We start from the raw sequence: 53,821 nt of genomic DNA, 5'->3' as shown, positions 1-53,821 counted from the left end.
CGTCTCCGTCGTCCACAACCCCGAGCATATGACGCTCTACCGCCAGATCGGCGTGAACACGATGGAGAACCCACAGCGGCTGATCGCGGAGTACCTCTACCGCGCCGTCAAGCGGCCCTCCATCGTCGACTACATGCGGATCGGCGAGCAGGCCGAGGTCTTCGAGATCGAGGTCGACGCCGACGCGCCCATAGCCGGGCTGTCGATCCGCGAGGCGGCCGACCAGGGGCACCTCCGGAGCGATATGCTCATCGTGGCCGTCGAGCGCGACGGTGAGGGCGATCCGATCACGCCGAACGGCGGCACGGTCCTCCAGGCCGGCGACCTCCTGACGGTCTACTCCGCCCAGGGGGCGACGCCGGAGGTGACCGACGTGTTCGGTCACTACGAGGACCACTGATGCCCCGCCGGCGCGACAGGGACGTCGCGGGCTGGCCGCGCGATCTGGCGACGATCGCCCGCGACGTCGGCTCGCTGCTGACGATGGAGGCCGTCCTGATGACCGTCTCCGTCCTGGTTGCGGCCGTCTTCCGGGAGTGGTACGTCGCCCTCGCGTTCGCGCTCGCGGGCGGCGTGACGGCCGCGATCGGACTCGGCGCCCGCCGCGCGTTCGCCGACGCGCCCGACCCGCGGATGAAACACGGGATGATCATCGCCGCGTCGGGCTGGCTGCTCGTCGCCCTCTTCGGGGCACTGCCGTTCTTGCTCGCGGCCCACTTCGTCCCCCCGGCGGTCGCGGTCGGCTACGTGCCCGACGGCGTCGCCTACGGTCAGTCGAGCCTCGTGTACTTCGCGGATCCGCTCCACGCCCTCTTCGAGAGTATGAGCGGCTGGACCGGCAGCGGGCTCACGATGGCCGTCCACGAGCCGTCGCTGCCGCGGTCGATCCAGTGGTGGCGCTCGCTCATCCAGTGGGTCGGCGGCGTCGGCGTGATCGTCCTCACCGTCTCGATCCTGGCGCGACCGGGCAGCGGGAGCTACGCGCTCTACCGCTCTGAGACCCGCGAGGAGAAGATCCACCCGAGCGTGGTCTCGACGGTCCGGACCGTCTGGAAGATCTTCGTCGGCTACACCCTCGCGTCGGTGCTCGTCCTCTTCGCCGCCATCCTCGCCTCTGACTACGGCTCGCAGCTCCCGCTGTGGGAGGCGGCCTGGCAGGCGCTCAACCACGCGATGACGGGGCTGTCGACGGGCGGCTTCTCCGTCACCGACAACTCCGTCGCGACCTACGACTCGCCGCTCATCGAGTCGGTGCTCCTGCCCGTGATGGCGCTCGGCGCGATCGCCTTTCCCGTCCACTACGCGGTGCTGGCCGACCGCGACGTCCGGGCGGTCGCGTCGGACCTCCAGACGCGGTGGCTCTTCGTGCTGTTCCTCGTCGGCGTCGTCGCGCTCGCGGTCCAGAACGTCGTCTCCATCCCGGCGGCCGAGGGCGCGTTCACCCCGGCGACGTGGCTCGGCGTCGACGCGCTCTTGGGGCCGCTCGCCGCCGACGCCGCCCGCGACTCCGCGTTCCAGTGGATCAGCGCGCTCACCTGTACGGGCTTTCAGTCCGCGCCGATCGGCCGCTGGGCCGCGGGGGGGAAGCTCCTCCTGTCGGGCGCGATGGTGCTCGGCGGCGCGGCCGGCTCGACCGTCGGCGGCATCAAGATCATCCGCGGGTACGTGATCGGCCGCGGCATCGCCTGGCAGTTCCGCCGGGTGTTCCTCCCGGCCAGCGCGGTCGTCGGCACGCGGCTGAACGGCCGCCGGCTGAACCGCGAGGAGATGGAGCGGGAGTTCTCCGAGGCCGCCATCGTCACGCTGCTTTGGCTCTTCGTCCTCGCGGGGTCGAGCCTCGTGCTTGTCAACCTCGTCGGACCGGAGTTCACCTACGCCGACGCGCTCTTCGAGGTCGCCTCCGCCCAGGGGAACGTCGGGCTCTCGACGGGCATCACCGGGCCGACGATGCCTCCCGTCGCCGAGGCGATGTTCCTCCTGAATATGTGGGTCGGCCGCCTGGAGATCATCCCCATCCTCGTCTTCGCGCGGTCGGTGCTGTACGGCCTGGACCCGTAGCCGGGTCCTCGGTCGCTCACCGCGTCCAGTACTCCGGCGTCAAAAGCACCAGGACGGGGATGACTTCGAGCCGGCCGATCCACATCAGCGCGAACATAAAGAGCTTGCTCGCGTTCGAGAACGCGAGGTAGCTCCCCATCGGCCCGACCACGCCGAACCCCGGACCGACGTTCCCCAGCGTCGCGGCCGTCGCCGACATCACTTCCAGGACCGTGACGGCGAGGCCGACCCGGAGCGCGTCGAGGAACAGGACGCCGGAGCCGACGAAGAAGATGATCAGATACAGGAGCGTGAACGCGTAGATCCCGCGGACCGCGCGCTCGTCGAGGGCGCGACCGCCGAGTCGGACCGGGCGGACTGCGTCGGGGTGGGCGGTCGTGAACAGCTCACGACGGATCGACTTCAGGATCACGTACCACCGCACGATCTTGATCGCGCCGCCGGTCGACCCCGCGGAGCCGCCGACGAACATCCCGAAGAGCAGGACGTACTGCGCGGCCGGGCCCCACGCGTTGAAGTCCATATTCGCGTACCCCGTGGTCGTCACGATCGACGCCACCTGGAAGGCGGCATAGCGGAGCGCGGGCTCCAGCTGCCCCACGATCTCCGCGCGGAACGTCCGCAGGTACGACGCGTCGAATGTCGCCGCCGCCGGGACCGACCTGACGAGCCCGTCGCCGGTGAACAACACCGCCGTAAGGATCCCCGTCAGGACGGCGATCGTCCCGACGTAGAACCGGAACTCCGAGTCGCGGACGAGCCGCTTCGGCTCGCCGGTGAGCACGTGCCAGAACAGCGCGAAGTTCGTCCCCGCGGCGAGCATAAACGGGATGATGATCCACTGGGCGGCCGCGCTGAACGCTTCGATGCTCCGCGCCTCGGGGGAGAATCCGCCGGTCGGCATCGTCGTCAGCGCGTGCGAGACGGCGTTGTAGAACGTCATCGCCTGATCGATGCCCGCGAGGTGCAGCGAGTACAGCAGGACGATCTGGAGGACGGTCAGCCCGAGGTAGGCGCCCCACAGCGCCCGCGCGGTCTCGGCGATCCGGGGCGTGAGCTTCTCGATGCCCGGCCCGGGCGCCTCGGCGTCCATCAGCTGTGCGCCGCCGACCGAGAGCTCCGGGAGGATCGCGACCGCGAGGACGACGATCCCCATCCCGCCGAGCCACTGGGTGAGCTGGCGCCACAGCATGATCGCGCGGGTGTGCGACTCGAAGGAGATGTCGCCGAGCACGGTCGCGCCGGTCGTCGTGAAGCCGCTCATCGTCTCGAAGAGCGCGTTCGCGGGGTTCCGGAGCGTCGACTCCGGGTGGACGGGCTCGACGACCATCGGGATCCCGTGGGCCTCGATCAGGTAGGGGAGCGCGCCGACGACGGCGACCGCGAGCCACGTCGCCGCCACCATCAGAAAGCCCTCGCGCGCCCGGAGGTCGGGGTCGGGATCGAGCCGTTCGAGGCCGACGCCGACCGCGACGGTGACGAGGATCGTCCCGACGAAGGGGACGACGGTCTCGCCGTAGTACAGCGCCACGACGAGCGGGAGACACAGCGGCACCGCGAGGTACTTCAGGACGGACCCGACGAGGCTGAGGCTGGCGCGGGCGTCGACGCGGAGGTTCGGCGTCATAGTAGCGGCGCGACGTCCTCGACGACGTCGATTCCGGCGAAGACGACGACGTGATCGCCCACCTCGACGACGGTGTCGCCGCGCGGGGTGACGAACTCACGATCGCGGGTGATCGCGCCGATCACGACGCTCTCGGGGAGCTCCCGGACCGACTCGCGGATCGGCCGGCCGGCCAGCAGGCTCTCGCCGTCGACTTCCACTTCCAGCACTTCGGCCTTGTCCGATTCGATGAGCGCGACGTTCTCGGCCTCGCCCTCGCGGGTGAACCGCGTGATCTCCTCGGCGACGACGCTCCGCGGGCTCACCCCGACGTCGACGCCGACGGTCTCGAAGAGGTCCACGTACTCGTCGGCGTCGATGATCGCGACCGTGCGCTCGACGCCCATCCGGCGGGCCAGAAGCGACACGAGCAGATTCTTTTCGTCGGAGTCCAGCGCCGAGACGACGATGTCGGCCTCGCCGACGTGTTCGCGCTCCAAGAACTCGATATCGGTCGCGTCCGACTCCATCACGACCGTCTTGGGGAGGCGCTCGGCGAGCTCGCGCGCCCGCTCCGTGTCCTGTTCGATGAGCCGCGGGCTGAAGCCCCGCGATTCGAGCAGGCGCGCGACGTGGTAGCCGATCTCCGAGCCGCCGACGATGACGACCTCCTCGGCGTCTCCGGGCGACTCCTCGGGGTCGACAGAGCGCGCGAACTCCTGGACGCTCTCGGGCGAGCCGATGACGATGGCGCGGTCGCCCGGCTCGATCACGGTCTCGCCGCGGGCGATCTCGACGCAGCCGTTCCGGAGGATGGCGACGAACGTCAGCGAGTCGAAGCGGTCGGCCTCGGCGACCGTCTGGTCGGCGATGGGGCTGTCGTCGTCGACCTCGAACTCGGCCATCTGGACCTTCCCGCCGGCGAAGGGGTCGACGTCGCGGGCGGCCGGCAGGCCGATCATCCGGACGATCGATTCCGCGGCGAGCAGGTTCGTACAGACCATGAAGTCGACGCCGAAGGCGCGCTCGGAGCGCTGCCACGTCCGGAGGTACTCGGTGTTCTTCACCCGGGCGATGGTGAACGCGTCCGAGATCGCCTTCACCGTCGAGCAGACGACGATGTTGGTCTCGTCGTCGTCGGTCGAGGCGATCACCATGTCGGTCTCCTCGATGCCCGCCTCTTCGAGCGTCGCCATCGACGTCCCGTCGCCGGTCACGCCGAGGACGTCCAGCGAGTAGTTCAGTTCCTCGACGCGGTTGGCGTCGCAGTCGACGACGACCACCTCGTGCGTGTCCGCGAGGTCGGCCGCGATACTGGACCCGACCTGGCCCGCGCCGACGATGACTACGCGCACTGACGACCACCCCGATGCATTCGTATCGACTGTGCCGGGCGAGGCGGTATCCCTCTTTCGGCATCGTTCCGACGCCGGTGAGGCGGCCGAGACGCGCTCTGACGCCGGAAATCGCGCGGTTCGGCCTACGACCGCCGCTCGACCGTGAGGTCGACCGCCCGCCGGCGCCCTTCGAGGTCCTCGACGACGCGCTCGACGACGCGCTCTGCCTCGTTCGTGATCGCGGGCTTGAGCCGGTCGATCACCCACCCGAACGAGACGAACCGCGGGAGGTCGATCCCGCCCTCGTTGGCCGAGTCGGGGTCGTACGCGACCTCGAAGGAGACGCGGGTCGCCGCGTCGGTGCCCGCGGGGGCGCCCTCGGGCGCCTCGTCGAGCGCCTCGATCCACCAGCGCCCGCCGGCGTCGAGGTTCCGGACCGTCCGCCACTCGATCCGCTCCGGTCGCTCGACCTCTGTCACCTCCGACTCGACCGTATAGGTGAGCTTCCACCACGCGAAGCGCATCGCATAGCGGGTCCCGGCGCCGCCGTCGCCGCGGCGCCGCGTGACGTCCCGCAGGTGCTCGGAGTAGCGGGCGTATCTGGGAAAGTCGAGCAGGAACTCGTAGACCTCCTCGGCCGGGAGGTAGACGACGGTGCTGACGACGAGTTCGTCCACGCCCGAACCTCGGACCGCGACACGGAAAGCGTTGCGGGCGGCGCGACCGCACCGCGCACCGACCGGAACGTACTTGTCTTTCAGCATTCATATTCGAGTCGATGGTCGGGTCGACGCTCCGGGACATCCGCCGACACGTGGACGCGCTCGCCGCGCCCGAGGGGCCCTACGCCGTCGTTTGCGGCCGGACCGGCTGTGAGCTCTCGCCGGTCGCCGGCCTGCGGTTCGACGACCGCGACACGGCGGCCGAGGCGGCCGACGTGACCGCCGAGTACCGCGCGACGCTCCGGCAGTACGACCCGCAGGTGCCTTTCTACGACCCGCTCGTCCACGACGTCGAGGAGTCCCCGCCGGGCGTCGCGACGGCCGGCCGCGCCGACGAGCGCCTGCGGTACCTCTCGTTCTGCCACGACGTCGCGGGCGCGGTGCTCGAAGCCTTCTCGGACGCGGGCCTCCGCGAGGTCGAGTCGGCGGCGATGGAGACCTACCTGACGCTCGCGGAGGTCGTCGAGGACCGCGACGACTTCTGTCTCACGATGCTGTGGAGCATGACGAGCGAACTGGCCCACCGGACCGGCCGCCGGGACCAGACCGCGGTCGTCGCCTCGGCGGCGTCGTCGCTCCGCGCACCCGACGCGGCCGCGACGCTGCGACCCGACGAGGGCGTCGAGGCGACGATGACCCACCTCGACCGGGTCGGCTTCGTCGACGGCTACCGCGTCGCCCGCGCCGACGGGACGGGCTGGCGGGTCACGATCGACGACTACGCGCTCGCCGAGCGCACCGGCCGGCTCCCGACGCTCCCGATCGCGATCGCCCTCGCCCGGCGGCTCCCCGAGACGCCGTTCCGGCTGGCGGAGGCGACGCCGCTGGGCGACCGCTCCTGGCGGCTCCGCGTCGAGCCGGGTCGGGTGCCCGCGGGGCTCGCCTCCGTCGACGCCCGCGACGACGAGCAGCTCTACGACACCGACTCCGAGTACTGATTCTCTCTTTCCCTTCCGACGCCCGAGCGCCGCCGGACCGTGACACTCACGGCCTCCGGCGGCGTCTCGGCGCGTATGTCCTCTCGCGACACCGACTCCGACGCAGCGCCGACAGAGGCCCCCGACGCCGCGGACGTCCTCGTCGTCGGTGGGGGCGTCGCCGGGCTGACGGCGGCCACCTTCACCGCCCGCGCGGGCCTCGACACGCTCGTCGTCGACGCGCCCGAGAGCATCCTCGCGCGCAACGCACACCTGGAGAATATGCCGGGCTTCCCCGGCGGCGTCGACCCGCGACGCTTCCTCGATCTCCTGCGCGAGCAGGCCGACGAGAGCGGCGCCCGCCGGCGCTCCGGCCGCGTCGCCGACGTCGTCGCGAGCGGCGACGGCTTCGAGGTCCGCGTCGAGGCCGGCGACGCACCTGCCGACGACGGAGACGCAGACGCCGACGCGCCCGCGGAGTGGTCGACCCGCGCGGACGCCGTGATCGCCGCGTCGTGGTCGGACGTCTCCTACCTCGACGGCCTCGGCGTCGAGATCCGCGACGCGGGCTCGAAGCGCTACGTCGACGTCGACGAGCTGGGCCGGACGGCCGTCGAGGGCGTCTACGCCGCGGGGCGCCTCACCGAGAAGTACCACCAGGCCGTCGTCGCGGCCGGCCACGGCGCCGAGGTCGGACTGACCGTCGTCCACGACTCCGAGACGCCGTACTACAACGACTGGGTGACGCCGGAGGGCTACTTCACCGACCGGGGTCGGGAGGTCCCGCCGGGCTGTGAGGAGATCGACGCCGACGAGCGCGAGCGACGCCGGGCGGCCGCCCGCGACCGGATACGCCGGGCCTTCGAGGACCCGCACCCCGAGCCACAGCGGACGCACCCGAGCCTCGTCGAGGACGACCTGGGCCGACTGGACGAGTAGCGGGCTCGGCGGGGGGCTATCCGTCTATGCCGTCGAGTTCGATCCCGTCGCGGTACTCCTCGAAGGCGTCGTCCAGTTCGGCCTTGATCGCCTGGCGCTCCGCCTCGGTCAGTTCGCGCTTCTCCTGGGCCGCGAGGACCGCCCGCGCGAGCAGTTCGTTGTTCATCCGCATCGAGGGGTTCGCGAAGTTGCTCGACAGGTCCTGACGGTCCCGCGACATCTGGTTCCAGACGCCGCCCTCGGTGTAGAAGTACGTGAAGAGCAGCGTCCCGCCGAGGGTGACACCGATCAGCGGCCAGGCGTACTCGCCGTGGCCGTACTGTCGGAGGGTGATCGTCGCGGTCGAGAGCCCGGTCATCCCGAGCATCGCCAGGCGAACCATTCCGGAGACGCCGTCGACGCGGGCCAGCCACCGGGCGGCCAGTCTGACCCACCAGCGTTCTGCTGTCATCGCCGCGCCGTAGGCGGTCGACGGACAAAACGGGCGCGCCTCGCGGTCGGAGCGGTCGCCGGCGAAGCGGCCTCAGCCGGCCGACTGCCCCGCGGGCGTGTTCGTCTGCCGCACAGTGAGGATGAGCGTGTTCTCGTCGGCGTTCACGGCGTCGACCGTGCCCGACAGCCGCAGGCCGGTCGACGGGGTCGGTCCCACGGTCACGTGGTCGCTCTCCGAGAACCTCCGGACCGATCCCCGGAACCGCACCTCCGCGCGGCACAGGTCCGGATGGTGGACCGTGGCGAGGTCGACCTCCTCGACGTTGACGCCCTCGACGGCCCCGCCGTTCTGCTCGACCGGCACCTGAGCGGGCTCGTCCATCCGCTCGACGTCGAGCGCCTCGTAGGCGTCCGCGGTCGGTTTGTATCCGCCCTTCGGGCCGGGGATGCCCTCGACCAACTGGAGCGCGCGGAGGCTCTGCATCTGGTTCCGGATCGTCCCGGGGTTGCGGTCGATCTCGTCGGCGATCCCCTCGCCCCGGACCACCTGGTCGGAGCCGCCGTCCCGGCCGGCAACGCCGTCGCCCGGCTCCGGATGGCGCTGGCGTACCTCGCGGCCAACGCGACGGACCGGCTGGTCTGCGGGACGACGAACCGGAGCGAGCGGCTCCTCGGCTACTTCACGAAGCACGGCGACGGCGCGGCCGACCTCCTCCCGATCGGCCACCTCTACAAGACCGACGTGCGGGCGCTGGCCGAGGTCCTCGACGTGCCCGAGTTCGTCGTCGACAAAGCGCCCAGCGCGGGCTTTCTCGCCGGCCAGGTCGACGCCGACGACCTCGGGGCGCCGTACGGCGTCGTCGATTCAGTCCTGCGGCTCGGCGTCGACGAGAGGTGCGACGCCGACACCGTCGCGCGACGGCTCGACGTCGACGAGGCGACCGTGACCGACCTGCTCGACCGACACGCCGCCACCGCACACAAGCGAGGCACGTCCCCGACGCCGACCGACCCGCGCGGCGCCTGAGGCGGACCGACACGCCGGTCCGGCGACGGCCGCCGAAGAGCGGGGAGTTTTATTCGCCGCCCCCGAATCGAGGAGCGATGCTGGAGGGTGTCAACGTCGCGCTCGGCGTCTCGGGGAGCATCGCCGCCGTGAAGGTGGTCGAACTCGCCCACGAACTGCGGCGGCAGGGGGCGTCGGTCCGCGGCGTGATGACCGAGAGCGCGCGGGGCATCGTCCACCCCTGGGCGGTCGAGTTCGCGACCGACAACGACGTCGTGACCGAGATCACGGGCCTGGTCGAACACGTCGAGCTCTGCGGCCGCGACGGCTGGGCCGACGTGTTGCTGATCGCGCCCGCGACGGCCAACACCGTCGGCAAGATCGCCGGCGCCGTCGACGACACGCCGGTGACGACCTGTGCGACCACCGCGCTGGGCGCGGACGTGCCCGTCGTGATCGCGCCCGCGATGCACGAGCCGATGTACGACCACCCCGGCGTGCTCGATGCCATCGACCGCGTGTCGTCCTGGGGCGTCGACTTCGTCGACCCGCGGATCGAAGAGGGGAAGGCGAAGATCGCGACCGAGGCGGCGATGGTCACCGCGACCGCCCGCGCGACCGCCGAGCAGTCCCTCGCCGGCCGCCACGTCGTCGTGACCTCGGGCGCGACCGCCGAGGCGATCGATCCCGTGCGGATTCTCACGAACCGCGCGTCGGGCAAGACCGGCCGCGCGGTCGCGCGCGCCTGTCACGTCCGCGGCGCCGACGTCACGCTCGTCCACCCCGGCGGCGACGTCCACTACGCCGACGCCGTGACGGTCGAGTCCGCCGCTGAGATGCGCGACGCCGTCCTCGAATCAGTCGACGCCGATACCGACGCCGTCGTCTCCGCGGCCGCGATCTCGGATTACACCGTCGACCGGGCCGACGAGAAGCTCCGCTCGGGCGAGGAGCGGACGCTCGAACTCCGCCCGACGCCGAAGCTTCTGGACGACGTCCGCGAGGCCCACCCGGACCTGCCGATCGTCGGGTTCAAGGCCGAGACGTCGGGCGACGACGCGGAGATGACCGAGGCGGCGCGGGGGATCCGCGACCGCGTCGGCCTCGCCTTTGTCGTCGCCAACGACGCCTCCGTGATGGGCGACGACGAGACGCGGACGCTGTTCGTCGACGGCGACGACGCGGTCGAGTTCTCGGGGACGAAGACCGAACTCGGCGGCGCGATCGCTGACCGGATCGCCGAGGTGCTCCCGGAGTAAAAAGCCCCCGTCCAGGCCTACAGCAGGCCGACGAGCGTCGCGGTCAGCACCGCGGCCACGAGCAGCACGCTCGTCGCGATCGTCGCCCGGAGGCTCCCCTCGCGGAGCGACTCGCTGTCGCGGCCCATCACGGCGACGGCCGGCCCGCGGATCGTCCCGTAGGGGTCGGACGCGGCGGCGAGCGCGGCGTTCGTGGCCGCGACGACCGCGCGGTCGACGGCGGCGAACAGGCCCGTGGTCCCCCGGACGAGGCCGCGCATCCCGTAGAAGGTCGCGGGCTCGATCACGACGTCGACGTCGACGCCGTTGCCGATCTTCGAGAGCGGCTTCTTCAGGAGCGCGAAGCCGACGACGCCCAGGGCGGCGAGCAGGAAGCCCTCGCCGAGGTGGCTCAGCGTGAACGGGTGGGCGTCGGCGGTGCTGCCGGGCAGCAGCAGGAACAGCGCGTCGGGGTAGAGCCCCAGGATCACACAGAGCGCGGCGACGCCGAGCATCGCGACGCGCTGGCCCGTCGCCGACTGCCGGAGCGTCCAGTTGCCCGTCCCCGACCGGAGGAAGGCGTAGTAGCCGAACTTGATGAAGGACATGAACGTCCCGACGCCCGCCGCGAGCAGGATGTAGAAGATCCCGTCGAGGTGCTCCTCGTGGGCGGCGGCGGTGATCATCCCCTTGCTGACGAAGCCGTTGAAGCCGGGGAAGCCGCTGATCGAAAGCGCCGCGACGGTGAAGGCCAGCGCCGTCACAGGCAGCGCCCGGCCCAGGCCGCCGAGGTACTTCAGGCTCTGCTCGTCGGTCCGCGCGATGACGACGCCCGCGGTCATGAAGAGCAGCGCCTTGTAGAGGATGTGATTGAACACGTGGGCGAACGCGCCCGCGGTCGCCAGGGCCGTCCCGACGCCGACGCCGGCGACCATATAGCCGACCTGCGACTGGATGTGGTACGACAGCAGGCGACGCATGTCGTTCTGGAGCAGGGCGTACAGCACGCCCACGAGCGCCATCGCCGCGCCCATGTACGCGATCGCGAGGTTGCCGTCGGGGAACGCCCGCGCGAGGCCGTAGACGCCCGTCTTGGTCGTGTACACCGACAGGAAGACGCTGGCGGCGACGTGCGGGCGCGGGTAGGTGTCCGGCAGCCAGGTGTGCAGGCCGACGAAGCCGACGTTGACGCCGATGCCGACCGCCGCCAGGACGGCCGGGATCCCGGCGCTCATTCCCGCGCTGGCGCTGAACAGGAACGAGCCGACCTCGACGTAGTGCCAGACGATCGCCGCCATCAGGAGGCTGCCGCCGAGGCCGTGGTAGACCGCGTACCGGAAGCCCGCGCGGACGGCCTCGCCGCCGTAGTCCCACACGAGCAGGGTGCTCGTGACAGCCATCAGCTCCCAGAAGAAGATCATCGTGAGCCAGTCGCCGGCGAAGACCGCGCCGACGCTGGTGCCGACGTAGCCCAGCGCGAACGCCGTCTGGCGGTTCGTCGCCTCCGACGAGTAGGAGTACAGCACCGCCGCGGCGCCGATCAGCCCGAAGATGACGCCCATCAGTCGCGAGAGCGTGTCGACGTTGAGCAGCACCGCGTCGAAGCCGAGGAACGAGACCGGGAGGTAGACGCCCGCCGGCACGAGCAGCGACCACAGCGAGACGCCGCCGGTCGCGACGACGCCGAGCGCGTGGCCGAGCCGCCGCGAGAGGAAGGGCATCACGATCGCGACCGCGAGGATCACGAGCGCCGGCGGCAGGACCGTCGGCAGGTCGACCGTCGGGAGCGAGCCCGCCGGCTCCGACGCCAGGAGCGTCGTCGCCGTCGCGGGCGTGGTGGCGAGTCCGCTCATCAGAACGCCACCCCCGTTGCGTTCGCGACGACGCGCTGGATCAGCGCGAGGAACACCATCGCCTTCGGCGCGATGCCGAGCGCGATGGCGCCCGCCGCGACGACGGTGATCGGCCCGAGCATGAACCACGTGCTCTCCTCGCCGAAGCCGCGGCGCTCCCAGCCGGAGGCCGGCGGGCCGCCGTGGTCCACGTGGTGGTCGTCGGCGCCGGCCTCCGTGATCGACATCTCCCCGCCCGCGGAGTCGTCGGCGCCGTCTATGGCGCCGTCGCTCCCGTCGTCGCGGAGGTGATCGCTCGGGTACCGGTCGACGGCGTACTCGCCGTCTTCGACCCGCGCGCCGACCTCGACTTGACCCTCGCTCTCGGAGGGCTCGACGTCGGGGTCGACCTCGGGCTCGATCCGCTCGGCGGTGTTGATCGGCACCTCGTCGTGCTCTGCTTCCGGACCGGCGGGGTCGGGTCCGTCCGCGGCCTCAACGTCGCCGCCGTCGTCGTGTTCGTCCTCCTCGGGTCGTTCGCCGCCGTCCGTGCGGACGCGGCGCCCGCCCATCGGGAACTCCACGAGCGGCTTCGCGTCGCTGTCCTCCGGCGTCTGGAAGAACGCCTGGTAGACGATCGGCCAGAAGTAGCCGATGTTGAGCAGCCCCGAGACGAGCAGGACGCCCGCGAAGACCGCCGTCCCGTTGTCGAGGCTCCCGATCAGGAGGTACCACTTGCTCACGAAGCCCGCGACGAGCGGCAGGCCCGCCATCCCGACGCTCGCGACCGCGAAGGCCGCCATCGTCACGGGCATCCGCTTTCCGATCCCGGCCATCTCGCTGATGTCGTCGGTGTGGGTCTCGACGTGGATCGCGCCCGCACAGAAGAACAGGGTGAGCTTCATAAAGGCGTGCGCGGGGATGTGGAGCAGCCCGCCGACGAGCGCCGCGGGCGACAGCAGGCCCAGCCCCAGGACGATATACGACAGCTGGCTGATCGTCGAGTACGCCAGCCGGCGCTTGAGGTTGTCCTGCCGGAGCGCGATCACGCTCGCGACGACGATCGTGATCGCCGCGACCGTCGCCAGCGGCAGGCCGACGCCGAGGTCCGCGACGGTCTGCGGGCCGAAGACGTCCAGCACCACCCGCGCGATGCCGAACACGCCGCTCTTGACGACCGCGACGGCGTGTAAGAGCCCGGAGACGGGCGTCGGCGCCACCATCGCGTCGGGGAGCCACGAGTGGACGGGGATGAGCGCCGCCTTCACGCCGAAGCCGCCGGCGAGCAGCGCAAACGCCGCCCGCGCGAGGACGGGATCGGCGCTCGCGATCTCGGCGATGCCGCCGGGCGTGAACGCGACCGTGCCGGTCGTCCAGAAGACCAACACGGTCCCCGCCAGCACCGCGACGCCGCCGCCGAAGGTGTAGGTGAGGTACTTCCGGCCCGCCTTCCGCGCGGTGTCGCTCTCGTCGTGGGCGACGAGCGGGTAGGTCGCGACCGTCAGGAGCTCGTAGAAGACGTACAGCGCGACGAGGTTCGACGCGAACGCGACGCCGAGCGCCGAGCCGACGCTGCCCGCGAACGCCGCGAAGTACCGCGTCTGGGAGTGCTCGTCGAGGCCGCGCATATAGCCGATGCTGTAGAAGCTCGTGACGAGCCACAGCCCGCTCGCCAGGAGCGCGAAGACCATCCCGAGCGGGTCCGCGCTGAGCGCGAGGTCGATCCCGGGCACGAACGTCCCCAGCCGGGTGACGTGGGTCGTCCCCGCGAGCGTCGGCGGGACGAGGCTGGCGACGGTGCCGAACGTCGCGAGCGCGGTGAGGATGGTGAAGCCCTCGCGGACGTCGGGTCTGCGGTGCGATGCGACGATAGCCAACACGCCGACCGCGGGGAGCAGCACCGCCGCGAGCGGCCTGAGAGATTCGATCTCCATCAGAAGTACACCTCCAGCACGGGCTCGAAGACGTCGATCAGCTCGACCGCGAACAGGCCGAGGACCACGGCGGCGACCGCGGCGCCGACGACGATGGCGCGCGCCGTCGGCGGGACCGAGCCGGCCGCCGCCTCCGCATCCGCGTCGACCGTCTCATCGGCCGCCGACTCGCTCGCTGCCCCGCCGTCTGCGGCCAGCGTGTCGTCGCCGCCGTCCGCAACTTCGCCCGCGACCTCCTCGGCCGGCGCGGGCGCGTCGCGGAAGTACATCCGTTCGACGACCCGCGCGAAGTACGCGAGCGTCAGGAGCGTGCTCACCACAGCGACGAGCGCGACGCCCCAGCGGCCGCCCTCGACCGCGCCGAGGACGATGTGCCACTTCCCGGCGAAGCCGATCGCCGGCGGCACGCCGACCAGCGCGAACGCCAGGACCGCGAAGGCGGCGCTGGTCAGCGGCGCGCGGTCGGCGACGCCGGCGAGGTCGTCGACGGTGCGGCCGCCCGCGACGCTCGCGAGCGCGCCCACGCCGACGAACAGCCCGGCCTTCATCACCGCGTGGCCGACGAGGTGGACGAGCCCGCCGGTCACCGCGGTGGAATTGGCGACCGCGAAGCCGGCGATCACGAGGCCGAACTGCGCGACCGAGGAGTAGGCCAGCATCCGCTTGAGGTCGGACTGGAGGACCGCCAGCACGGAGCCGACGACGACGCTCACCGACGCCAGGACGACGAGCGCGTCGAGCGCGAACGGCACGGCGGCGTCGAAGGCGGGCGTGAACACGGCGTAGACGATCCGGAACAGCGCGTAGGCGGCCGCCGTCGACACGAGCGCCGAGATGTACGCGGTGACGCTGTGGGGCGACTCGGCGTAGGCGCCGGGCTGCCAGGTGTGGAGCGGGAAGAGCGCGGCCTTGACCGCGAGGCCGACGACGAGCAGGGCGAATCCCGTGAGGACCAGCGGCGAGCCGTAGCCGGCCTCCGGGAGCTGCGTCGACAGGTCGGCCATGTTCAGCGTCCCCGTCGCGATGTAGAGGTAGCCGACGCCCAGGAGGTACAGCGACGCGCCGATGGTTCCCACGAGCAGGTACTTCAGGCTCGCGAGCGCCGCGGCGGGGTCGTCGCCGGTCGCGACCAGCGCGTACGTCGCCAGCCCCGTGATCTCGATGAACACGTAGAGGTTGAACACGTCGCCGGTGACGAAGACGCCCGAGATCCCCGCGGTCAGGAGGAGCAGTTCGCTGTAGAAGCTGTTCGAGTGCGGCCCGGCCGTCCGCGCGTAGGCGACGACCGCGACGGTCACGACGGAGGTCAGGACCACGAGCGTCGCGCTGACGCCGTCGGCGACGAGTTCGATCCCGAACGGGGGCGCGTAGTCCCCGACCGCGTAGGTGAACGACCCGGTGGCGAACACTTTCGCGGCGACAGCAAGCGACAGCCCGAGATGGACGAGCGCCGCGACCGCGGCCGTCGCCCAGCCGACGCGGTCCCAGCGGCGGCCGAACGCCACCGGCACCAGCGCGAGCAGGATCGGCACGGCCACGAGCAGGGCGACGGCGTCAGTCATCGAGCTGCACCTCCCGGATGGCCTCCTCGTCGAGCGTCCCGTAGGCGTTGTAGATCCGCACGACGAGTGCCAGCGCGACGGCGGTCAGGCTGACGCCGACGACGATGGCGGTCAGGATGAGCACGTGCGGCAGCGGGCTCACGAACGTCTCGGCGCCGTGGCCGTGGACGACGGGCGGCGAGCCGCCCCGGATGTAGCCGCTCGTGACGAAAAAGAGGAAGATCCCGACCTGGAAGACGTTGAGACCGATGATTTTCTTCACGAGGTTCGAGCTGGCGGTGACGCCGTACAGGCCGATACCGACGAGCGCCACGTACACGAGGTAGTTGTAGTGGGTCGCGAGCAGGTCGATCACGCGCGCTCACCCCCCTCGCTGTCGGCCTCGGTCTCGACAGCCTCGCCGGCGACGACGAAGTCGCCCCGCGCGAGGCTGAAGAAGAGGCTGACGAGGACGGCCGAGACGATGGCGCCGATCCCGAGCTCGACGAGCTCGATGCCGTACTTGACGCCGTGGGTCCCGAGCCCGTACGCCTCGTACTCCAGGAAGGCGCCGCCGCCGACCACCGCGCCGAGGCCGATGAGCGCGAAGGTCGCGCCTCCGACCGCGATCGCGGCCTGGGCGAGCGGGCCCTCCAGCCACGCGCGCGTGGGCTCGATCCCGAACGCGAACGCCAGCAGGAGGACGGCGGAGGCGACGATGACGCCGCCCTGGAAGCCCCCGCCCGCGGACTCGGCCCCGTGGAACATCACGTAGAGTCCGAAGGTGAATACGAACGGGACGACGACGCGGACGGTCGTCATGATGATCGTACTCTCGACGTAGGTTCTGTCAGGATCTCCGCTCATACGTAGGCCTCCTGTCGCAGGACGAGAAGCACCGCGAGCCCGGCGGCGATCACCACCGTCGCCTCGCCGAGGGTGTCGAACCCGCGGTAGGCCGCGAGCACGGCGGTCACGACGTTCTCGACGCCGGTCTCGGGGTAGGCGTTCTCCAGGTAGTACTCGGTGATCCGCGAGGTCGCGACCGGCGAGGTCGGCGAGCCGACCGCCGGCAGCGACCGCACGGTCGTCAGGAGCGTCCCCGCCAGGACGACGACCACCGCGACCGAGCGCCACTCGATCGGCTCGAAGAGGCGCTCGCCGCCCGGCCGGACCGTCTTCGCGATCGTCACCAGGAAGAGGACGGTCGTGATCCCGGCGCCCACGGCGGCCTCGGTCAGCGCGACGTCGGGGGCGGCCAGGAGAAGCCACGCGACGGCGATGCCGAAGCTGAACGCCGCGAAGGCGATGATCGCGTTGAGGACGTCCCGGAGGAAGATCGCCGCCAGCGCGGTCAGCACCGAGAAGGTGAGGACGACCGCGAGCTCGGCCGTGACTGCGCTCACTCGTCTCCCTCCCGTGTCCAGGGGGCGATCCCCTGGTCGTATGCGGCGCGGGTGATCGCGTGTGCGGCGGTCGGGTTCGTCACGAACAGGAACAGCCCCAGGAGGACCGTCTTCGCCACCGCGAGGTCGGCGCCGAAGACCAGCGCGACCCCGCTCAGCGTGAGCAGGATCCCCAGGGTGTCGCTCTTGGACGTCGCGTGCGCACGGGTGTAGAGGTCCGGCAGGCGGACGATCCCGACGACCGCGACGAACGCGAAGAACGTCCCGGCGGCGACGAGCGCGACGACCAGTATCTCGGTCGGCGTCATCTCAGATCACCCCGCCCCGCTCGACGGTGAACTTCGAGATGGCGATGCTCATGAGGAAGTTCAACATCCCGTAGACGAGCGCCACGTCGAGGTAGCCCGGCCGGTCGAGCGCCGCGGCCAGGAGCGCGAGGACGACGACCGCGTTCGTCCCGATCCCGTTGACCGCGATGACCCGATCCTGCATCGTCGGGCCCGCGACGATCCGGTAGACGAGCACGACGGCGAAGACGACGAACGCGGCCGCGGCGGCCAAAAGCACCGTCTGGAGCAGTCCCGAGACGGCCATCAGTCGTCCTCCTCCGGCGCGGCGTCTGTCGCGTCGGCGGCCGGCGCCGGATCGATCTGCTCGTCGGTCGCGACGGAGTCGGACGTGCCGTCGTCCGCATTCGATTCGACGACCGAGATGCTCCCGCGTTCGGTCGGCGTCGGGATGCGGGCGCCCGAGCGGCCGTAGAAGACGAACCGGACCGCCCGTTCGAGCCCGCCGGCGGCGAGGTCGTCGCGGGCGGAGCCGGTCAGCGTGTGGATGTCGAGCCCCTCGCGGCCGACGTCGACCGTGAGCGTCCCCGGCGTCAGCGTGATGCTGTTCGCGAGCGTCGTCACGGGGAGCCCGCCCCACACGCCCGCTCGGAACCGTCGCATCTCGGGGTCGATCGGCAGGTCCGGATGAAGAATGATGTACGCGATCGAGAGGTTCGCCTTCGTGATCTCCCAGACGAGGTAGGGCACGAAAAGCGCCATCCGGGCGATCCGGACGCCCGTCCGCCTCGGCGACGGGGAGAGCACGAAGGCGACGTTGGAGAACGCGATCGTCGCGAGCAGCGCCGTCAGCCCGCCCGTCGCGAGATCGAACGGCGACAGCGACCCGGCGACGACGAGATAGAAGGCGAACGTGGCGCCGAAGGTCGCGACGCCCTTCCCGAGAGTCGTTCGCGAGACGAGCCGGCTCCGGGCGGTCGGCCGACCGCCGGGCGCCTCCTCGACAGAGAGCGGCGACCGCGCGAGTTCGACCTCGAAGGGCCGGAGCATCGGGGCGCTCCCGCCGGGCCGGAACTCCGGATCGACGACGACCCGATCGAGGTCGTGCCGGCGCCCGTACTCGGCGACGATCGCCGCGAAGTCGCCGGGGCTGAACAGGTAGCGGTCGGCGCCGATGACCGCGGTGTCGATCTCGACCGGGAGCCCGCTCTCGCCCTCCCCGTCGTAGTCGAGGTCCTCTTCGGCCCAGACGGTCACGCGGTCCAGGAGATCGGTCGCGCTCTCGGTGTCGTCGGCGGAGCCGCCGTCGACGAGGCGCCACCGCGCGGGGTACACGAAGTGGACGACCGCCGATTCGCCGCTCCCCTCGGCCGCCTCCCGGGCCTCTCGGACGGCGTATGCGACCGTGTTCCGAACGGTCGAGGACTCGCCGACGGGCACGAGGATCCGCGGGCTACTGGCCGCCATCAGCCACCACCTGCCTGTGATACCGGCCGCCGCCTCCAGTCGGTCACGCGACTCATACGTTACCGTACCGTTATTAAGGGGGTCAAATACGTCTTCCGCTCCGCCGTCACGCCGCCGTAGACACGATCTCTGGACGAACGTTCGAGCCTCGCCCACACGCGATCTCTTCGTCCACTTTCCCGCGACCGGCATATGGGAATTGTTATCTCACATCCGAGTACCTTTATATTGATATCGATCGTATACTATAGTATGAATATTCAGAAATTATTCACAGAGGATCGAGCCGTCTCGCCGGTCATCGGGGTCATCCTGATGGTCGCGATCACGGTCATCCTCGCGGCCGTCATCGGGACGTTCGTCCTGAACCTCGGTCAGGGGCTCCAGCAGACGGCGCCCCAGGCGAGCTTTAGCTTCGACTACACTGACGACACGAACGTGACGATCACCCACGAGAGCGGCGACTCCATCGACGCTGCCCAACTGAACACGACCGGACTGGAGGTCGGCTCCGTCGAGTGGGAGGGCCACAACGGCCTGACCGGGACAGTCTCGGCTGGGACGAGCGCGGAGTTCAACAACACCGTTCCCTGGAGCGGCGAGACCGTCCGCGTCGTCTGGAAGTCCGCCGACGGATCGGCCTCGGCGACCCTGAGCCAGTCGACCGCCCCGACGGTCTGATCGCCGACTGACGTTTTTTCGGCTCCCGAGTTCTCGTCGGCCCGAGACAGTCGTTGGCGTAGCCCGTGGGTCGCCCTTGCCACGAGCGCGCGAACCGCCAGTTTTTATCTCCGACCCGCAGAATCGTCGATATGGATCAACTGCGGCAGTCGCTCCTCGAAGCCCCGATCATCGAGAAGGGAGACTACGAGTACTTCGTCCACCCCATCAGCGACGGCGTCCCGATGCTCCGCCCGGAGCTCCTGCGGGAGATCGTGATCAAGATCATCCGGAAGGCCGAGATCGACAACGTCGACAAGATCGTCACCCCGGCCGCGATGGGCATCCACATCTCCACGGCGGTCTCTTTGATGACCGACATCCCCCTCGTCGTCATCCGCAAGCGCCAGTACGGCCTCGACGGCGAAGAGCCGCTGAGCCAGCAGACGGGCTACTCCGAGAACGAGATGTACATCAACGACGTCGACCCGGGCGACCGCGTGCTCGTCCTCGACGACGTGCTCTCGACGGGCGGGACGATGCGGGCGGTGCTCGATGCCCTGGACACCATCGGCGCCGAGATCGTCGACACCGTCGCCGTGATCAAGAAGGCGGGCCCGAACGAACTCGACGACAGCGACCACCACGTCAAGACGCTGATCAACGTCCGCGTCGAGGACGGCGAGGTCGTCATAGTCGACGCGCACGGCGACGACTGAGCCCGACACCGAGCGGCGCCGACATAAGTCAGTAAATCTACAGAATACGGGCGTCTGTGGGGGTGATCGATGGCTATTTCCGCAGATAGGCGCACGTTCGTCGTATGTCATCCGGTAGCGATTCGGACCGCCGCGGACCGATCGCGCTCGCGTCGCGGTCCCGGCGATCCTTTCTCCATCTACTCGGTCTTGGGGGCGCGGCGTCGCTCGCGGGGTGTAGCGCGCCGCAGGGGACCGGACCGAGCGACGGGGCCGACTACGTCGACGGCACCTCGACCGGCGCCCAGACGCTGAACTTCCTCAGCGTCGACGACGTCCCCTCCTCGAACCGGATCCAGCTGACGCTCGACGGCGCCTACGCCGTCACGCCCGACCAGGAGATCTTCCCGCTGTGGGCCGACATCTCGACGGACGACGGCCGCGTGTACACCGTAGAGCTCCGCGACAATCTCCGCTGGGGCGGAGACTACGGGTCGATGACGGCCGAAGACTGGGTGTATATGATCACCGAGGTCTTCCAGGCGGAGCCGAACTGGGCGGGGTACCCGAACCCAGGCGACTGGCGGCGCGGCGGCGAGCCGATCCCCGTCGAGAAGACGGGCGCGCGCTCGTTCGAGATCCGCCTGCCGGAGCCGGACCCGGCGTTCCCGCTCCGGCCGATTATGTGGGGCGCCTACTGTATGCCCAAGGAGCTCATCCAGCGGTACCGTCCCGACGGCGACCAGGAGGGCCTCGCACAGGACGAGGCGGTCCAGACGCTCGCGTACGCCGGCAACCTCGGCCCCTACACCTTCGAGCGCTGGGACCGCGGTTCGGCGTTCGTCGCCACCCGCAACGACGACTACTACCTGCGCGAGGCCGACGACGTGCCCGACGAGTGGCAGAACGCCCCGTATTTCGACTCCTACACCCACCGGGTCGTCCCCGAGGAGAGCACCCGCCTCTCGGCGCTTCGATCGGGCGAACTGACCGCCACCGAGATCCCGGAATCGCGCGTCGAGCAGTTCGAGGGCCTGGAGGACGTCGACGTCAAGGTGTTCCCGCAGGCGTTTATGACCTCGCTGATCTACAATCAGCGCGCCAACGGCTCCTTCTACGAGGCGTTCCGGAAGCCCGCGGTCCGACGCGCGCTCGCGTACGCCGTCGACAAAAAGCGGATCGTCGAGGACGTCCTCCGCGGGTACGCGACGGTCGCCCACACCTTCCAGCCGACGTTCTCGAAGTGGTACTCCGACGAGCGGGTCCGCGAACTCGGCGTCGGCGACGCGTACAGCCACGAGCGCGCCCGGGAGCTCCTCCGCGCGAACCTCGGCTCGACGCCGTACCGCTACGAGGGCGACCGCGTCGTCGACGGCGACGGCGAGCCCGTGTCGCTGGACCTGGTATTCGCGCAGGGCTCGCAGGCCGTCGAGACGACCGCCGAGCTCGTCGCCCAGGAGTACGACGCCGTCGGCATCGACGTCGAACTGTCCGCGAAGCAGTACGGGGCCATCGTCGAACAGCACCTCTACAACAGCTGGCAGGGCGAGGGCGACCCGCCGTGGAACGCCGGTCCCTACAACGGCGGCCCCCGCGACCGGTCGCTGAGCTCGCGGCCCTGGGATATGCTCCTGGGAATCACGTTCAACACCTATCCCCGGACGCCGTCGTCGATCCGGGGCTTCGTGGTCAGGCGCGGCGGAACGAACTTCTACGGCTACTACCCCGAGACGGACTTCGCGTCGCTGTTCGAGACGGCCTCGACGACGGTCGACGAGAGCGAGCGCCGCGCGGCGCTGTCGGAGATCTTCGGTGCGCTCTCGGTCGAACAGCCGTTCAATTTCCTGAATATGGGCGTCGAGATCGTCGGCTTCGACGCCGACGTCCGCGGCCCCGAGGAGGTCTTCGGCTACACGTGGGACCGGAACACGTGGCGGCTCGACGGAGCGTGAGCGGCTGCGGGTCCGCTGGCGGGCGCCCCCGATCGAACCGGACGACACAGTTAACTGCGGACGACGGGACCGACTTTCAAAGACGGCGATCGCGAGTCTCACGATGAGTCTGCACTGGTACACGGCGCGGCGGGTCGCGTGGGCGGGCGTCGTCGCCTTCGTCATCCTCACGGTCACGTTCGTCCTCCTGGAGTACGCGCCGGACCCGCAGTTGGCCCGGATCCAGTTTCGGGCAGCCGCGAGCGGCGGGAGCGCGGAGGCCGCCGCGGAGGCGTACGCCCGACGACGGGGGCTGCGGGGCCCGCTCTGGGCGCGCTATCTGGACTACCTCGCGAACCTCGCGACCGGCGACTGGGGCTGGTCGGACACCCGCTCCCAGCCCGTCGTGGCGGCCATCCTGACCGCGCTCCCGTACTCGCTGATGTACACCGTTCCGGCGGTCCTCCTCTCGACCCTCCTCGGCATCGCGATCGGCCTCTACTCGGCGTTCAATCAGTACACCAAGACCGACTACGCGGCGACGTTCGTCGCGTTCTTCGGGATCAGCATCCCGAACTTCTGGTTCGGCATCGTGCTCATCCTCGTGTTCGCGGTCCACCTCGGCTGGGTGCCCGTCCTCTTCGACGCCAAGTTGGCCCGGACGCGACCCCTCTCGCTCGCGAACGCCCGGCAGCTCGCACTTCCGGTGTTCGTCCTCGGGACGGGCGCGATCGCGAGCACGATGCGCTACGCCCGGGCCGAGGCGCTGGAGTACGTCCGCGCGGCGTTCGTGAAGACCGCGCGGGCGAAGGGCGCGAGCGAGTGGCGGATCCTCACCCGACACGTCCTCCGGCCGACGCTCGTTCCCCTCTCGACGATCCTCGTCGGCGACTTGCTGGGCGTGATCCTCTCGGCGTCGTACCTCGTGGAGGTCGTCTTCGGCATTCCGGGGATCGGTCGCCTCAGCCTGGAGGCGATCCGCCGCCAGGACACCGCCCTGGTCCTCGGAACGACGCTCGTGCCCGTGTTCGTCGCCGTGATCGGCAATTTGCTCCAGGACCTCGCGTACGCCGCGCTGGACCCGCGGATCGACTACGGTGATCGGTGATGGCGGGGGACGGACGCGAGGACGGACACGACATCGCGGACCCACCAGCCGAGTCGGAGCGCGAGCGCTTCGAGGACGTCGACTGGGAGGCGATCGACGCCGACGACGGCGGCCGCTCGCGGACGCGACTCGCCGCCCTCGCGGCGGTCGTCGCCTACGCGCTCGCGCTGGCCTACGACCTGTCGCTGCCGGCCGACCGGCCGACCGTCGAGGTCGGATCCCTCGATTTCGCCTGGGACGTCACCGCGGTCGACTGGCTGTTCGTCGCGACGCTTCTGACGCTCGCCTTCGCGCTCGTCCCGCTCGCGCGGAACCGCCGGCTGACCGCCTACTACTGGCGTCGCTTCCGACGCCACACCCCCGCGGTCGTCAGCCTCGCGTACCTCGCTTTCGTCTTCCTGCTCGGCTCGGTCGGCACGCTCTTCCTCCAGCCGCCGGACCTGAACGTCGCGGCCGCGTACCAGCCGCCGGTGTTCCTGAGCGTCGACGCCGCGGTCCCGACCGAGTGCGTCGGACCGGTCGTCGACGGCCGGTGCCGAGGGACGTGGCGGTACCCGCTCGGGACCACGGCCGAGGGGAAGGGACTGCTCGCGCTCGCGATCTTCGGGATGCGCGTCAGTATGCAGGTCGGCCTGATCGCGACGCTCATCTCGATCGCGATCGCGACCGCCGTGGGCGCGACGGCCGCCTACGCGGGCGGGTGGGTCGACGAGGCGCTGATGCGCTACGTCGATATCCAACAGACCTTCCCGACGTTCTTCCTGTTTCTCTTTCTTGCATACCTCTTCGGCGGCAGCCTCTTCGTCCTCATCGTGATCTTCGGCGTGACGGGCTGGGGCGGGATCGCCCGGATCGTCCGCAGCGAGGCGCTCCAGCGCAGCGAGGAGCCCTACGTCGACGCCGCCAGCGCGGCCGGCGCGTCCGGCCCGTGGATCGTCTGGCGCCACGTCGTCCCGAACGTCTCGAACTCCATCGTCACGGCCGCGACGCTCAACATCCCGATCCTGATCCTCTCGGAGGCGGCGCTCTCGTTCATCGGCCTCGGGAACGCGACGCTGCCCTCGTGGGGGCAGACGATCGCGGCCGGGCGGGGGGACCTCGCGACCGCCTGGTGGGTCTCGACCGTCCCCGGGGTGTTCCTCTTCGCGACCATCCTGGCGTTCAACTTCGTGGGCGACGCGCTCCGGGACGCGCTCGATCCGCGGCAGGAGGTGGGCCGGTGAGCGACCCCACGGACGCCCGCGGCGAGGACGCCGGCGACGTCGCCCGCGACCCGCTCCTCCGCGTCTCGGACCTCCGCGCGCGGTTCCGGACCGACGCCGGACCCGTGCGCGCGCTCGACGGCGTCTCTTTCGACGTCGCCCGCGGCGAGACGGTCTGTCTCGTCGGCGAGTCCGGCAGCGGCAAGACCGTCGCGAGCGAGTCGATCACCGGCCTGATCGACGCCGACGGCGGCGACGTCGTCGCCGGCGAGGTCCGCTTCGACGGGCGCGACCTCCGCGACCTCCCCGAGTCGGAACTCCGCGCGCTCCGCGGCGATCGGATCGCCCACGTGTTCCAGAACCCCCAGAGCGCGCTGAATCCGGTGTACTCGATCGGCTGGCAGGTCGCGGAGGCGGTCCGGATTCACGCGGACGTCTCGAAGCGCGAGGCCCGGACGCGCGCGATCGACCTCCTCGACCGGGTCGGCCTCCCCGATCCGGCCGGTCGGATCGACGACTACCCCCACGAGCTCTCCGGCGGGATGAAACAGCGCGTCGCGATCGCGATGGCGCTGGCGGGCGAGCCGGACCTCCTGATCGCCGACGAGCCGACGACCGCGCTCGACGTGACGATCCAGTCGCAGGTGCTCGGGCTCCTCGACGGCCTCCAGTCCGAGAGGGAGATGGCGCTGCTGCTCGTGACCCACGACCTCGGCGTCGTCGCCGAGATGGCGGACCGCGTCGTCGTGCTGTACGACGGGCTCGTGATGGAGCGCGGGAGCGTCTACGACGTCTTCGAGCGGCCGTCGCACCCGTACACGCGCGCCCTGCTCGACGCGCTCCCGGGGCGGGGCGGATTCGGGCGATCGGGGACCTCAGCGGACGCAGGTACTGACGGCCAGCGCTCGACGTCGTCTCCCGGTCGTAGTTCGGCGACAGACGGCCACCCGCCGCCTGGCTGTCGGTTCCGCGCGCGCTGCCCCCACGCCGTCGACGCCTGCCGGGAGGGCGAGCACCCGCCGCTGTATCCGACGCCGGACTCGGAATCGGCCCCCGACGGCGACGCCGCGGCCGCCGAACACGTCGCGTCCTGCGTCCACTTCGGACCCGCCGGCGATACCGGCGTCGTCTATGGATCCGATCGGACCGAGGGCGAGGCCAACGCCGACAGGGGTGAGACACGATGACCGCTGATCCGCCCCCTGCCGACTCGCCGCTCTTGGCCGTCCGCGGCCTCGAAAAGCACTACCGGCTCACGGAGGGCTTCTGGAACCGCGAGGCGGGGCGCGTCCGCGCCGTCGACGGCGTCGACCTGACGGTCGAGCGCGGCGAGGCGGTCGGGCTCGTCGGCGAGTCCGGCTGCGGGAAGTCGACGGCGGCTCGAGCGATCCTCCGGATCGACGAGCCCACGGGCGGCACCGTCCGCTTTCGCGGCGAGGACGTCACCGAGTACGATCGGCCGGCGCTCAGGCGGTTCCGCCGCCGCGCGCGGCTGCTCCTCCAGGACCCGGCGTCGAGCTTCGACCCCCGGCGGTCGATCGGGGAATCGGTCGCTGAGCCGCTGGCCGTCCAGGGGATAGCGGATCGGGCGCGCAGGCGCCGGCTCGCCGAGTCGACCCTGGAGCGCGTCGGGCTCGATCGACGCGACGCCGACCGCTACCCGCACGAGCTCTCCGGCGGCGAGAAGCAGCGGGCGGCGCTGGCCCGCGCGCTCGTCGTCGATCCCGACCTCCTGATCGCGGACGAGCCCGTCTCGGCGCTCGACGCGTCCGTGCAGGCGGACGTCCTCGGACTGCTGGACCGCCTCCGGCGGGAACTTGATCTCAGCGTCCTCCTGATCAGCCACGACCTCGCCGTCGTCCGCGAGGTCTGCGACCGCGTGGCCGTGATGTACCTCGGCGAGGTCGTCGAGTCCGGGCCGGTCGAGCCCGTGTTCGGCGATCCCCGACATCCCTACACGAAGGCCCTGCTCGCGTCGATGCCGATCCCCGATCCGCGCGTCGAGCGGCCCGACGTCGGGCTCCGGGGCGAGGTCCCGAGCGCGGCCGACCCGCCCGACGGCTGTCGGTTCCACACGCGGTGTCCCGAGGTGATCCCGCCGGAGGGCTACGACCTCGACGGCGAGGGCTGGCGACGGCTCCACCGCTTTCGGGTCCGGCTCGGCCGAGAGTCGAGTATCGACGTCGGCGCGGTTCGCGAGTACGTCGCGGCCGAGCGGGGCGTCGACCCCGACGACGTCGCCAGCGAGGCGGTGCAGACTGCACTCAGACGCGAGTTCGATCTCCCCGAGTCGCTGTCGGACCCCGACGCGGAGGCGGTCCTCGACCGCGCGCTCGGCCGACTCGTCGCGGGCGACGACGCGGCCGCGGCGGAGATCCTGGCGCGGGCGTTCGGCTCGCCCTGTGAGGCGTCGTCGCCGCCGCGGCGCCGCATCGACGGAGACCGCGCCGGCCGCGACACACACACCGCCGCCTGTCACCTCCTCGACGAGGCGTCCGCGGCCGGTGCCGATGACGTCGATCGCGACGCCGATGACACCGACCGCGACGCCGGCGTCCGCGACTCGACGGACTGACGGCCGCCGCGCCGCTCACTCGATCACGAACCGCGGCTCGGCGATCCGCTCCGAGCGGCACTCCGGACACCGCGAGGGGTCGTTCAGCGGGTCGTCGAAGCCGTCGAAGCCGCACTCGCGGCACTCCGGCGGGGCGACGAGGAACTGCTCGTCCTCGCCGTCGACGCTCTGGGCGACGTGTTCGACGTGTCGGTAGACCGACGATCGGGGCACGCCGACCGCGGTCGAGAGGGCGGTCGCGTCGTGGGGCTCGGCGCGGAGCGCGTCGGCGATCCGCTGTCTCGTCGTGGCGTCCTCGCCCGGTTCGGACATATCCCTACTCCGGCGGCGGACCGCAATAGGTCCTTCTCTCCGACCGGCGGACGGCCAAAGAGGCCGCTGGGGAAACAATCTTGAGACTCCGGTCAGAGAGCGTACGTATGAAGGCTGTTGTCCTCGCGGGCGGGTACGCGACGCGGATGTGGCCGATCACGAAAGACCGGCCGAAGATGCTCTTGCCGATCGGCGACGGCACGGTCATCGACATCATCTTCGAGGAACTCGAAGCCGACGACCGGATCGACGAGGTGTTCGTGAGCACCAACGAGGCCTTCGCCGGCGACTTCGAGGCGTTCCTCGCCGACTCGCCCTACGACAAGCCGACCGTCTCCGTCGAGGAGACCGTCGAGGAGGACGAGAAGTTCGGCGTCGTCGGCGCGCTCGAACAGCTCATCGACCGCGAGGGCGTCGACGACGACCTGGTCGTCATCGCGGGCGACAACCTCCTCTCCTTCGAGGTCTCGGAGTTCGTCGACTTCTTCGAGTCGAAGGGGACGCCGTGTCTCGCCGCCTACGACGTCGGCTCGAAGGAGCGCGCGAAGTCCTACGGCCTCGTCCAGCTGGACGGCGACCGCGTCGTCGACTTCCAGGAGAAGCCCGACGATCCCCAGAGCACGCTCGTCTCGATCGCCTGTTACGCCTTCCCCGCGGAGACGCTCCCGGACTTCGAGACCTACCTCGCGAACGGCAACAACCCCGACGAGCCGGGGTGGTTTATGAAGTGGCTCCAGGACCGGGGCGTCGTCAACGCGTTCACGTTCGACGGCGCGTGGTACGACATCGGCACGCCCGAGAGCTACCTGGAGGCGGTGTCGTGGCACCTCGGCGGCGACACGTACGTCCACGGGGACGCGACGCTCGACAACGTCGAACTGGGCGAGAACGTCCACGTGATGGCCGGCGCCGAAATCACCGACTCGACGCTCGACCGGAGCGTCGTCTTCGGCGACGCGGTGATCCGCGACTCGGAGCTACGGAGCACGATCGTCGACGAGCACGCCCACGTGGAGAACCTCGATCTCTCCGCGGCGCTGGTCGGCGCTCACTCGCGGCTCGGGTAGCTCCGTCGAGGCCGACCCGGCTATCGGTACCGGACCGACACCGTGGTGGCGCCGCTTTCGGTCTCCTCGACGCTGATCGCGGGAAGCCGCGCCCACGCAGCGGGGAACCGCTCGGCGACCGCGTCCAGCCGGACGCTCGGATGGCGGAGCACCGCGTAGAGGCCGGACAGCGCGCCGAGCGCGATCAGGCCGGCGTCCGCCGTCGGACCGGTGACCGGTGCGGCGACGGCGACGCCCGCGCACGCGAGCCCCAGGAGGACATCCTCGACCGCGCCCGAGTACCGGACCAGCCGCCGCGGGCGGTGCCAGGCGCCGAGCGCGTGGTTGTACACCGCCCGCTCGGTCGTCGGGTTCCACGGCTCGGCCTCGACGCTGCCCGCGAGGACGTCCGCCCACGAGTGGGCCGCCGCCGCGGCGACGGCCACCCAGACGAGCCACAGCGTCGGGTGGGCGGCGACCGCGTGGATCCCGAGCAGGCCCGCCGCGAGCGCGGTGTATCCGACCGGGAAGTGGAGCGTCTTCCGGTGGTCGGCGACCACGTCCAGGTCGGGCGCGATCCCGCCGAGGAGCGCCGCTGCGAGCACCGGCGGCGCGGCGTACTCGGGTCCGAAGGGCAGCAACGCGGTCGCGACGGCGACGCTCGCGAGCCCGTGGGTGAACGCCATCATACGGCTATCTACAGATACCGAGGGCTCGGTAGTATAAATACTCGTCACCCGTCGCCGCCGAGGGCGAGCACCAGCCGCCGCCTGTACAGATAGACGACGACGGAGACGACGCCGAGCGCGGCGACGAGCACGCCGGCCCGGACGAGCGCGCCGTGGGAGACTCGCGTGCCGACGTAGGCGACGAGGAGGAACGAGGGGGTCCGACCGACGACGACGAGCGCCAGGAACCGTCGGGCGCGGAGGTCAGAGAGCGCGGCCACGAAACAGAGCAGATCGTCGGGAAACGTCGGCAGCAGGAAGAACACGAACAGCCCGACGGCGCCCTTCCGGTCGACGAACGCGTCCCACTGGTCCAGTTTCGCTGGCGCGATCACGCGTTCGACGTACGGCCGTCCGAACCGTCGGCTCGCGAAGAACACGATCGCGCTCCCCGCGGTGACGCCGATCATACTGTAGACGACCCCGGGGAGGCTCCCGAAGAGGTATCCCCCGACGCCGCCGAGGATCTGCCCGGGAATGGGCGCGACGACGACCTGGACGGTCTGCAGGGCGACGAACGCGAGCGGCGCGTACCAACCCAGCCCGGTCAGCTGGCTCCGGAGCCACGCGGGATCCGTCGCCGACGGGACAAACCGCTCGACGGCGACGGCGGCGACGACGAACGAACCGGCGAGCAACAGGACGCGGGCGGCGGCGCTCCGGCGGGCCGCCGGGGAGGCGAAGACGTCGTCTCGCATCACATCAGCGACGTCGTTCGGTACCGCGCGTTGGCGAACAGCTTGGTGACGTACTGCCAGGTCGAGGTGCGCCGCCCGACTGCGGTAGTGTCGCCGTCGCGCATCGCGCTGACGAGCGACTCGGCGGTGAGCGCCGTCCCGGGCGGGAGCGTCACCCCCGTCGTCGCCAGTCCGACGGTGTCCGACCGGTGGGCGTCGCTCCCGCCGAACATCGCGTACCCACGCCGTGCGGCGAAGTCCCGAGCCTGACCGTTGCGGACGTTCAGCAGCGCGTGCGCGTTGTGGACCTCGATGCCGTCGACGGACTCGATGGCGTCGGCCCGCGCCCCGTGTCGCGATCGCTGGAACGGATGCGGAACGACCGCGAGCCCGCCCCGATCGCGGACCGCGCGGGCCGTGATCGGGAGCGGTCGACCGGGCTCCGGGGCGTCGTCCACGCCGATCGCCAGCAGGTGGCCGTCGGCCGTCGAGACCTCGCAGCCGACGACGACGACGATGTCGCGATCCGCCGCGAGCGTCTTCGCGACACGGGCGCCCTCGACGGTGTCGTGGTCGGTGATGACGATCGCGTCCAGGTCGGTCCGCTCGGCCGCGTCGAGTAGCCGCTCGGGAGTGACGTGGCCGTCGTACGACGCGACGGTGTGGAGGTGCGGATCGACGGTGACGGTCCGGCCCCCTGTCATAGGTAGCCCAACTTCAGACAGAGCGCGATTCCGCCCGCGACCAGCGCGCCGACGCCGGCGAGGACGTGGCTCGCGTCGGTCTTGTATGCCTTGTAGTTCGAGATCATAAGTGGGCAGGCGGCCGCGACGAGGACGCCGGCGAGCCACCCCGACCAGCCGAACAGCACCGCGAGGAGGTAGTTCGCGACGACGACGAGGTTGGTGTGGACGACCGTCGTCCCGTGGTAGTAGCTGCGTCCGTCGTCCTCGCCGAACCCTTCCTCGTTGTGGCGGATGAGGCGCAGGCCACCGAAGGCGAGGATCAGAAAGCCGACGATCCACGTCGCGGCCACGTGGGGGGAGAACGCTCGATAGAGGAGGGCCGCCGGCACGAGGTACGCGAAGACGTCGATGAAGGAGTCGACGCGTCGCCCGAACGGCGAGGAGTCGCCCGTCCGACGCGCGTACCAGCCGTCCGCCTTGTCCAGGAGGAACGCGCCGAACATCGCCAGCAGCGCGAGGTTCGGCTCGCCCCTGAGGAACAGCAGCGCACAACCCCACGCGACGAACAGGGCCCCGAGGCTGATGTAATCGGCCCCCGTCAGCTGCGCCGCGACGTTCGTTCGGTCGCCCGGATCGAGCATTCGGTCCGTGCTCTCGACCCGGGCCCTGACCTCCCGGAGCGCCTCTCTGACTTCCTGGCTCATCCTTGTCGGATCGATGGAACGCGGACGTGTTAAAAATACTCCGAGAACTATTTACTTAGTAGAAATCTATATATCTATGTACGCGAAAGGAGAGATATCAGTCAGTTCGTCCGATAGTACGTAAACGGACCGAGCCGAATATAGGCGTGGGTCCGCGCTGACTCGAACCCCTCGCGCTCGAACAGCCGCCGGGACGGGACGTTGTCCCGGGCGACGAGCGCGGTCGCCCGCGCCGCACCCCGGTCGCTCGCCCACCGGCACGCGTGCGCGACCAGCGCCGTCGCGACGCCCCGATTCCGGCGGTCGGGATCCACGAACACGCGTCTGATGTACGCGCCCTCGAAGCTTCGATCCCGTTCGAGCGGTCGGATCGTGTGCGCGGCGTCCAGCGAACAGAACAGGTACCCGACCGGTTCGTCGCCGTCGAAGGCGGCGACGACGACCTCGTTGGGCCGGAGATCCGAACGCGGCGCGTCAAGCGCCGCGACCCGCTCGGGGTCGACGACGTCGATCGCGTGATCCGTCTTCCGGTCAGCCGCCCCCGTGGTCGGAAGCGTCGCCACGTACTCCGTCATCACCGTCGCCGTCAGCCCCATCGCCCGCAATCGATTGTAGACCGCGCGTCCATAGCGGTTTCGCGACAGCTTCCACGCCTTCGTCACGCAGGGATATATATTGGAGAGAAAAATAAATATGGTGGTCCGTCGGTGCCTGTAGAGCCGCGTCGTCGCGACGATCCGGCGTCCCACTCATCGCTCACTCGCCGAGCCACGCGTCCGTCACGCGGATGTGGCCGCGCGTCCCCTCCCAGACCGTCTCGTACTCCAGTTCGATCGGCCGGTCCATGTGCGGGCCGTCGGTCACGAGCGTCTCGAACTCCCCGCCCTCGCCGAGAACGTGGACGCCGTAGGCGTCGTTGAGCTCGGCCAGTTCGTCGAGGGCGTCGGCGTCGAGCGTGCGGCCGAGCCACGACTCGTCGAGGCCGCCGGCGGCGACCTGAACGATGGTGATCTCGAAGCCCGCCGCGAGCATCTCCTCGCCGAGCTCGCGCGGATCGCGCTGCCACAGCGGCGCGAAGAGGTCGATCCCGAGCCGGTCGCACATCGCCTCGATGCGGCAGGTCTGGTACTCGCTCTCGACGGCGCCCGCCGTGACGCCGGCGAGGCCGCCGTCCAGGTCGGACCGGAGGGCATCGAGGGCGGCCTCGAGCGGCTCCACCTCGCGGTCGCCCTGCGCGCTCGCGTCGTCGGCGTCGGCGGCGCCGAGGTCGTCGGGTTCGACCTCCACGAGTTCGATACCGATGCTCTCGGCCGCGAGGCCGGCCAGCCGGGTCTCCGGCACGTGGTACATATACGAGTCGTCGCCGGGGTGGACCGTGAGGAGCCGCGCGACGTCCAGTCCCGCTTCGAGCGCGCGGTAGAGCGCCCACGAGGAGTCCTTGCCGCCGGAGAAGAGGCTCACCCACTTGCCGGAGTCGGTCATCGGCCGACGTTGGCCGCCGGCGTACAAACGCGCACCGGTTCGCGAATCTCAGGTGTCCTCGCCGCTGTCCGTACCGTCGACGTCTCTGCCTTCAGCCCCCTCGACGTCTGGGGGTTCGACGGCGGTATCGACGTCGCCGCGGTTCCGCGCTTCCATCGCGTCCGCGATCCGCTCGAACGCGTCGACCATCCCGAAGACAGCGACCACGAGGAGCCACGTGAGGTATATCCCGGCCGTGACCCCGACGATGACGAACCACAGGAGGATCTGCCCGGCGATGACGAAGCTGTACGCAAGCGTGACGACGAGGAACGCGCCGAGTCCGATCTTCGCGTTCCGCGAGAGCCGCGGCGGAGACTGCTGCGGGGGGAATTCGGGAGGCACGCTACGCCCGTATCCCGTCGGATAAGTAAGGCTGTCGCCTGCGCCAGGCGGACCGTGGTGTTATCGTTTGTCGGAGTCGACGCGGGGGTCGGGCTCGCCGTCGTCGGCCTCGGCGCCGCCCTCGGGGTCGCTCTCGTGGTCGCTCTCGTGGTCCATCTGCGGGACCTCGCCTTCGAGCCACTCGCGGAACCACTTGACGCGCTTGAGCCGCTCGTGGGCGATGCTCTCGGCGGCGTCGGAGTTGATCCGGTCTGTGGCGTCGCGGCCGCGTTCGAGGACGCGCTCGACCATCTCGGCGGCGTCCATGTGCGTCCGCGCCTCGTAGCCCATCCGTAGGAGCATCAGGGCGGCCCCGTTGGCGCCGACCTTGTCGAGGATGTCGGCTTCGATGAGGCTCTGGGTCTCCAGGGAGACGTCGTCGAGCGGGCCCTGGTAGGAGTGGTCGGCGACGACCTGACACACCTGCTCGACGAACGACTGCGGGAAGTCGCCGTGGGTCGTCAGGTACTCGCGGGCGACGCGGGCGCCCTCCTCGGCGTGGACCTCCTGTTCGGCTTCGAGCTTCGAGATGTCGTGGAACAGCGCCGCCACGCGGACGACGTCGACGTCCGCGCCCTCCCGCTCGGCGATGCGCGTCGCGAGCTTGACGACGTTCAGGATGTGGTTGAAGCGGTACTCGGCGCTGTGCCAGGGGTACCATCGCATCCGGCCGCCGTCCTCTTCGCTCTCGACGCTCGCGGTGAGGTAATCGCGGACGAACCGCTTCATCTCCTCAAACTCCGCGTCGCTGACCGCCGACTCCTTGATCTCAACGCCCACGGAACCACCTCGGTTCCGTCCCCGTCGGGGGGTCGACGAGATCAACGTTCGCGTTCGAATTCATTACCGGATAGAACGGTTCTTCGGTTCTTAGGCGTTACGACGACCCGAAGGTCGTGGTTCGCGCGTGATTCATTCGAATTCATGCCGTGTGCTCACACGTACCGCACGAAGAAGAAGCACCCGACGAGCGAGAGGAACGACACCACGACGACGACGTCGAAGCCCGACAGCCGGTCGGCGAGGGGCTCCCCGCGGTCGTTCGTGACCTCCGCGACGATCTCTTCGCCGAACTCCCGGATCGAGTCCGCGATCGAGCCGTCGCTCTCGGTCGGTGCCGCGGTCGGCCGCGCCGTCGCCGTCGCGATGGCGTCGACTCGGCCGCCGCCTCCGGATCGTCCGACGGCTGCGCCGGGCGCACCGCCACCGGGCGCACCGCCACCGCCCGCACCGCTCGCGGCCGTGCCGTTCGGCGTCGTCGCGTTCGTCACGTTCGTCGCGTTCGCGCGGATCACTCCCGCGACCGCCAGTTCGGCGTCGTCGGCCACGACGCCGACACTCGACGTCAGGGTGAAGTTCTCGCCGACGCTCCGGTTGCCGAAGTCGAAGACGGCGCGCCAGTTGCCTTCGGGATCGACCACGGCCGATCCGGTCTTCAGGAACGCGCCGCTCCCGTTCGCGGAGCGGATCCGGAGGTCCAGCACCGTCCCCGGCGCGGCGGTCGTTCGGCCACCGATCGACTGATTCGCCGCGGCGGCGACGACCACCGGCTCGCGGTCGATCGCGATCCACCCCTCCACGAGCGCGTACTCGCCGCCCACCGACCGCTCGGTGTCGTCGAGGCCGTCGAAGGGACCGCTCTCGTTGACGGCGAACTCGACCGTGAGCGCGTCGCCCGGGCCGGGAGCGGCGGTCGATTCGCGGGTCCCGACCGCGTCGTCGTCGGCCGCGCCCGGCCCGTCGAGTCGGTACGCGACGACGTACGTGTCGTTCGCGGGATCGGCGACGACGTCGGCGTTGCTGTGGTTCAGTTCCAGCTGGTAGGCCTCCGCGTTCGCGCCCGGATCCGCCTGGGTGACGTTCAGCGCGTGGCGGTCGCCCGGAGCCGTGCCGGCCAGCGCGAAGAACGCCTCGGCGGTCGAGCCGGACTGCGATGCGAGCGCTCCCGCGAGTCCGGGCGCGACGATCCGGTGGACGACGATGTCGCCGACCGCGACCTCCGCCGACGGCGCGAGACGCGCCGCGTCCGCCGCGGCTTCGACGTCCTCGAACGCTCCGAAGTCGGTTCCGGCGGGCGCGACCCACGTGGCGAGCGACTCGGGCGCCGGCGCGTCGAGGACGAGCGTCCCGACCGACTCGGCGGCCGCACTCGCGTCCGTTCCGGGCCGCACGCCGAGCTCGTACTCGCCGACCGCCAGCGACCCCTCGATCGCGTAGCGGTCGTCGACGTCGGCCGCGACGACGGCGTCGGTCACGTTCGCGGTCGCGTTCGCCCCGCGCGGCGGAGCGGCCGCGAAGACGTCGCCGCCGTCGGCCGGCAGGGCAGTCTCTCCGACGACTGCGTCCGTGTTGAAGCGCAGCCGGACCCTCCCGTCGCCGTTCCGGTCGTCCACCGTGACGTTGGCGCGGAAGCCGTCCGCGCCGCTCCCGATCGTGACCGTGACGGCGTCGGCGTACGCCAGTTCGACGCCGATATCGACGACGTCGCCAGCGTCCTCGCCGACGACGGACGAGCGGAACGCCGCGGTCCGGAGCGCCGCGTCGACGACGGTGATCGCCTCCGAAGCGCTCGCCGTCCCGGTCGCGACGTCGGTCACCGTCACCGTGTAGTTTCCCGGGCCCGCGGCCGCCAGCGCGTCGCCGCCGATCTCGATCATCGTCTCGCCGTTCCCGGCGAGCGTCTCGTTCGCCCGCGCGACGACGGCCCCGCTCTCGTCCGCGAGCGCGACCTCGACCGTCCGGCCGCCAGTGTTCGCCAGGACCGTCCCCTCGACGGGGTCGTCGGTGGTGAGGGTCCGGTCGTCGACCGCGACGTCCAGCTCCAGCGCTCGGACGGCGAGGTCCGTTCGCTCGTCCGCGCGTCCGTCGTCGAACCGCGTTTCGATCTCGTACCCGCCGCTCCAGTTCCGCGCGGCGGTGTCGAAGACGAACGCCTGACTGCCGCTGCCGGTCCGACCGGCGAAGACGAGCGCGTCGGACTCGTCTACCACCTCGAAGGACTGATCGACGTCCTCGGTGCCGCCGTTCGCGACGAACGCGACCGTCGCGTTCTCGTAGACGTCGGCGTCGCTGCCCTCCGTCACGGTCGCGTCTGTCACCGCGACGTCGACGACGCCGGGCCTGATCGTCTCGGTGTCGATCGAGTCGTTGACGGCGTCGATCCGGACCGACGCGTTCGCGCGCGGGCCGAGCGCCGTCCCGGAACTGAGCACGACCCGGCCGCCGCTCGACCCGTCGGCGTCGAGGACGTACCGCGACGTGACGTCCTCGCCGTCGACGCTCACGGTGATGTTGTCCCCGAGCGCGAGCGCGCCCGCCGCGCCGCCCGCCTTCGAGACGTCCTCGCTGAACGGGATTTCGATGACGCTCGCCGTGTGTGCGGGCGTCGTGCTGCCGAGGTCTCCGACTGAAAATTCGGCGACCGGGCCGAGGGATAGGGGATCGGGGTCTTCGTCTATTGTTGCAGCTGTTGTCTGCTTTCCATTGGGATCTGCATCAAAGTAGACTGATTCAATTGCATCTCCATCAGAAATCTGGAGAGTTCCGACTGAATCTGTCGTATCTACTTCTTTCTCTCCGGTGAACGTAGATCCAGTTTCGTGCCCCAATAGTATTGTTTCGCCATTTGTGTAGTATAGTGCGTCTAACGACGAGGTAGTAGCAGCAAAAGTAATCGTAACAGTACCGTTCTGATTTCGAGAAACAGACGTGATGCTGTTGGTGCCGCCACCATTGTTCCGGTATTCGATATCCGATTCAGTAATTTTGCTGTCGTTATTTTCGTCCGCGACATTTCCGATCGTAGTGTATGTCTTGGTTGTTCCAGGCCGTTCTCCACGTACGGCTTCGTGAGGCTCCGTCTCGGACTCAATATTAACAACGTACGTCTCACTCGTCGAGAGATCGGCGTTGTCGACGGTCACCGTGACGGTGTCGCCGTCGGCGTACGTCGACGAATCGAACGAGATCGTTCCCGGATCAGCGGCGGCGACGTCGACCGTGACCACGGCGCTGCCGAACAGACTGAACAGGAGTAGCAATACGAGAGAGAGCGACCGTATGAGAAGTCGTTTCATTCAATTTTACTCGGGCCGTCGACGGCGCGTACGCTATCGGATAGTCGCTCTGTCGGCTCGACTGTCGACGGACTCTGTCATCGACAAATTCGGTCGAAAGAACGGGCTCCCGGGAGTGACGACTCGGCTGTGAAACGGTCACCGACCGAGCCCCTCCTGCGCACGCATTTCGTCTGTTGTCAGCCCGTGAGCAGACGAGTCAAACATCGTATAAGTAGCCTTCTATTTGCTATCAGAATCGAGATCCAGATCAAGAATACGCATACCGAACGGAATTAGATCGAATTTCTAGTTCTCATAGAAAATATTTCAGATTTTATGAGCCGGTGCTACGGCTCGTATTATCAAATCGCTGAAAAGTAGTCCCGGGCGGATTCGAACCGCCGTCATGGGCTCCAAAGGCCCATATGATTGGCCGCTACACCACGGGACTGCACCCGTAACTCACGTCGGAGTCTTTGAAAAGCCATCGGGTTGCGACCGCCGCGGCGCTGTGACCGCCGGGCGCACAGACGGCCGCGCGCGATCGGTCGCAGTACGGTCGGTCCCTATCGGGGTGGGAGTACGGTTCGACGCTGTACCCGCCGCACTCCGGGCAGACGTGATACTGGACGTCGAACGCCGTCCCGCATCCCTTGCACACGTAGGGCGTCGGTCGGTCTGCCGCCTCTGCGGACTCGCGGGGTCCCACGCCCGCGAGCGCGAGGAGGCGATCGATCGCCGCTGTCCCATCCATACACGCCGCCACTCCCGGCACCGTCTTGAAGATGTGGGCTATCGGTCCTCGCCCGTCGCTCCCGGTCGGCCCGCCCGTCACCGGAGTCAGTCCGCCCGCTGCTCTTCGGTCTCGACGCTTTCGGCGGCCACTTCGAGTTGACAGCACGCGTCGGTCTCCGGATCGAAGCAGTCCGGACACTTCTCGTTGCGGTCGATGATCGTGTCCAGCCGCTCGGCGACGAGGTCGTCGATGACCGGTTCGAGCTCGCGCGCCTCCGCGCGGAACTCGTCGACCGAGAGGACGTTCGCGAGGAAGCGCTCGATGATGCAGTAGGTCTGGAGCGCGTCGCGGGCGCGGACGATCCCCTCGTCGGTCAGCGTCACGCCCTTGTACTTCTCGTGTTCGGCGAGCCCGCGCGATTCGAGCTTGCCGATCATCTCGTTGGCGCTCGCGGGGCTGACGCCGAGCCGTTCGGCGAGCGCGCCGGTCGACGCCGGCCCGTTTTCCATCTCCTGGAGAAGATAGATCGCTTTGACGTACTGGTCTGCCGTGTTCATCGCTTCCTCCCGTCGTGCGTCGTGTTCCGTCTCATTGGCGGTCGTTCATCACTTTCGTGACCTCCTCGACGCCGTCGGCCTCCTCCTCGCGGATCTCGACGAGGACGTCGATGAGGCGGTCGCGATCGATGCCGAACGTGGCCTCCGAGGCTCGCAGCGCCCCGATGAGGTCGTCGTAGAACTTGTATGCGGTCTCCTCGTTGGCCAGCTGATCGTAGAGGATGTCGTCGAAGTCCTCCGGGTCGGTGCCGCCGTACTGGGCCTCGACGAGCGCTTCGATCTCCTCGAACGGGATGCTCTCGGCGTCCAGTTCGTCGACGAGCGACTCCAGGCGCTCGCGGTGGTCGGCGGACTCCTCGGCGGCGTGCTCCAGGAGCGACTCGATCTCGGGGTCGAGCGACCCCTCGTCGAGCGACTGGTAGTGGTGGTACGATCGGGCCTCGACGACCTCCTCGAGGACGATCCCGATCTGGAGGAGCCGCGCGAGCTGGTGGTCGGAGTTCACCCGGTGGCCGACGCTCACGGGGCCACCTCCGAGTCCCTGGGCGACGCACAGTTCATACGCAAGCGGTTGGTACAGACGAACTTAAGCCGTTCCCCTTCGCTGAGGCGTCTCCGGTGGCTCCCGCCGGCCGCGGTGGGCGGAGTCCGCTCGGAAACCGTTTTGCGGCCGGAGCGGTGAGTGGTGGTATGCTCTACGACGCAGCCTCGGACCCGGCGGCGCGCTCCCCGCCGGCCCTCCGCGAGGCGTACGAAGAACAGCTCAGGGCCGTCGTCGACGACGTCGGGGTCGAGGCCGCCGCGGCCGAGTCCGGCGTCGACCGCGAGGCCGTCAAGTCCGTCGCCGACGGTCCCGCGCCGGACCTGCGGGTCGAAGACGCCGCGGCGCTGCTCGCGCTCGACGACGGGCGCCCGGACGCCGAAACGATCGTCCTCGAACTCCAGGACCACCTGCTGATGGCGATGACGACCGGCGTCGTCGACGTCGACACGATCGCCTCGAACGTCGACCTCGACCTCTCGGGCCAGGAGATCCAGCAGGCCATCGAGGGCCGGACGTCGATGACGCTCGCCCAGCTCGCGGCGATCCAGCAGTTCCTCGCCGAGCGGAACGATCGCTGATGGCCCGGACCGTCATCGTCGGCTGCGGCTACGTCGGGCTCGAACTCGGCCGACGGCTCCGCGACGCGGGCCACGAGGTCGCGGGCGTGCGGCGCTCCGAGTCGGGGCTGGACGCCGTCGCCGACGCGGGGATCGATCCCGTGCGCGCCGACGCCACCGACCCCGACTCCCTGGACGCGCTCCCGGACGCCGACTGGGTCGTCTTCGCCGCCAGCTCCGGCGGCCGCGGCGCCGACGCCGCGCGCGAGGTCTACGTCGACGGCCTGTGGAACGTCATCGACGAGTACGGCGATCGAGCCTCCTCGCCGGACCGCCTCGTCTACACCTCCTCGACCGGCGTCTACGGCGACCACGACGGCGACTTCGTCGACGAGTCGACGCCGATCGAGCCCACGACCGAGAAGACCGAGGTCCTCGCGGAGGCCGAGCGGATCGCCCGCGAGGAAACCGCCGAGGTCGGGATTGACGGGACCGTCGCGCGCTTCGCCGGGCTGTACGGCCCCGACCGCTATCGCCTCGACCGCTACATCGAGGGGCCGGTCACGGAGGGGTACCTGAATATGGTCCACCGCGACGACGCCGCGGGCGCGGTCGCGTTCCTCCTCGACGCGGGCCGCGCGCGCGGCGACGTCGTCCTCGTCGCCGACGACGAGCCCGCCGACAAGTGGGCCTTCGCGGACTGGCTGGCCGAGCAGTGCGGCGTCGCCGAGCCGCCGAAGCGGACTATCGAAGAGCGCCTCGCCGAGTCCGACCTCTCGGACGCCGCGCGCCGCCGGCTTCGGACGAGCAAGCGCTGCGACAACGGCCGCCTCCGCGAACTGGGCTACGAGTTCGCGTACCCGACGTTCCGCGAGGGCTACCGCGACGCGATCGAGGCGTTCCGCGCCGGCGCGGACGCGTCGGAGATCTGATAGCCATTACTCTCACTGTTCACCGCGAACGCCACCCCCGGTGACGGCCTTCGGCGGGAAGAGACGAGAGTACTCACTCTGAGGCAACGAGGGGTCGATTTCCGCCGATCTGGCCGCAGTATGTCGATTGAAACGAAGGAATCTTCTTACGGGTGCATCCGCATCGGAGTCGTATGGCCAGTCCGCTCTCCGAACTGGTCGCCCTCGGTTCGGAGCTACTCGACCGCGCCGGCGCGGTCGCGATGGACCACCCGGCGGTCGCCGCCGCGGTCGTCGTCGGCCTGCTGGCGCTCGTGGCGGGCCTCGCTCTCCTCCGGCGGTTCACGCGCCCGAAGGGTGCGCAGTTCCGCGACGAGCTCGCCGCGCTCGACGAGGTGGCGGTCGTCCTCCACCCCAATCCGGACCCCGACGCGATGGCGACCGGCATCGCCGTCGCGAGCCTCGCCGAGCAGGCCGGCGCCGACGCGCGGGTGCAGTACCCCGGTCAGATCCGCCACCAGGAGAACCGCGCGTTCCAGACCGTCCTCGAACTCGACATCGACCGGATCGACCACGTCAGCGACGTCGCCGCCGAGCACGTGATCCTCGTCGACCACAACCGCCCGCGGGGGTTCGCCGGCGCCGACAGCGTCCTCCCCTTCGCGGTCGTCGACCACCACCCCGGCGACGGCACCGGCGAGGCCTTCACTGACGTCCGCACCGACTACGGCGCGGCCTCCAGCATCGCCGCGGAGTACTTCGAGGACCTGGGGGCGACGCCCGTGCCGCCGGCCAAACACGAAAGCGAGGTCGACTCGACCTACACGGTGCCGTCGACGGTCGCCACGGGCCTCCTCTACGGCATCCTCACCGACACGAAGCGGCTGACCTCGGGCTGTTCGGCCGCGGACTTCGGCGCCGCGGGCTTCCTGTATCCGGGCGTCGACGAGGACCGCCTCGACCGCATCGCCAACCCCGAGGTCTCGACGGAGGTCTTAGACCTGAAGGCGCGCGCCATCGCCGGCCGCGACGTCCGCGGGCCCTTCGCGGTCAGCGACGTCGGCCGCATCTCCAACGCCGACGCCGTCCCGCAGGCCGCCGACGAGCTGGTCCTGCTCGAAGGCGTCACCGCCGTGGTCGTCCTCGGCGAGCGGCAGGGTACGATCCACCTCTCGGGACGCTCCCGCGACGACCGGGTCCACATGGGCCGGACGCTCGACGAGGCGGTGTCGGACTTCGCCGACGGCTCCGCGGGCGGACACGCCAGGATGGGCGGCGGCCAGATCGGCCTCCGCGACGGCGAGATCCGGACGGACGACGGCGGGACGGTCGACCGCGACGCCTTCCGCGAACGGCTCTTCGCGTGCCTGTCGGGCGACACCTGAGCCGGACCGCTCGCCTCGGCGCCGGAGCGACGCCCGTTTACCGCTGCCCTCCGTACCGACGGTATGGCGACGAGTCAGGGCACCTGGGGCTACCGCGACCGCTTCGGCGACGCCTTCGCGCGGACGTACTTCCGCCGCTTCGGGCCGGGCGTCGCCTCCAGCGTCGGGCTCGGAACGTACCTCGGCGATCCGACCGACGACGTCGACGCGGGCTACCGGGAGTCGATCGCGGCGGCGCTCTCGGCCGGCATCAACCACGTCGACACCGCGATCAACTACCGCTGCCAGCGCAGCGAGCGGATCGTCGGCGAGGCGCTCCGCGAGGCCGACGTCGACCGCGAGGAGGTCGTCGTCGCGACGAAGGGCGGCTTCCTCCCGTTCGACGGCTCCCGCCCCGCGGACCCGGCCGCGTACGTCCGCGAGACATTCGTCGAGCCCGGCGTGGTCGCGCCCGAGGATCTGGCCGGCGGGAGCCACGCCATCGCCCCCGACTTCCTCGATGCGATGCTGGACCGCTCGCTCTCGAACCTCGGGGTCGACACGATCGACTGCTACTACGTCCACAACCCCGAGACGCAGCTCCGGGTCCGGAGCCGCGAGGCCGTCTACGACCGGCTCCAGGCCGCCTTCGAGACGTTAGAGCGCCGCCGCGCCGCCGGCGACATCGGGATGTACGGCGTCGCCACCTGGGAGGCGTTCCGCGTGCCCCGCGGCGACGACGCGTACCTCTCGCTCCCCGAGGTCGTCGCCCGCGCGGAGCGAGCCGCCGAGGCGGTCGGCGTCGACGGCGTCGGACTCGGGGCGATCCAACTGCCGTTCAACGTCGCGATGGCGGACGCCGTCACCGTCGCGGCGCACTCGCACCCGGACGGAGAGGGCGACCTCAGCGCGCTGGAGTACGCCCAGGAAATCGGTCTCGACGCCGTCGCCAGCGCGACGCTGGCCCAGGGCGACCTCGCGTCGTCGCTCCCCCCCGAGGTCGACGCGGAGTTGGCGGGCGACACCCCGGCCCAGCGGGCGATCAACTTCGCGCGGAGCGCGCCGGGGGTCACGACGGCGCTCGTCGGCACGAGTTCGCCCGCGCACGTCCCAGAGAACGTCGCGGCCGGGACTTTCGAACCGCTCGGGGCGCGGGCCTTCGATGCGGTCTTCGAGTAGCTCGCCTACCGGAGTTCCTTCCACTCGCTCCCGCAGTCGGGGCAGTGCCGTACCGTGTAGACCTCGTCGGGGTCGTTCTGGGTCTTCAGCGACTTCCCGCACTCCGAACACGTGAGCCGGCCGTAGGTGTCCTTCTCCAACTCCCCGTCTCGGAGCCCCTTCCGTGTCGACTTCATACGTGGTACGTCGCAGGCCCGCAGTAAAAAGATCCGTATGCCGGACCGGGCCCAGGCGGACTCGCGGGATGGCGACCGAGCGCGCGCGGACCGCAAGGGTTGACAGCCCCGCCCGCGAACCCCGACTGTGTCCCGGGGTCGACTCTTCGGTACGCTCTGTTCGATGATCTTCCTGGCCAACCTCGCGCGGGTCGTCTTCGCGCCGCTCCTCGGGGAGTTCATCGCCGTCTTCGCGATCGGCGAGGGGACCGCGGGCCTGATCGCGACGCTCGCGTGGCTCGGGAGCGCCCTGCTCCGGATCCCGACGGGCTGGCTCCTCACCCGCGTCCCGCGCCACCGCGTGATTCTCGCGACCGGCGCGGTGCTCACCGTCGCGGCGGCGCTCACCGCGAGCGCGACGTCCATACCGACGCTCGGCGTCGGCGCGCTCTGTATGGGCCTGTCCTCGGGCGCGTACTTCGTCGCGGCCAATCCCCTCGTCAGCGAGCTGTACCCCGACCGCGTCGGCTGGGCGCTCGGCGTCCACGGGATGGCCAGCCAGGTCGCCGCCGTCGCGGCCGCGCCGCTCGTCACCCTCGTGCTGACGCTCTTCGTCGACTGGCGGGTCGTGTTCGTCTGCATCGCCGTCGCCGCCGCGGTCGTCACGCTCGTGCTGTCCGTCGCCGCGCGGACCACAGAGCTCCCCGACGCGGGCGCCGCGGACCGCGACATCGTCGGCGCGGTCCGGGCGGAGTGGCGGATCGTCCTCCTGACCGTCGTCGTCGTCGGCGCGACCGGCTTCGTCTGGCAGGGGCTGTTCAACTTCTACGAGCTGTATATGGGGACGAAGGGCATCGGCGACGCGACCGCGAAGAACCTCCTCACGGTGATCTTCGCGGCGGGCGTGCCCGCGTTCTTCGTCTCCGGCCGGCTCGCCGACCGGCTGCCGCGCGTGCCGTACATCCTGGCGATCATCAGCGCGTTCACCGTCTCCGTCCTGCTCCTGACGGTCACACGCGGGCTCGTCCCCGTCGTCGCGCTCACGGCCGTCATCGGCTACGTCGTCCACAGCCTCTTTCCCGCGATCGACACCTACCTCCTCGACTCGCTCCCGGGCGAGACCCGCGCCAGCGCGTACTCGTGGTACTCCGGCGGGATGATGCTCGTCCAGGCGACGGGCTCGTCGGTCGTCGGCGCGCTCCGGGAGAGCGGCCTCGCCTACGACGTCATCTTCACGCGCCTCGCGCTCGCGCTCGGCGTCGTGGTGGCGTGTCTGCTCGCCCTCTATCGGACCGATCGGCTGCCGTCGTGAGTCGGCGGCGACGCCGAATCCGCGCCTCCGGAACCCCCGCGCTTTTGCACGTTCCGTCCTGAGAGAGCGTCGATGGAGTACGTGCAAGCGCGGGTGACGACGCTCCACGACCTCGCGGACCCGATCCCGACCGCTCCCACGGACCGGGCCGCCGTCCTCGTCCCGATGACCGAGCGCGACTGCGAGAGCGCCGCCGCCGACCGGGTCTTCGCGACGCTCGAACGGGTGGCGCCCGGCCGGGTCGTCGTCCCGCTCCGCGCCGAGGCCGAGCGCGTCGGCGCGGTCCGCGAGTGGCTCTCGACGTACGATCTCGACACGGAACTGCTGTGGTGCGACGGGCCGCGGATCGCCGCCCTGCTCGCCGACGCCGGCCTCGACGGCGCCCGCGGCAAGGGCCGCGACGTGTGGCTGGGGCTCGGCCGCGCGACGACCGAGGAGTTCGTCGCCGTCCACGACGCCGACACGACGACCTACGACGAGTCGTTCGTGCCCCGCCTGCTCTTCCCGCTCGCCCGGGGCTACGACTTCTCGAAGGGGTACTACGCCCGCGTCGAGGACGGACGGCTCTACGGCCGGCTCTTCCGGCTGTTCTACGTCCCGCTCGTCCGCGCGCTCTGCGATGCGAACCCCGAGCCGTTCCTCCGGTATCTGGACTCCTTCCGGTACGCGCTGGCCGGCGAGTTCGCCGCCACCGCGAGCGCGGCAAAGCGGATGCGGACGCCGCGGCAGTGGGGCCTCGAAGTCGGCACCCTCGCGGACGCCTTCGACGTCGCGGGCTTCGACCGGACGGCGCAGGTCGACCTCGGCAGGTACGAGCACGACCACCGCGCCGTCGACGGCGCGGCCGGGCTCTCCGAGATGAGCGGCTCCGTGGGCGAGACGCTCCTGCGGAGCGTCCGCGAGCACGGGATCGACGTCGACTTCGGGACGCTCCGGGAGCGCTACCGCGAGGCCGCCCTGCGGCTCGTCGACCAGTACGCCGAGGACGCGGCGTTCAACGGCTTCGACTTCGACCGCGAGGGCGAGCGGACGCAGGTCGACCGCTACGCCGACGCGGTCTGCGAACCGACCGGCGGCGACGACCGCCTGCCGCCCTGGACCGAGGCCCCGCTCGACCCCGATGCGGTGGCCGCGGCCGCCGCGGCCGACGCGGAGGACGCGGCGTTCGGGGACGCGGGACGTCGCGGCCGGCACGCCCGCTCGGATTCGCGTTCGGACTCGGACGTCGCGGCCGGAACGCGCGCGGACGGCGACGGGGAGGTCGGCACCGAGCCGGATCCTTCTGAAGCGCCCCCCGGGGAGGCCGGCGAATGACCGACGAGGCGCCCGAGGACGACTCCGGCGCCGACGCCCCCTTCGACGGCGACGACCTCGCGGGGGTCGTCGACCTCTTCGGCGCCCTCACCCAGGCCGAACTCGAACGCGCGCTCGACGAACTGGCGTTCAAGCGCGGCGACGACCTCGATGCCGACGCGGTCGCCGCCGCCGTCGACGCCGCCGTCGCGTCGTACGCGCTGGTCCGATACGACCCCGGCGCGGACGGTGCGGCCGGCGACGGGACCACCGACGAGGATCCCGACGCGAACGCGCTCCTCGCGCCCGGTCCGGCCGCCTTCCCGACGCTCCCGCCGAACGCGGAGGACCTCCCGCACATCCTGGACGTCTCGACCCGGGACGTCGACCGCGAGGCCGCGGCGGCGGCCCTCGCCGAGCGGCTCCGCCGCGACGCGAGCCGCGCGGTCGACGAGGGGGACGCGGCGCGGATGCGCCGGCTCCTCGACGTCACCTACGACGTCGCGGTGTGGTCCGACGCGGTCGCCGTCGACGACGTCCGCGAGCGACTGGACGCCGCGCTCGACGACGGCTGACCTCTCGGCCCCGATCTTTCACGATCCTTCAGCGGACAGTATAAGCCCCCGCGGGCCGTATCGGTCGGTACGATGGATCTCTCGCGGGTGTCGAACCACGCGCCGTCGGCGGTCACCGACGCGGGCCAGCAGGCGGCGGTCCTCGCGCCCGTCCTCGTCCGCGACGGGACCGAGCACGTCCTCTTCACGAAGCGGGCGGACCACCTCGGCGAGCACCCGGGCCAGATGAGCTTCCCCGGCGGCTCCAGGGAGCCCGAAGACCGGGGGCTGGAGTCGACGGCGCTCCGCGAGGCCAACGAGGAGATCGGGCTCTACTCGGAGGAAGCGGCCGTCTTCGGCCGGCTCGACGACATCCGGACCGTGACCGACTACTCGGTCCGCCCGTACGTCGCGGGCGTCCCCGACCGCGACTACGACCCCGACGAGCGGGAGGTCGCCGAAGTCGTGGCGCTCCCGGTCCCCGAACTGATCGACCTCGACAACTACGAGTCCGAGCGGCGCGAACACCCGGTGTACGGCGAACATCGGGTCCACTACTTCCACGTCGGCGACTACACCGTCTGGGGCGCGACCGGCCGGATGCTCGTCCAGCTCTTGGAGCTGACGACCGAGTGGACGGCGCCGGAAGACGTCGACCGGGTGGTCGACGCCGACGCGGAACTGTCCGTCTGAGATCTATTCTTCGACCGTAACGCCGTCGTCGTCCGACCCGCGCTTCGGCAGTCGCACGCGCAGCGTGCCCGCGTCGGTCACCGTCGCGGTCGCGTCCGCGGCGTCGACGTCGGCCTCCGGCGGGAGCGCCGCCGACCCGTCGAGGGAGAGGCCGCGGCCGGGGAACCGCATCTCGAAGCCCTCGTGGAAGTCGCGGAAGCGGTCGATCCGCACCTCGACGACGCCGTCCTCGAAGCGGACCTGCACGTCCTTCTCGCGGACGCCCGGCGCGTCGAAGACGACGAGGTAGGCCTCGTCGCTCTCCAGGACGTCGTGCGGGAGCGGCTTGCGCTCCTGGACGCGGGCGACGCTCCGCCCGACGCGTTCGAGGACGTTCCCCGCCAGCGACTCGCCGATCTCGCGGAGGCGGTCTGCGCCCTCGAACGGTCTACCCGAGTCCCGGAAGCCGCTCATAGCTCGATCGCCTCCAGCGGCTCGCTCTCCCGGCAGTACGGGCAGACGAAGTCGCCCACGCCGACGTCCTCGGGCATGTCGTAGGTGTAGTGGTTATCCATTGTTGAATGTGTATTCGATGTGTAATCGAACCCTGTTTTTATAAGCGACGGCGTATAGAACGCTTCTGCTATGTCGCGCATAAATTTCGTTGTAGCCGAAAAGCAAAAAGAGTTATTCGAGGAGTATGTCGGATCAGATCCCGAATTTGAAAGTCTATCGCACTTTTTCAGAGTTGCAGCTAAACGGGAAATGAGAGAGGATGAGGGTAGCAAGCCCTCACCAGAAATAGTCGATAGGCTCGATGAGTTACAAGATCAAGTTGAGGAGTTAGCAACAGAGGTGAAAGGAATTAATGCTCGTCTCGATTCTGGTGGAACTGACATTGAGTTGGTAGCTGAGGAAGTGAGAAAGACTCTACAGACTCTCCCACATCCCTCCACATCTGAGGTCGCAAATTCCGACAAGACCGTAGACGAATTGCAGACCCAGTTTGCCTATACCATTCTTGAACAGGAATACCCAACTACTGTAGAAGATTTAGCCCAACATCTTGAAGAAGATAAGAACGACATAGAGCTGGCTATCGACCATCTGAAATCTAACCACATTCCGATAGTTGAGAAAGTACTGGAAGATAACAAGAAGCATTACTTCAAGGAGGGTGAGCGGAGATGATTGAGGTAGCAGAGGATTTTTTGCACCGGCTCGAAGGGAAACGAGCAGAAAGTACGGTAAAAGGTCATAGAAGCAACCTCAGAACGTTCTCCGAGTTCCTACAAAAGAATGATATTGACCCATTAGAATTTGACTGGATTGATCTCGAAGACTTTTTAGAGGGACAAGAGGCCCAGGGATACTCCAATCATACGGTTAGGAACAGATACGTTTCAATCCGTATGCTATACTCACGTCTCGAAAAGAAAGGGATTGTAGACCAGAACCCTGCTGATAGAATCAGCATCGGGGAGATAGCGGATAGAACGAACAAGCGGAAAGAGCAGAAGGGCGAAGAGCGGGTTTGGCTGACCAAGGACGAAATCAGCAAGATTACAAACTCGGCCCCTCAGCCAGTCGTGAGAAACCGTCTTATTATCCGGTGGATGTACTATACTGCGTGCAGGCGTAGTGAGGTAGCTAACGTGAAATTGGACGACTTAGACTTTGAAAAGCGTAAGTTCACAGTCTACAGTCCAAAGAAGGGGGAGGTAATAACGGGGAGATGGCATCCAGATCTTGACGCACTCTTAGATGAGTGGCTAGAGGTTCACCGACCCAGCTACGTCACTGAGGCCAGTGAATATTTGTTCATCACTGAGCAGGCGGAGCAGATTGCTCCAAACCACATTTCAAGAGTTGTCCGTGAGTCAGCAGACCGAGCAGGCATTCAGGAAACTCTATATGAGGATATGCAGGGGAATGAACGGAAGCGAGTCACTTCACACTCACTCAGACACTCCTTTGCGGTTCACTTCCTCCGGCCACCTAATGCTGGATCCTTCGAGGAATTGAGAGAGATTCTGGCTCACGAGGACGTGACTACGACTCAGATCTATGGGAAGATTTTGGAGGACGACGTAGATGAAGCATATCAGCAGAGTACATCAAGTCTGAATGATGATTCTTCTGATCAGCACTTAGAACAGAAATGCGAGATATGTGGTGAAACAAGATCAATGATGGTCACTCACCACATCAGCTACAAGCCCGAAGAGGTTATGGAAATTTGCTCAAACTGCCATTTAGAAATCCATCAACAGCCTAGCGAGTACTCCCATCTGATGCCAGATATTACTCGGAAAGAAGCAAAGGAGAAGGGTTGGATTTAGTTATAACTCGATCAACTCTAAACAGTCGGAGCCGCCACACAGCGGACAATTCAGGTCAGAGACTGTTAAATCATCGTCTACATCATACGTATAGTGATTCTCAAACATATCTAGCTCACAGTTCGACGAAGTACATCTGAGTTCCTCAGTTGCAGGCATACTATATGCTAAAACCGCGGAGGCTAATCAAGATTGGTTTTGCGGGTGTGTACTCGTCTCATCTATTCAAAATAGAATTTAAGTACGGTTTTTACCGTCTACGCTCGCTGTAATGCCAGAAGACACAAAAAATAGCGAACTACCGCAAGGTTGGGAAAATAAGGAATACGAGCGTACAAGCCGTTCTAAGCTCTATGCTGTGTTTCAGCATCGAGACTCTGAAAAGGAGGTTCACATTGTACCCTACAAGACATTTGAATCAACGGGCTTCACAGATTCACATCGAGTTACAATCGAGACTCCTGAGAGCGGATTAGAGGTATTTGCTGAAGGGTTGGAAGTGGAACACCCAAACGAAGCGCAGGAGGCAGCAGAAGAGCTAATGTCCTCAATTTAGCCGTTTCAAAGGCTTATAGGCTATATTTCTATACTATTTTGGATAGAATTTAAATACCGAATCACCGTCTACGTCTGACGAACCGGCGTAATTATCGCAATACTGCCGGATCCTGAACGGAGATTCAGCTATGAAAGAAAACTCAGCAGACGAAAGTCTCTCCAGCCGATCTTGTGACCGCTGTGGTTCCTGGTCGGCAATCGGAGCAGAGTACTATGAACAGTATCGAGTACCTGACAGATACGAGCGCCTCTGTCGAGACTGCGCGAAGGAGACGAACACCCACTTGGCAGAGGAGATGAGCGACGAGGAGTTGATAGCGGCGATAATGGATGACTCGATAGGCTACGCGAGCCCAGCTCACGCAGAAAAACACGTCCAAGACTACAGAGAAGGTGAAGATACGGCATACTGTGAACGTGGGGCAGCGGTATTTGACCGTGACCTCAGTGCTCTGATTGAGTCGGCCAGAGCACACTGGCTACCAATTCAGGAGAATAATCCCGAGAAGGCAGAGCAGTTACTCGAAACGGTAGAGCAGTGGCAGGAAGTCGAGGAACAGGTAGGTCCAGCAGCCAGTATGGGTATCTCGGTTCTGTATCCTACGCACGCTCCCACGGGGGCAGGAGGTGGTGAGAATGAATGACGTTACCTGCGGAATGTGTGGCGAGCCTTGGGAGTATTACTACCTGACACACGAGTTGGCCGAAGACAAGAAAGAAGACATTCTTCGGGGTAACGGCTGTCCGGCCTGTTCGTGGGGTAGCAGTGATCGAGCCACTGGAAATTATCAGCTCGAACGGATTCAGTCAATCTCACGGAACACCGATCTCGATCCAGTCAAGTACTCAAATCTATGAGAGATGAAGAGCCGGATATCGAGATTCCAGACGGATGGACTGTCTCTCAGTACCGTTTCAGCGGCAACTTCAAGCTAATCGCTGAGTTCGAGCATAGAGAAACAGGAGTTGAGGTACGCTGCACTCCCTACAAGACATACTCTGACCAGCCTGGATTCTGCAATGCTCATCGAGTGATCCTCGTCGATCCAGATGATGGAGTCGAAGAAATAGCAGTAGGATTGGAACTGGAGTACATCGAAGACGCTGAACAAGCAGCACTCGATGCTATGGAAGAATACTCCGAGGGATTGTAGATGATGTAGAACCGCGTTTCGAGCCGATCAATGGTATGGTTCCATATTCCTAACGTAGCACTGGGTCAAAGCCCTCCAGATTTTGATTTTTGTAGACCACTAGACTGGGAATAGAGCCCGTAACACGGCCGATCCCATCCATTGTTTCATAGAATTACGACCGCTAATTTATCGCTGAGCCACACGAAAAACTCACAGCATAGCTACCGGATAGAATGTCAGTCGGCTTTAGGGCGTGATCGGGGGCAGCATCGTTGTGCGGTTTATTTCATAGAGGTGCTAGTGAATCAGCCGTGAGAGTGTGCTTGCTTAGTGAACGTCGAGGTTTCTGTCAAATCGAGATTGTATTGAGAACGCCCTGCTGAATACAAGGCGCATATACAGCATCACTCTCCTCCGTGGTGAGATCGGTCCCGCCGGATAGGAAAGCGGGTCAGAATCCGCGCTCCGCAAACGTTGCCTGTGCCCGTTCGTATGCCGCCTCACCCCTGCTCGTGTAGAGAGAAGGAAGACTCACACGCCGCTTGACGGTGGACTTGCCGTCGGTGTAGGTGATGATGAGGCGGGGGCGCGTCAGTCCCTTTGTGCCACGGGTGGCAGAGACATCGTTGATTGCGGTGAGAGGAATTCGATTCGGAGACCTGAATCCTCGCGCGTAGTTCAGTCCCCACAACAAAATGAACAGACCAACCAGGGTGCCGATAAGCAGATACTTCTCACTTCGGATCAGATTCACGATTCCCCACACTCCGAATACAACTGCAAATACATACCCGGCAAAAATCGCTTTCTGCCGCCACGTATCACCCTTCCAATACTCAGCGTAAAGCGACTGAATGTACCCACTGAAGGATTCCTCGATGTGAACAGCGTCGTCAGTGACTCGAACGGTACCGCGCTTGGTCGGAAACGAGTCGGTGAAGGGCATATCAGACAGTGCCACCCGAAAAATAATATATATTACGTAATATCGAAACTATCTCGTGGTTGTAGACGAGCATTTGTCCGAACGGCAGCGACACAAGAACGAGACCAGCGGCGTCTGTCAATTGTGCCGAGCGTCGTATGTAGAGTTCACAGATCGACCAATGGCGTCGAGCGGCCGCACGCACGCTTTGTTCTTTCGACGTGTCTGTCGGGCGGGCAGCGGGCCCGACGACGGCAGCGAGCCGTAGCGGGTCTTACCAAGATTTTGAGTGGGTGTTTCTGTCGAAGCCGTTGGTAAGACTGCGCCTGGCAGCGACGCGCTACGCTAGCAAGTCGAGACCGCCGACTAACTGTCCTCTGACAGAACGAGCCTGTAAGATGGACAGCGCGTATGCATCTATCGTATAGCCCTCCATCACCAGTACAGGATTAACTGACCAATCCCAACGGATTTTCCCTCAGCCGAAGGTATACTGGTATATGCGAAACTTGGCAATCGGAATCGGTGTTGTCGTCGTTATTACGGCCTCTATGTTTGTGATGTCTCTTGATGGCGATGGGCTCACCGTATCTGAAGAGCTGAACCACGGAACATCGCCGCTTAAGCAAGACACCGACGGAGATAAACTCACTGATGCTGCCGAGGTGACGGCCTATCGGTCAAGTCCTACGGATACCGACACGGACGGTGATGATCTCAATGACAAGTCCGAGATTCAAGAAGATTCCGACCCCACGCGAGCAAACAGCGACGCTGACGCGCTCCGCGACTACCGCGAGTTCAGCATCGGGACAGATCCAACAGTAGCCGATACCGACGGTGACGGGCTTTTGGATGGGGCCGAAGTACAGCGGTACCTCACAGATCCGCTTGAGAGGGATTCTGATGAGGACGGGGTGCCTGATTACACCGAAGTAACTGGATGATTCTCGGATGAGATGCTGGTAGAATGATGTCGTAATAGAAGTCGGCTGAAGCGACTCCCCCTGTGCTGTACTCATCCTCTACATCTCGCACGGTCTTTTTGACCGCGCTCTGGTGGATTACCCAGTGCCGTACAAGATACAGGGCGCGTAGTCAGCACACAGCTACAGGGGAAATACCGAGGATCACCACAGGCTTTTCATCGGATCGGAACAATCGTATTTTAATGCCTATCGAAGCAGAGGAGTGGGAGAGCCGAACGGCTTCCGAGGATGTATGGGATGAGGACAACGATCCGTTGGGCACCGAAAAGCGGCTCATCGTGGCGTTTCTCGGTGAAGACGTTGAGAAGGCATACACGAAGACTGAGATCATCAAAGGCGTCGAGTTCGCTGCCGACGACGCTCCGGACACCCGACGTGGGGTACTCGGGGGGATCGGGGACGCAGTACTGGACGCGGTTAGCCACGCCGCGGCAGCCGGCATAGTTCTCGGTGATCTGGACCAAGCTCTTGAGGAACTGGTTGATGCTGGCGTGGTAGAGCACCGAGAAATCGATACTTCGGACGGCACGAGAACATACTATCGTGTCGCCGGCGGTCCGGAGTGAGTCACCGGTGCTAATCCGGTGAGGTGGTGCTGAACCGATGCTCTACACCGGTCACGCTGATTCTGATAGAACATAGATGAGTCGATAGCACCCAGATTTATGACTGGTGTCGTACAACAGTCGTTTGATGCCCTCCAATGACGACCGCAGCTTCACCGAGAGAGCTGCGGACTTCCTAGATAGTATCGGCCTTGAGGACTTGACCGAGGATTATCGTGAGGTGAACAACGCCGGTGATGATAGACTGGCAGACGCGTTCGATCCACTTCCCGGCACTCTCGCGGAAGTCCCCGAAGTCCACGAAGTGAACAAAGTGAACACGCACCGCGATGGCGATGACATTCTGGTTCCCGTCGTTCCGGTGATTTTTGAGGACGCGGGTGAACCCGCTATGGACACTGTCTGGGACGTGGGCGGAACTACCCTCGAAGCTATCCATTCGGTCTTCGAGGAGTTCCA

58 protein-coding genes, 1 tRNA gene and 4 pseudogenes (1 of these 63 cut by a window edge) are annotated in these 53,821 nt (G+C 68.0%); 30 read left to right on the top strand and 33 right to left on the bottom strand.

Features of this window, described 5'->3' with window-relative positions; all coding sequences use genetic code 11:
• Together ACQUQ0_RS14920 and ACQUQ0_RS14915 are read left to right on the top strand one after the other, a co-directional pair.
• A protein-coding gene (locus tag ACQUQ0_RS14920) for a potassium channel family protein (RefSeq protein WP_435186226.1) crosses the window boundary here: on the top strand, positions 1-400 show its 3' portion. 281 nt of this gene lie to the left of the window's left edge; the window shows 400 of its 681 coding nt (coding positions 282-681); its start codon lies off the left edge, out of view; it ends in the stop codon at positions 398-400.
• On the top strand, positions 400-2,058 hold the full coding sequence (locus ACQUQ0_RS14915; RefSeq protein ID WP_435186224.1) for a TrkH family potassium uptake protein: 1,659 nt from the start codon (positions 400-402) through the stop codon (positions 2,056-2,058). Before ACQUQ0_RS14920 ends, ACQUQ0_RS14915 begins: the two co-directional genes overlap by 1 nt.
• Before the next feature lie 16 nt (positions 2,059-2,074).
• Here ACQUQ0_RS14915 and ACQUQ0_RS14910 read toward each other — a convergent pair whose 3' ends face one another.
• The 3 genes and pseudogenes from ACQUQ0_RS14910 to ACQUQ0_RS14900 form a co-directional block, all read right to left on the bottom strand.
• The gene (locus ACQUQ0_RS14910; RefSeq protein ID WP_435186222.1) at positions 2,075-3,685 is read right to left on the bottom strand and encodes a TrkH family potassium uptake protein; all 1,611 of its coding nucleotides are present in this window, start codon (positions 3,683-3,685) and stop codon (positions 2,075-2,077) included.
• Positions 3,682-5,151: pseudogene (trkA, locus tag ACQUQ0_RS14905) on the bottom strand (Trk system potassium transporter TrkA); the annotation flags it as partial. The pseudogene trkA and the gene ACQUQ0_RS14910, both read right to left, overlap by 4 nt.
• Complete coding sequence (locus tag ACQUQ0_RS14900) at positions 5,145-5,678, bottom strand: type II toxin-antitoxin system RatA family toxin (RefSeq protein WP_435186220.1); 534 nt, start codon at positions 5,676-5,678, stop codon at positions 5,145-5,147. The gene ACQUQ0_RS14900 and the pseudogene trkA, both read right to left, overlap by 7 nt.
• Positions 5,679-5,779: 101 nt before the next feature.
• Between ACQUQ0_RS14900 and ACQUQ0_RS14895 the strand changes: the two genes are divergently transcribed.
• Both ACQUQ0_RS14895 and ACQUQ0_RS14890 read left to right on the top strand, forming a co-directional pair.
• Positions 5,780-6,661, top strand: a complete 882-nt coding sequence (locus ACQUQ0_RS14895; protein WP_435186219.1) for a DUF7551 domain-containing protein — start codon at positions 5,780-5,782, stop codon at positions 6,659-6,661.
• Positions 6,662-6,736: 75 nt separating this feature from the next.
• Positions 6,737-7,579 carry an FAD-binding protein gene (locus tag ACQUQ0_RS14890; protein WP_435186217.1) on the top strand — a complete coding sequence of 281 codons (843 nt, stop codon included), beginning with the start codon at positions 6,737-6,739 and terminating at the stop codon, positions 7,577-7,579.
• Positions 7,580-7,595: 16 nt separating this feature from the next.
• On the opposite strand, the gene ACQUQ0_RS14885 is transcribed toward ACQUQ0_RS14890, so the two are convergent.
• Together ACQUQ0_RS14885 and ACQUQ0_RS14880 are read right to left on the bottom strand one after the other, a co-directional pair.
• On the bottom strand, positions 7,596-8,030 hold the full coding sequence (locus ACQUQ0_RS14885; RefSeq protein ID WP_435186215.1) for a hypothetical protein: 435 nt from the start codon (positions 8,028-8,030) through the stop codon (positions 7,596-7,598).
• A gap of 72 nt (positions 8,031-8,102) precedes the next feature.
• Positions 8,103-8,567 (bottom strand): annotated as a pseudogene (locus ACQUQ0_RS14880) (TrmB family transcriptional regulator); the annotation flags it as partial.
• On the opposite strand from ACQUQ0_RS14880, the pseudogene nadE reads away from it, so the two are divergent.
• Positions 8,544-9,038 (top strand): annotated as a pseudogene (gene nadE, locus ACQUQ0_RS14875) (NAD(+) synthase); the annotation flags it as partial. The pseudogenes ACQUQ0_RS14880 and nadE sit on opposite strands and share 24 nt — an antisense overlap.
• Positions 9,039-9,115: 77 nt before the next feature.
• Positions 9,116-10,276, top strand: coding sequence for a bifunctional phosphopantothenoylcysteine decarboxylase/phosphopantothenate--cysteine ligase CoaBC (coaBC, locus tag ACQUQ0_RS14870; protein WP_435186213.1), 1,161 nt, complete (start codon positions 9,116-9,118; stop codon positions 10,274-10,276).
• Positions 10,277-10,293: 17 nt separating this feature from the next.
• Here the strand turns inward: coaBC and ACQUQ0_RS14865 are convergent, their stop codons facing one another.
• The 9 genes from ACQUQ0_RS14865 to ACQUQ0_RS14825 form a co-directional block, all read right to left on the bottom strand.
• Positions 10,294-11,976, bottom strand: a complete 1,683-nt coding sequence (locus ACQUQ0_RS14865; RefSeq protein WP_435186330.1) for a Na(+)/H(+) antiporter subunit D — start codon at positions 11,974-11,976, stop codon at positions 10,294-10,296.
• A gap of 131 nt (positions 11,977-12,107) precedes the next feature.
• Entirely contained in the window at positions 12,108-14,021 is a 1,914-nt protein-coding gene (locus ACQUQ0_RS14860) for a proton-conducting transporter transmembrane domain-containing protein (protein ID WP_435186212.1), read from the bottom strand.
• Positions 14,021-15,583: a monovalent cation/H+ antiporter subunit D family protein gene (locus tag ACQUQ0_RS14855; protein WP_435186210.1), complete on the bottom strand. Its 1,563-nt coding sequence runs from the start codon at positions 15,581-15,583 to the stop codon at positions 14,021-14,023. The genes ACQUQ0_RS14860 and ACQUQ0_RS14855 overlap by 1 nt, the downstream gene beginning before the upstream one ends.
• Positions 15,576-15,938 carry a cation:proton antiporter subunit C gene (locus ACQUQ0_RS14850; protein ID WP_435186208.1) on the bottom strand — a complete coding sequence of 121 codons (363 nt, stop codon included), beginning with the start codon at positions 15,936-15,938 and terminating at the stop codon, positions 15,576-15,578. The genes ACQUQ0_RS14855 and ACQUQ0_RS14850 overlap by 8 nt, the downstream gene beginning before the upstream one ends.
• Complete coding sequence (locus ACQUQ0_RS14845) at positions 15,935-16,429, bottom strand: MnhB domain-containing protein (RefSeq protein ID WP_435186205.1); 495 nt, start codon at positions 16,427-16,429, stop codon at positions 15,935-15,937. The genes ACQUQ0_RS14850 and ACQUQ0_RS14845 overlap by 4 nt, the downstream gene beginning before the upstream one ends.
• The gene (locus tag ACQUQ0_RS14840; protein ID WP_435186203.1) at positions 16,426-16,968 is read right to left on the bottom strand and encodes a DUF4040 domain-containing protein; all 543 of its coding nucleotides are present in this window, start codon (positions 16,966-16,968) and stop codon (positions 16,426-16,428) included. Before ACQUQ0_RS14840 ends, ACQUQ0_RS14845 begins: the two co-directional genes overlap by 4 nt.
• Positions 16,965-17,276: a monovalent cation/H(+) antiporter subunit G gene (gene mnhG, locus ACQUQ0_RS14835; protein WP_435186202.1), complete on the bottom strand. Its 312-nt coding sequence runs from the start codon at positions 17,274-17,276 to the stop codon at positions 16,965-16,967. The genes ACQUQ0_RS14840 and mnhG overlap by 4 nt, the downstream gene beginning before the upstream one ends.
• 1 nt (position 17,277) lies before the next feature.
• Entirely contained in the window at positions 17,278-17,562 is a 285-nt protein-coding gene (locus ACQUQ0_RS14830; protein ID WP_372387892.1) for a cation:proton antiporter, read from the bottom strand.
• Positions 17,562-18,722: a monovalent cation/H+ antiporter subunit E gene (locus tag ACQUQ0_RS14825; RefSeq protein ID WP_435186201.1), complete on the bottom strand. Its 1,161-nt coding sequence runs from the start codon at positions 18,720-18,722 to the stop codon at positions 17,562-17,564. The genes ACQUQ0_RS14830 and ACQUQ0_RS14825 overlap by 1 nt, the downstream gene beginning before the upstream one ends.
• A gap of 252 nt (positions 18,723-18,974) precedes the next feature.
• Here ACQUQ0_RS14825 and ACQUQ0_RS14820 point away from each other — a divergent pair, with 252 nt between their 5' ends.
• The 7 genes from ACQUQ0_RS14820 to ACQUQ0_RS14790 all read left to right on the top strand — a co-directional run bounded on the left by ACQUQ0_RS14820 (position 18,975) and on the right by ACQUQ0_RS14790 (position 26,896).
• On the top strand, positions 18,975-19,403 hold the full coding sequence (locus tag ACQUQ0_RS14820; RefSeq protein WP_435186199.1) for a type IV pilin: 429 nt from the start codon (positions 18,975-18,977) through the stop codon (positions 19,401-19,403).
• A 131-nt stretch (positions 19,404-19,534) separates the two neighbouring features.
• On the top strand, positions 19,535-20,101 hold the full coding sequence (hpt, locus tag ACQUQ0_RS14815; RefSeq protein ID WP_435186197.1) for a hypoxanthine/guanine phosphoribosyltransferase: 567 nt from the start codon (positions 19,535-19,537) through the stop codon (positions 20,099-20,101).
• 104 nt (positions 20,102-20,205) lie between these two features.
• Positions 20,206-22,032: an ABC transporter substrate-binding protein gene (locus ACQUQ0_RS14810; protein ID WP_435186195.1), complete on the top strand. Its 1,827-nt coding sequence runs from the start codon at positions 20,206-20,208 to the stop codon at positions 22,030-22,032.
• Between the two features lie 103 nt (positions 22,033-22,135).
• Positions 22,136-23,119, top strand: a complete 984-nt coding sequence (locus tag ACQUQ0_RS14805; protein ID WP_435186193.1) for an ABC transporter permease — start codon at positions 22,136-22,138, stop codon at positions 23,117-23,119.
• Positions 23,119-24,342 carry an ABC transporter permease gene (locus ACQUQ0_RS14800; protein ID WP_435186191.1) on the top strand — a complete coding sequence of 408 codons (1,224 nt, stop codon included), beginning with the start codon at positions 23,119-23,121 and terminating at the stop codon, positions 24,340-24,342. The genes ACQUQ0_RS14805 and ACQUQ0_RS14800 overlap by 1 nt, the downstream gene beginning before the upstream one ends.
• Positions 24,339-25,508 (top strand): ABC transporter ATP-binding protein, encoded by a 1,170-nt coding sequence (locus tag ACQUQ0_RS14795; RefSeq protein ID WP_435186189.1) that lies wholly within the window; start codon positions 24,339-24,341, stop codon positions 25,506-25,508. Before ACQUQ0_RS14800 ends, ACQUQ0_RS14795 begins: the two co-directional genes overlap by 4 nt.
• A complete protein-coding gene (locus ACQUQ0_RS14790) occupies positions 25,505-26,896 on the top strand; it encodes an oligopeptide/dipeptide ABC transporter ATP-binding protein (RefSeq protein WP_435186187.1) in 1,392 nt (463 codons plus the stop codon). The genes ACQUQ0_RS14795 and ACQUQ0_RS14790 overlap by 4 nt, the downstream gene beginning before the upstream one ends.
• A 15-nt stretch (positions 26,897-26,911) precedes the next feature.
• Here the strand turns inward: ACQUQ0_RS14790 and ACQUQ0_RS14785 are convergent, their stop codons facing one another.
• Entirely contained in the window at positions 26,912-27,208 is a 297-nt protein-coding gene (locus tag ACQUQ0_RS14785; protein WP_372387907.1) for a transcriptional regulator, read from the bottom strand.
• Between the two features lie 107 nt (positions 27,209-27,315).
• Between ACQUQ0_RS14785 and ACQUQ0_RS14780 the strand changes: the two genes are divergently transcribed.
• Positions 27,316-28,275: a sugar phosphate nucleotidyltransferase gene (locus ACQUQ0_RS14780; RefSeq protein WP_435186186.1), complete on the top strand. Its 960-nt coding sequence runs from the start codon at positions 27,316-27,318 to the stop codon at positions 28,273-28,275.
• Between the two features lie 20 nt (positions 28,276-28,295).
• On the opposite strand, the gene ACQUQ0_RS14775 is transcribed toward ACQUQ0_RS14780, so the two are convergent.
• From ACQUQ0_RS14775 to ACQUQ0_RS14715, 13 genes are all read right to left on the bottom strand, one after another.
• Positions 28,296-28,940, bottom strand: coding sequence for a metal-dependent hydrolase (locus tag ACQUQ0_RS14775; protein ID WP_435186184.1), 645 nt, complete (start codon positions 28,938-28,940; stop codon positions 28,296-28,298).
• Between the two features lie 47 nt (positions 28,941-28,987).
• Positions 28,988-29,680 carry a TVP38/TMEM64 family protein gene (locus ACQUQ0_RS14770; RefSeq protein WP_435186182.1) on the bottom strand — a complete coding sequence of 231 codons (693 nt, stop codon included), beginning with the start codon at positions 29,678-29,680 and terminating at the stop codon, positions 28,988-28,990.
• Positions 29,680-30,363 carry a CehA/McbA family metallohydrolase gene (locus tag ACQUQ0_RS14765; RefSeq protein WP_435186180.1) on the bottom strand — a complete coding sequence of 228 codons (684 nt, stop codon included), beginning with the start codon at positions 30,361-30,363 and terminating at the stop codon, positions 29,680-29,682. The genes ACQUQ0_RS14770 and ACQUQ0_RS14765 overlap by 1 nt, the downstream gene beginning before the upstream one ends.
• Complete coding sequence (locus ACQUQ0_RS14760) at positions 30,360-31,049, bottom strand: CDP-alcohol phosphatidyltransferase family protein (protein WP_435186178.1); 690 nt, start codon at positions 31,047-31,049, stop codon at positions 30,360-30,362. Before ACQUQ0_RS14760 ends, ACQUQ0_RS14765 begins: the two co-directional genes overlap by 4 nt.
• A gap of 101 nt (positions 31,050-31,150) precedes the next feature.
• Entirely contained in the window at positions 31,151-31,711 is a 561-nt protein-coding gene (locus ACQUQ0_RS14755) for a GNAT family N-acetyltransferase (RefSeq protein WP_435186175.1), read from the bottom strand.
• A gap of 94 nt (positions 31,712-31,805) precedes the next feature.
• Positions 31,806-32,531, bottom strand: coding sequence for a diphthine--ammonia ligase (locus tag ACQUQ0_RS14750; RefSeq protein ID WP_435186173.1), 726 nt, complete (start codon positions 32,529-32,531; stop codon positions 31,806-31,808).
• Between the two features lie 48 nt (positions 32,532-32,579).
• Positions 32,580-32,915 (bottom strand): hypothetical protein, encoded by a 336-nt coding sequence (locus tag ACQUQ0_RS14745; protein ID WP_435186170.1) that lies wholly within the window; start codon positions 32,913-32,915, stop codon positions 32,580-32,582.
• A gap of 60 nt (positions 32,916-32,975) precedes the next feature.
• The gene (locus ACQUQ0_RS14740) at positions 32,976-33,734 is read right to left on the bottom strand and encodes an HD domain-containing protein (RefSeq protein WP_435186168.1); all 759 of its coding nucleotides are present in this window, start codon (positions 33,732-33,734) and stop codon (positions 32,976-32,978) included.
• Positions 33,735-33,889: 155 nt separating this feature from the next.
• A complete protein-coding gene (locus tag ACQUQ0_RS14735; protein ID WP_435186166.1) occupies positions 33,890-36,562 on the bottom strand; it encodes a BGTF surface domain-containing protein in 2,673 nt (890 codons plus the stop codon).
• Between the two features lie 828 nt (positions 36,563-37,390).
• A tRNA-Gln gene (locus ACQUQ0_RS14730) sits at positions 37,391-37,463 on the bottom strand.
• Complete coding sequence (locus ACQUQ0_RS14725; RefSeq protein ID WP_435186165.1) at positions 37,449-37,766, bottom strand: hypothetical protein; 318 nt, start codon at positions 37,764-37,766, stop codon at positions 37,449-37,451. The genes ACQUQ0_RS14730 and ACQUQ0_RS14725 overlap by 15 nt, the downstream gene beginning before the upstream one ends.
• Before the next feature lie 86 nt (positions 37,767-37,852).
• The gene (locus ACQUQ0_RS14720) at positions 37,853-38,305 is read right to left on the bottom strand and encodes a metal-dependent transcriptional regulator (protein WP_435186163.1); all 453 of its coding nucleotides are present in this window, start codon (positions 38,303-38,305) and stop codon (positions 37,853-37,855) included.
• Between the two features lie 31 nt (positions 38,306-38,336).
• Positions 38,337-38,828 (bottom strand): ferritin-like domain-containing protein, encoded by a 492-nt coding sequence (locus ACQUQ0_RS14715; RefSeq protein ID WP_435186161.1) that lies wholly within the window; start codon positions 38,826-38,828, stop codon positions 38,337-38,339.
• 167 nt (positions 38,829-38,995) lie between these two features.
• Between ACQUQ0_RS14715 and ACQUQ0_RS14710 the strand changes: the two genes are divergently transcribed.
• From ACQUQ0_RS14710 to ACQUQ0_RS14695, 4 genes are all read left to right on the top strand, one after another.
• Positions 38,996-39,427 carry a DUF5791 family protein gene (locus tag ACQUQ0_RS14710; protein WP_435186159.1) on the top strand — a complete coding sequence of 144 codons (432 nt, stop codon included), beginning with the start codon at positions 38,996-38,998 and terminating at the stop codon, positions 39,425-39,427.
• Positions 39,427-40,338: an SDR family oxidoreductase gene (locus ACQUQ0_RS14705; protein WP_435186157.1), complete on the top strand. Its 912-nt coding sequence runs from the start codon at positions 39,427-39,429 to the stop codon at positions 40,336-40,338. The genes ACQUQ0_RS14710 and ACQUQ0_RS14705 overlap by 1 nt, the downstream gene beginning before the upstream one ends.
• A gap of 242 nt (positions 40,339-40,580) precedes the next feature.
• On the top strand, positions 40,581-41,702 hold the full coding sequence (locus ACQUQ0_RS14700) for a DHH family phosphoesterase (RefSeq protein ID WP_435186328.1): 1,122 nt from the start codon (positions 40,581-40,583) through the stop codon (positions 41,700-41,702).
• A gap of 63 nt (positions 41,703-41,765) precedes the next feature.
• Positions 41,766-42,860 (top strand): aldo/keto reductase, encoded by a 1,095-nt coding sequence (locus ACQUQ0_RS14695; protein ID WP_435186155.1) that lies wholly within the window; start codon positions 41,766-41,768, stop codon positions 42,858-42,860.
• 5 nt (positions 42,861-42,865) lie between these two features.
• On the opposite strand, the gene ACQUQ0_RS14690 is transcribed toward ACQUQ0_RS14695, so the two are convergent.
• Entirely contained in the window at positions 42,866-43,036 is a 171-nt protein-coding gene (locus ACQUQ0_RS14690; RefSeq protein WP_435186153.1) for an HVO_0758 family zinc finger protein, read from the bottom strand.
• 163 nt (positions 43,037-43,199) lie between these two features.
• Between ACQUQ0_RS14690 and ACQUQ0_RS14685 the strand changes: the two genes are divergently transcribed.
• The 4 genes from ACQUQ0_RS14685 to ACQUQ0_RS14670 all read left to right on the top strand — a co-directional run bounded on the left by ACQUQ0_RS14685 (position 43,200) and on the right by ACQUQ0_RS14670 (position 46,867).
• Positions 43,200-44,327, top strand: a complete 1,128-nt coding sequence (locus ACQUQ0_RS14685; protein ID WP_435186326.1) for an MFS transporter — start codon at positions 43,200-43,202, stop codon at positions 44,325-44,327.
• 72 nt (positions 44,328-44,399) lie between these two features.
• Positions 44,400-45,641 carry a glycosyl transferase family 2 gene (locus tag ACQUQ0_RS14680; RefSeq protein WP_435186151.1) on the top strand — a complete coding sequence of 414 codons (1,242 nt, stop codon included), beginning with the start codon at positions 44,400-44,402 and terminating at the stop codon, positions 45,639-45,641.
• Positions 45,638-46,195 carry a DUF7109 family protein gene (locus tag ACQUQ0_RS14675; protein WP_435186149.1) on the top strand — a complete coding sequence of 186 codons (558 nt, stop codon included), beginning with the start codon at positions 45,638-45,640 and terminating at the stop codon, positions 46,193-46,195. The genes ACQUQ0_RS14680 and ACQUQ0_RS14675 overlap by 4 nt, the downstream gene beginning before the upstream one ends.
• Positions 46,196-46,267: 72 nt before the next feature.
• Positions 46,268-46,867 carry an NUDIX hydrolase gene (locus tag ACQUQ0_RS14670; protein ID WP_435186147.1) on the top strand — a complete coding sequence of 200 codons (600 nt, stop codon included), beginning with the start codon at positions 46,268-46,270 and terminating at the stop codon, positions 46,865-46,867.
• Between the two features lie 3 nt (positions 46,868-46,870).
• Here ACQUQ0_RS14670 and ACQUQ0_RS14665 read toward each other — a convergent pair whose 3' ends face one another.
• Both ACQUQ0_RS14665 and ACQUQ0_RS14660 read right to left on the bottom strand, forming a co-directional pair.
• Positions 46,871-47,320, bottom strand: a complete 450-nt coding sequence (locus tag ACQUQ0_RS14665) for an Hsp20 family protein (protein ID WP_435186146.1) — start codon at positions 47,318-47,320, stop codon at positions 46,871-46,873.
• Positions 47,317-47,412 (bottom strand): annotated as a pseudogene (locus ACQUQ0_RS14660) (DUF7559 family protein); the annotation flags it as partial. The gene ACQUQ0_RS14665 and the pseudogene ACQUQ0_RS14660, both read right to left, overlap by 4 nt.
• Positions 47,413-47,491: 79 nt before the next feature.
• Here ACQUQ0_RS14660 and ACQUQ0_RS14655 point away from each other — a divergent pair.
• A complete protein-coding gene (locus ACQUQ0_RS14655) occupies positions 47,492-48,037 on the top strand; it encodes a hypothetical protein (protein ID WP_435186144.1) in 546 nt (181 codons plus the stop codon).
• Positions 48,034-49,188: a tyrosine-type recombinase/integrase gene (locus ACQUQ0_RS14650; protein WP_435186143.1), complete on the top strand. Its 1,155-nt coding sequence runs from the start codon at positions 48,034-48,036 to the stop codon at positions 49,186-49,188. The genes ACQUQ0_RS14655 and ACQUQ0_RS14650 overlap by 4 nt, the downstream gene beginning before the upstream one ends.
• Here ACQUQ0_RS14650 and ACQUQ0_RS14645 read toward each other — a convergent pair whose 3' ends face one another.
• On the bottom strand, positions 49,189-49,347 hold the full coding sequence (locus ACQUQ0_RS14645) for a DUF7559 family protein (protein ID WP_435186141.1): 159 nt from the start codon (positions 49,345-49,347) through the stop codon (positions 49,189-49,191).
• A gap of 112 nt (positions 49,348-49,459) precedes the next feature.
• Between ACQUQ0_RS14645 and ACQUQ0_RS14640 the strand changes: the two genes are divergently transcribed.
• From ACQUQ0_RS14640 to ACQUQ0_RS14630, 3 genes are all read left to right on the top strand, one after another.
• Positions 49,460-49,744: a hypothetical protein gene (locus ACQUQ0_RS14640; RefSeq protein ID WP_435186140.1), complete on the top strand. Its 285-nt coding sequence runs from the start codon at positions 49,460-49,462 to the stop codon at positions 49,742-49,744.
• A 298-nt stretch (positions 49,745-50,042) separates the two neighbouring features.
• The gene (locus ACQUQ0_RS14635; protein ID WP_435186138.1) at positions 50,043-50,390 is read left to right on the top strand and encodes a hypothetical protein; all 348 of its coding nucleotides are present in this window, start codon (positions 50,043-50,045) and stop codon (positions 50,388-50,390) included.
• A 210-nt stretch (positions 50,391-50,600) separates the two neighbouring features.
• On the top strand, positions 50,601-50,900 hold the full coding sequence (locus ACQUQ0_RS14630) for a hypothetical protein (RefSeq protein WP_435186136.1): 300 nt from the start codon (positions 50,601-50,603) through the stop codon (positions 50,898-50,900).
• A gap of 433 nt (positions 50,901-51,333) precedes the next feature.
• On the opposite strand, the gene ACQUQ0_RS14625 is transcribed toward ACQUQ0_RS14630, so the two are convergent.
• Complete coding sequence (locus ACQUQ0_RS14625; protein WP_435186134.1) at positions 51,334-51,828, bottom strand: hypothetical protein; 495 nt, start codon at positions 51,826-51,828, stop codon at positions 51,334-51,336.
• A gap of 479 nt (positions 51,829-52,307) precedes the next feature.
• Between ACQUQ0_RS14625 and ACQUQ0_RS14620 the strand changes: the two genes are divergently transcribed.
• The 3 genes from ACQUQ0_RS14620 to ACQUQ0_RS14610 form a co-directional block, all read left to right on the top strand.
• Complete coding sequence (locus tag ACQUQ0_RS14620) at positions 52,308-52,754, top strand: hypothetical protein (RefSeq protein ID WP_435186133.1); 447 nt, start codon at positions 52,308-52,310, stop codon at positions 52,752-52,754.
• 224 nt (positions 52,755-52,978) lie between these two features.
• Complete coding sequence (locus ACQUQ0_RS14615; protein WP_435186131.1) at positions 52,979-53,362, top strand: hypothetical protein; 384 nt, start codon at positions 52,979-52,981, stop codon at positions 53,360-53,362.
• A 127-nt stretch (positions 53,363-53,489) separates the two neighbouring features.
• Positions 53,490-53,821: hypothetical protein (locus ACQUQ0_RS14610; RefSeq protein WP_435186130.1), on the top strand; the 332-nt coding region annotated here is incomplete at its 3' end.

The organism is Halobellus sp. EA9 (assembly GCF_051195055.1).
GTDB lineage: Archaea > Halobacteriota > Halobacteria > Halobacteriales > Haloferacaceae > Haloquadratum > Haloquadratum rubicundus.
Note: the sequence above shows the minus strand (reverse complement) of the source record. Positions and strands in the feature narration are given on the sequence as shown.

Coding starts and splice junctions, on each gene's coding strand:
- coaBC (WP_435186213.1), top strand. CDS start 9,116: ATGCTGGAGGGTGTCAACGTCGCGCTCGGCGTCTCGGGGAGCATCGCC.
- ACQUQ0_RS14775 (WP_435186184.1), bottom strand. CDS start 28,940: ATGGCGTTCACCCACGGGCTCGCGAGCGTCGCCGTCGCGACCGCGTTG.
- ACQUQ0_RS14680 (WP_435186151.1), top strand. CDS start 44,400: ATGGAGTACGTGCAAGCGCGGGTGACGACGCTCCACGACCTCGCGGAC.
- ACQUQ0_RS14710 (WP_435186159.1), top strand. CDS start 38,996: ATGCTCTACGACGCAGCCTCGGACCCGGCGGCGCGCTCCCCGCCGGCC.
- ACQUQ0_RS14670 (WP_435186147.1), top strand. CDS start 46,268: ATGGATCTCTCGCGGGTGTCGAACCACGCGCCGTCGGCGGTCACCGAC.
- ACQUQ0_RS14645 (WP_435186141.1), bottom strand. CDS start 49,347: ATGCCTGCAACTGAGGAACTCAGATGTACTTCGTCGAACTGTGAGCTA.
- ACQUQ0_RS14770 (WP_435186182.1), bottom strand. CDS start 29,680: ATGCGAGACGACGTCTTCGCCTCCCCGGCGGCCCGCCGGAGCGCCGCC.
- ACQUQ0_RS14830 (WP_372387892.1), bottom strand. CDS start 17,562: ATGGCCGTCTCGGGACTGCTCCAGACGGTGCTTTTGGCCGCCGCGGCC.
- ACQUQ0_RS14630 (WP_435186136.1), top strand. CDS start 50,601: ATGAGAGATGAAGAGCCGGATATCGAGATTCCAGACGGATGGACTGTC.
- ACQUQ0_RS14665 (WP_435186146.1), bottom strand. CDS start 47,320: ATGAGCGGCTTCCGGGACTCGGGTAGACCGTTCGAGGGCGCAGACCGC.
- mnhG (WP_435186202.1), bottom strand. CDS start 17,276: ATGACGCCGACCGAGATACTGGTCGTCGCGCTCGTCGCCGCCGGGACG.
- ACQUQ0_RS14780 (WP_435186186.1), top strand. CDS start 27,316: ATGAAGGCTGTTGTCCTCGCGGGCGGGTACGCGACGCGGATGTGGCCG.
- ACQUQ0_RS14885 (WP_435186215.1), bottom strand. CDS start 8,030: ATGACAGCAGAACGCTGGTGGGTCAGACTGGCCGCCCGGTGGCTGGCC.
- ACQUQ0_RS14620 (WP_435186133.1), top strand. CDS start 52,308: ATGCGAAACTTGGCAATCGGAATCGGTGTTGTCGTCGTTATTACGGCC.
- ACQUQ0_RS14750 (WP_435186173.1), bottom strand. CDS start 32,531: ATGACCGACTCCGGCAAGTGGGTGAGCCTCTTCTCCGGCGGCAAGGAC.
- hpt (WP_435186197.1), top strand. CDS start 19,535: ATGGATCAACTGCGGCAGTCGCTCCTCGAAGCCCCGATCATCGAGAAG.
- ACQUQ0_RS14810 (WP_435186195.1), top strand. CDS start 20,206: ATGTCATCCGGTAGCGATTCGGACCGCCGCGGACCGATCGCGCTCGCG.
- ACQUQ0_RS14860 (WP_435186212.1), bottom strand. CDS start 14,021: ATGGAGATCGAATCTCTCAGGCCGCTCGCGGCGGTGCTGCTCCCCGCG.
- ACQUQ0_RS14700 (WP_435186328.1), top strand. CDS start 40,581: ATGGACCACCCGGCGGTCGCCGCCGCGGTCGTCGTCGGCCTGCTGGCG.
- ACQUQ0_RS14640 (WP_435186140.1), top strand. CDS start 49,460: ATGCCAGAAGACACAAAAAATAGCGAACTACCGCAAGGTTGGGAAAAT.
- ACQUQ0_RS14720 (WP_435186163.1), bottom strand. CDS start 38,305: ATGAACACGGCAGACCAGTACGTCAAAGCGATCTATCTTCTCCAGGAG.
- ACQUQ0_RS14895 (WP_435186219.1), top strand. CDS start 5,780: ATGGTCGGGTCGACGCTCCGGGACATCCGCCGACACGTGGACGCGCTC.
- ACQUQ0_RS14760 (WP_435186178.1), bottom strand. CDS start 31,049: ATGAGCCAGGAAGTCAGAGAGGCGCTCCGGGAGGTCAGGGCCCGGGTC.
- ACQUQ0_RS14865 (WP_435186330.1), bottom strand. CDS start 11,976: ATGCCCTTCCTCTCGCGGCGGCTCGGCCACGCGCTCGGCGTCGTCGCG.
- ACQUQ0_RS14805 (WP_435186193.1), top strand. CDS start 22,136: ATGAGTCTGCACTGGTACACGGCGCGGCGGGTCGCGTGGGCGGGCGTC.
- ACQUQ0_RS14915 (WP_435186224.1), top strand. CDS start 400: ATGCCCCGCCGGCGCGACAGGGACGTCGCGGGCTGGCCGCGCGATCTG.
- ACQUQ0_RS14800 (WP_435186191.1), top strand. CDS start 23,119: ATGGCGGGGGACGGACGCGAGGACGGACACGACATCGCGGACCCACCA.
- ACQUQ0_RS14890 (WP_435186217.1), top strand. CDS start 6,737: ATGTCCTCTCGCGACACCGACTCCGACGCAGCGCCGACAGAGGCCCCC.
- ACQUQ0_RS14690 (WP_435186153.1), bottom strand. CDS start 43,036: ATGAAGTCGACACGGAAGGGGCTCCGAGACGGGGAGTTGGAGAAGGAC.
- ACQUQ0_RS14855 (WP_435186210.1), bottom strand. CDS start 15,583: ATGACTGACGCCGTCGCCCTGCTCGTGGCCGTGCCGATCCTGCTCGCG.
- ACQUQ0_RS14625 (WP_435186134.1), bottom strand. CDS start 51,828: ATGCCCTTCACCGACTCGTTTCCGACCAAGCGCGGTACCGTTCGAGTC.
- ACQUQ0_RS14820 (WP_435186199.1), top strand. CDS start 18,975: ATGAATATTCAGAAATTATTCACAGAGGATCGAGCCGTCTCGCCGGTC.
- ACQUQ0_RS14725 (WP_435186165.1), bottom strand. CDS start 37,766: ATGGATGGGACAGCGGCGATCGATCGCCTCCTCGCGCTCGCGGGCGTG.
- ACQUQ0_RS14825 (WP_435186201.1), bottom strand. CDS start 18,722: ATGGCGGCCAGTAGCCCGCGGATCCTCGTGCCCGTCGGCGAGTCCTCG.
- ACQUQ0_RS14910 (WP_435186222.1), bottom strand. CDS start 3,685: ATGACGCCGAACCTCCGCGTCGACGCCCGCGCCAGCCTCAGCCTCGTC.
- ACQUQ0_RS14705 (WP_435186157.1), top strand. CDS start 39,427: ATGGCCCGGACCGTCATCGTCGGCTGCGGCTACGTCGGGCTCGAACTC.
- ACQUQ0_RS14615 (WP_435186131.1), top strand. CDS start 52,979: ATGCCTATCGAAGCAGAGGAGTGGGAGAGCCGAACGGCTTCCGAGGAT.
- ACQUQ0_RS14845 (WP_435186205.1), bottom strand. CDS start 16,429: ATGAGCGGAGATCCTGACAGAACCTACGTCGAGAGTACGATCATCATG.
- ACQUQ0_RS14685 (WP_435186326.1), top strand. CDS start 43,200: ATGATCTTCCTGGCCAACCTCGCGCGGGTCGTCTTCGCGCCGCTCCTC.
- ACQUQ0_RS14790 (WP_435186187.1), top strand. CDS start 25,505: ATGACCGCTGATCCGCCCCCTGCCGACTCGCCGCTCTTGGCCGTCCGC.
- ACQUQ0_RS14675 (WP_435186149.1), top strand. CDS start 45,638: ATGACCGACGAGGCGCCCGAGGACGACTCCGGCGCCGACGCCCCCTTC.
- ACQUQ0_RS14765 (WP_435186180.1), bottom strand. CDS start 30,363: ATGACAGGGGGCCGGACCGTCACCGTCGATCCGCACCTCCACACCGTC.
- ACQUQ0_RS14650 (WP_435186143.1), top strand. CDS start 48,034: ATGATTGAGGTAGCAGAGGATTTTTTGCACCGGCTCGAAGGGAAACGA.
- ACQUQ0_RS14785 (WP_372387907.1), bottom strand. CDS start 27,208: ATGTCCGAACCGGGCGAGGACGCCACGACGAGACAGCGGATCGCCGAC.
- ACQUQ0_RS14695 (WP_435186155.1), top strand. CDS start 41,766: ATGGCGACGAGTCAGGGCACCTGGGGCTACCGCGACCGCTTCGGCGAC.
- ACQUQ0_RS14635 (WP_435186138.1), top strand. CDS start 50,043: ATGAGCGACGAGGAGTTGATAGCGGCGATAATGGATGACTCGATAGGC.
- ACQUQ0_RS14655 (WP_435186144.1), top strand. CDS start 47,492: ATGTCGCGCATAAATTTCGTTGTAGCCGAAAAGCAAAAAGAGTTATTC.